Annotated in this window: 53 protein-coding genes, 1 tRNA gene and 2 pseudogenes (2 of these 56 only partly in view); 18 read left to right on the forward strand and 38 right to left on the reverse strand. The window is 63.8% G+C overall.

The genetic code is table 11. From position 1 onward, the window contains the following. A protein-coding gene (locus ACIQTU_RS10150; protein WP_400546137.1) for a FecR family protein crosses the window boundary here: on the reverse strand, positions 1-394 show its beginning. 578 nt of this gene lie to the left of the window's left edge; only the first 394 of its 972 coding nucleotides appear in the window; its start codon is at positions 392-394; its stop codon lies off the left edge, out of view. A 14-nt stretch (positions 395-408) separates the two neighbouring features. Continuing rightward, positions 409-1080, reverse strand: a complete 672-nt coding sequence (locus ACIQTU_RS10155) for an RNA polymerase sigma factor (RefSeq protein ID WP_400546140.1) — start codon at positions 1078-1080, stop codon at positions 409-411. Between the two features lie 400 nt (positions 1081-1480). Between ACIQTU_RS10155 and ACIQTU_RS10160 the strand changes: the two genes are divergently transcribed. From ACIQTU_RS10160 to ACIQTU_RS10185, 6 genes are all read left to right on the forward strand, one after another. After that, positions 1481-2284 carry a putative phage abortive infection protein gene (locus ACIQTU_RS10160; RefSeq protein ID WP_400546143.1) on the forward strand — a complete coding sequence of 268 codons (804 nt, stop codon included), beginning with the start codon at positions 1481-1483 and terminating at the stop codon, positions 2282-2284. Positions 2285-2699: 415 nt separating this feature from the next. Then, a complete protein-coding gene (locus tag ACIQTU_RS10165; RefSeq protein WP_400546146.1) occupies positions 2700-4310 on the forward strand; it encodes a hypothetical protein in 1611 nt (536 codons plus the stop codon). Between the two features lie 103 nt (positions 4311-4413). Next, positions 4414-6051 (forward strand): hypothetical protein, encoded by a 1638-nt coding sequence (locus tag ACIQTU_RS10170; protein WP_400546149.1) that lies wholly within the window; start codon positions 4414-4416, stop codon positions 6049-6051. Positions 6052-6117: 66 nt separating this feature from the next. Further along, entirely contained in the window at positions 6118-6750 is a 633-nt protein-coding gene (locus ACIQTU_RS10175; protein ID WP_400546152.1) for a hypothetical protein, read from the forward strand. Between the two features lie 12 nt (positions 6751-6762). Further along, a complete protein-coding gene (locus ACIQTU_RS10180; RefSeq protein WP_400546154.1) occupies positions 6763-8712 on the forward strand; it encodes a hypothetical protein in 1950 nt (649 codons plus the stop codon). A gap of 127 nt (positions 8713-8839) precedes the next feature. Further along, on the forward strand, positions 8840-9652 hold the full coding sequence (locus tag ACIQTU_RS10185) for a hypothetical protein (RefSeq protein WP_400546156.1): 813 nt from the start codon (positions 8840-8842) through the stop codon (positions 9650-9652). A 516-nt stretch (positions 9653-10168) separates the two neighbouring features. On the opposite strand, the pseudogene ACIQTU_RS10190 reads toward ACIQTU_RS10185, so the two are convergent. The 3 genes and pseudogenes from ACIQTU_RS10190 to ACIQTU_RS10200 form a co-directional block, all read right to left on the reverse strand. After that, positions 10169-10531, reverse strand: a pseudogene (locus ACIQTU_RS10190) (tyrosine-type recombinase/integrase); the annotation flags it as partial. A gap of 171 nt (positions 10532-10702) precedes the next feature. Continuing rightward, positions 10703-11353 carry a hypothetical protein gene (locus tag ACIQTU_RS10195; RefSeq protein ID WP_400546159.1) on the reverse strand — a complete coding sequence of 217 codons (651 nt, stop codon included), beginning with the start codon at positions 11351-11353 and terminating at the stop codon, positions 10703-10705. A 135-nt stretch (positions 11354-11488) separates the two neighbouring features. Then, entirely contained in the window at positions 11489-12523 is a 1035-nt protein-coding gene (locus ACIQTU_RS10200) for a hypothetical protein (protein WP_400546162.1), read from the reverse strand. Between the two features lie 160 nt (positions 12524-12683). Here ACIQTU_RS10200 and ACIQTU_RS10205 point away from each other — a divergent pair, with 160 nt between their 5' ends. From ACIQTU_RS10205 to ACIQTU_RS10230, 6 genes are all read left to right on the forward strand, one after another. Continuing rightward, the gene (locus tag ACIQTU_RS10205) at positions 12684-15800 is read left to right on the forward strand and encodes a hypothetical protein (protein WP_400546165.1); all 3117 of its coding nucleotides are present in this window, start codon (positions 12684-12686) and stop codon (positions 15798-15800) included. Positions 15801-15884: 84 nt separating this feature from the next. Next, positions 15885-16193 (forward strand): DUF1778 domain-containing protein, encoded by a 309-nt coding sequence (locus ACIQTU_RS10210; RefSeq protein WP_400546168.1) that lies wholly within the window; start codon positions 15885-15887, stop codon positions 16191-16193. After that, the gene (locus ACIQTU_RS10215; protein ID WP_400546171.1) at positions 16190-16750 is read left to right on the forward strand and encodes a GNAT family N-acetyltransferase; all 561 of its coding nucleotides are present in this window, start codon (positions 16190-16192) and stop codon (positions 16748-16750) included. The genes ACIQTU_RS10210 and ACIQTU_RS10215 overlap by 4 nt, the downstream gene beginning before the upstream one ends. A 673-nt stretch (positions 16751-17423) precedes the next feature. Beyond that, positions 17424-21197, forward strand: a complete 3774-nt coding sequence (locus ACIQTU_RS10220) for a hypothetical protein (RefSeq protein ID WP_400546174.1) — start codon at positions 17424-17426, stop codon at positions 21195-21197. A gap of 11 nt (positions 21198-21208) precedes the next feature. Further along, positions 21209-22402 (forward strand): hypothetical protein, encoded by a 1194-nt coding sequence (locus ACIQTU_RS10225; protein WP_400546177.1) that lies wholly within the window; start codon positions 21209-21211, stop codon positions 22400-22402. Between the two features lie 188 nt (positions 22403-22590). Continuing rightward, positions 22591-24030 (forward strand): IS1182 family transposase, encoded by a 1440-nt coding sequence (locus ACIQTU_RS10230; protein ID WP_400546180.1) that lies wholly within the window; start codon positions 22591-22593, stop codon positions 24028-24030. An 86-nt stretch (positions 24031-24116) separates the two neighbouring features. Here the strand turns inward: ACIQTU_RS10230 and ACIQTU_RS10235 are convergent, their stop codons facing one another. From ACIQTU_RS10235 to ACIQTU_RS10300, 14 genes and pseudogenes are all read right to left on the reverse strand, one after another. Then, entirely contained in the window at positions 24117-25040 is a 924-nt protein-coding gene (locus tag ACIQTU_RS10235) for a HEPN domain-containing protein (protein WP_400546182.1), read from the reverse strand. Positions 25041-25182: 142 nt separating this feature from the next. Further along, a complete protein-coding gene (locus tag ACIQTU_RS10240; protein WP_400546185.1) occupies positions 25183-26436 on the reverse strand; it encodes a DUF3363 domain-containing protein in 1254 nt (417 codons plus the stop codon). A 318-nt stretch (positions 26437-26754) separates the two neighbouring features. Continuing rightward, entirely contained in the window at positions 26755-27702 is a 948-nt protein-coding gene (locus tag ACIQTU_RS10245; RefSeq protein ID WP_400546188.1) for a DUF2493 domain-containing protein, read from the reverse strand. 291 nt (positions 27703-27993) lie between these two features. Continuing rightward, entirely contained in the window at positions 27994-28554 is a 561-nt protein-coding gene (locus ACIQTU_RS10250) for a GcrA family cell cycle regulator (RefSeq protein WP_400546191.1), read from the reverse strand. A 197-nt stretch (positions 28555-28751) separates the two neighbouring features. Continuing rightward, entirely contained in the window at positions 28752-29156 is a 405-nt protein-coding gene (locus tag ACIQTU_RS10255; protein WP_400546194.1) for a single-stranded DNA-binding protein, read from the reverse strand. Between the two features lie 33 nt (positions 29157-29189). After that, positions 29190-29555 (reverse strand): single-stranded DNA-binding protein, encoded by a 366-nt coding sequence (locus ACIQTU_RS10260; RefSeq protein ID WP_400546196.1) that lies wholly within the window; start codon positions 29553-29555, stop codon positions 29190-29192. Between the two features lie 123 nt (positions 29556-29678). Continuing rightward, entirely contained in the window at positions 29679-31706 is a 2028-nt protein-coding gene (locus ACIQTU_RS10265) for a ParB/RepB/Spo0J family partition protein (protein ID WP_400546199.1), read from the reverse strand. Between the two features lie 144 nt (positions 31707-31850). Next, a complete protein-coding gene (locus tag ACIQTU_RS10270; RefSeq protein WP_400546202.1) occupies positions 31851-32744 on the reverse strand; it encodes a toprim domain-containing protein in 894 nt (297 codons plus the stop codon). 7 nt (positions 32745-32751) lie between these two features. Further along, the gene (locus ACIQTU_RS10275) at positions 32752-33426 is read right to left on the reverse strand and encodes a RadC family protein (RefSeq protein WP_400546205.1); all 675 of its coding nucleotides are present in this window, start codon (positions 33424-33426) and stop codon (positions 32752-32754) included. A 334-nt stretch (positions 33427-33760) separates the two neighbouring features. Beyond that, on the reverse strand, positions 33761-34108 hold the full coding sequence (locus tag ACIQTU_RS10280) for a helix-turn-helix domain-containing protein (RefSeq protein WP_400546208.1): 348 nt from the start codon (positions 34106-34108) through the stop codon (positions 33761-33763). Next, entirely contained in the window at positions 34105-34587 is a 483-nt protein-coding gene (locus tag ACIQTU_RS10285) for a hypothetical protein (RefSeq protein ID WP_400546211.1), read from the reverse strand. Before ACIQTU_RS10285 ends, ACIQTU_RS10280 begins: the two co-directional genes overlap by 4 nt. A 13-nt stretch (positions 34588-34600) precedes the next feature. Continuing rightward, positions 34601-34942, reverse strand: a complete 342-nt coding sequence (locus tag ACIQTU_RS10290; protein ID WP_400546214.1) for a hypothetical protein — start codon at positions 34940-34942, stop codon at positions 34601-34603. Between the two features lie 147 nt (positions 34943-35089). Further along, positions 35090-35347, reverse strand: coding sequence for a hypothetical protein (locus tag ACIQTU_RS10295; RefSeq protein WP_400547126.1), 258 nt, complete (start codon positions 35345-35347; stop codon positions 35090-35092). Between the two features lie 112 nt (positions 35348-35459). Beyond that, positions 35460-35609 (reverse strand): annotated as a pseudogene (locus tag ACIQTU_RS10300) (sigma factor-like helix-turn-helix DNA-binding protein); the annotation flags it as partial. 167 nt (positions 35610-35776) lie between these two features. Here ACIQTU_RS10300 and ACIQTU_RS10305 point away from each other — a divergent pair. Both ACIQTU_RS10305 and ACIQTU_RS10310 read left to right on the forward strand, forming a co-directional pair. After that, entirely contained in the window at positions 35777-35989 is a 213-nt protein-coding gene (locus tag ACIQTU_RS10305; protein WP_400546217.1) for a hypothetical protein, read from the forward strand. A 117-nt stretch (positions 35990-36106) separates the two neighbouring features. Then, positions 36107-36346: a hypothetical protein gene (locus ACIQTU_RS10310; RefSeq protein WP_400546219.1), complete on the forward strand. Its 240-nt coding sequence runs from the start codon at positions 36107-36109 to the stop codon at positions 36344-36346. Positions 36347-36396: 50 nt separating this feature from the next. Here ACIQTU_RS10310 and ACIQTU_RS10315 read toward each other — a convergent pair whose 3' ends face one another. From ACIQTU_RS10315 to ACIQTU_RS10340, 6 genes are all read right to left on the reverse strand, one after another. Beyond that, complete coding sequence (locus ACIQTU_RS10315) at positions 36397-36771, reverse strand: hypothetical protein (RefSeq protein ID WP_400546221.1); 375 nt, start codon at positions 36769-36771, stop codon at positions 36397-36399. Positions 36772-36793: 22 nt separating this feature from the next. After that, positions 36794-37450, reverse strand: a complete 657-nt coding sequence (locus ACIQTU_RS10320; protein ID WP_400546223.1) for a RadC family protein — start codon at positions 37448-37450, stop codon at positions 36794-36796. Continuing rightward, positions 37407-37874 (reverse strand): hypothetical protein, encoded by a 468-nt coding sequence (locus tag ACIQTU_RS10325; protein ID WP_400546225.1) that lies wholly within the window; start codon positions 37872-37874, stop codon positions 37407-37409. Before ACIQTU_RS10325 ends, ACIQTU_RS10320 begins: the two co-directional genes overlap by 44 nt. Beyond that, positions 37871-38251: a hypothetical protein gene (locus tag ACIQTU_RS10330; protein WP_400546227.1), complete on the reverse strand. Its 381-nt coding sequence runs from the start codon at positions 38249-38251 to the stop codon at positions 37871-37873. Before ACIQTU_RS10330 ends, ACIQTU_RS10325 begins: the two co-directional genes overlap by 4 nt. A gap of 16 nt (positions 38252-38267) precedes the next feature. Beyond that, the gene (locus ACIQTU_RS10335; protein WP_400546229.1) at positions 38268-38738 is read right to left on the reverse strand and encodes a helix-turn-helix transcriptional regulator; all 471 of its coding nucleotides are present in this window, start codon (positions 38736-38738) and stop codon (positions 38268-38270) included. A 331-nt stretch (positions 38739-39069) separates the two neighbouring features. Further along, a complete protein-coding gene (locus ACIQTU_RS10340) occupies positions 39070-39228 on the reverse strand; it encodes a hypothetical protein (RefSeq protein ID WP_400546232.1) in 159 nt (52 codons plus the stop codon). Positions 39229-39386: 158 nt separating this feature from the next. On the opposite strand from ACIQTU_RS10340, the gene ACIQTU_RS10345 reads away from it, so the two are divergent. Further along, positions 39387-40583, forward strand: coding sequence for a DUF6880 family protein (locus tag ACIQTU_RS10345; RefSeq protein ID WP_400546235.1), 1197 nt, complete (start codon positions 39387-39389; stop codon positions 40581-40583). Here the strand turns inward: ACIQTU_RS10345 and ACIQTU_RS10350 are convergent. The 3 genes from ACIQTU_RS10350 to ACIQTU_RS10360 all read right to left on the reverse strand — a co-directional run bounded on the left by ACIQTU_RS10350 (position 40580) and on the right by ACIQTU_RS10360 (position 44450). Further along, positions 40580-41161, reverse strand: a complete 582-nt coding sequence (locus ACIQTU_RS10350) for an alpha-ketoglutarate-dependent dioxygenase AlkB (RefSeq protein WP_400547107.1) — start codon at positions 41159-41161, stop codon at positions 40580-40582. The genes ACIQTU_RS10345 and ACIQTU_RS10350 overlap by 4 nt on opposite strands. Before the next feature lie 5 nt (positions 41162-41166). Continuing rightward, entirely contained in the window at positions 41167-42252 is a 1086-nt protein-coding gene (dinB, locus tag ACIQTU_RS10355; RefSeq protein ID WP_400546237.1) for a DNA polymerase IV, read from the reverse strand. A gap of 305 nt (positions 42253-42557) precedes the next feature. Beyond that, entirely contained in the window at positions 42558-44450 is a 1893-nt protein-coding gene (locus tag ACIQTU_RS10360; protein WP_400546240.1) for a hypothetical protein, read from the reverse strand. A 268-nt stretch (positions 44451-44718) separates the two neighbouring features. On the opposite strand from ACIQTU_RS10360, the gene ACIQTU_RS10365 reads away from it, so the two are divergent. Beyond that, positions 44719-45606 carry a hypothetical protein gene (locus tag ACIQTU_RS10365; RefSeq protein WP_400546243.1) on the forward strand — a complete coding sequence of 296 codons (888 nt, stop codon included), beginning with the start codon at positions 44719-44721 and terminating at the stop codon, positions 45604-45606. Beyond that, positions 45599-46510 (forward strand): nucleotidyl transferase AbiEii/AbiGii toxin family protein, encoded by a 912-nt coding sequence (locus tag ACIQTU_RS10370; protein ID WP_400546246.1) that lies wholly within the window; start codon positions 45599-45601, stop codon positions 46508-46510. Before ACIQTU_RS10365 ends, ACIQTU_RS10370 begins: the two co-directional genes overlap by 8 nt. A gap of 30 nt (positions 46511-46540) precedes the next feature. Here ACIQTU_RS10370 and ACIQTU_RS10375 read toward each other — a convergent pair whose 3' ends face one another. The 6 genes from ACIQTU_RS10375 to clpX form a co-directional block, all read right to left on the reverse strand. Further along, positions 46541-47458, reverse strand: a complete 918-nt coding sequence (locus ACIQTU_RS10375; RefSeq protein WP_400546249.1) for an endonuclease/exonuclease/phosphatase family protein — start codon at positions 47456-47458, stop codon at positions 46541-46543. A gap of 36 nt (positions 47459-47494) precedes the next feature. Next, positions 47495-48967: a tyrosine-type recombinase/integrase gene (locus tag ACIQTU_RS10380; RefSeq protein WP_400546252.1), complete on the reverse strand. Its 1473-nt coding sequence runs from the start codon at positions 48965-48967 to the stop codon at positions 47495-47497. A gap of 286 nt (positions 48968-49253) precedes the next feature. Next, positions 49254-49330, reverse strand: a tRNA-Val gene (locus ACIQTU_RS10385). Positions 49331-49371: 41 nt separating this feature from the next. Then, positions 49372-49647 (reverse strand): HU family DNA-binding protein, encoded by a 276-nt coding sequence (locus ACIQTU_RS10390; protein WP_400546255.1) that lies wholly within the window; start codon positions 49645-49647, stop codon positions 49372-49374. A 121-nt stretch (positions 49648-49768) separates the two neighbouring features. After that, positions 49769-52168 (reverse strand): endopeptidase La, encoded by a 2400-nt coding sequence (lon, locus tag ACIQTU_RS10395; protein ID WP_400546258.1) that lies wholly within the window; start codon positions 52166-52168, stop codon positions 49769-49771. Positions 52169-52529: 361 nt separating this feature from the next. Further along, on the reverse strand, positions 52530-53798 hold the full coding sequence (gene clpX / locus ACIQTU_RS10400) for an ATP-dependent Clp protease ATP-binding subunit ClpX (protein ID WP_105562269.1): 1269 nt from the start codon (positions 53796-53798) through the stop codon (positions 52530-52532). 193 nt (positions 53799-53991) lie between these two features. Here clpX and ACIQTU_RS10405 point away from each other — a divergent pair, with 193 nt between their 5' ends. Beyond that, on the forward strand, positions 53992-54639 hold the full coding sequence (locus ACIQTU_RS10405; RefSeq protein WP_400546262.1) for an HAD-IB family hydrolase: 648 nt from the start codon (positions 53992-53994) through the stop codon (positions 54637-54639). Positions 54640-54661: 22 nt separating this feature from the next. Here ACIQTU_RS10405 and ACIQTU_RS10410 read toward each other — a convergent pair whose 3' ends face one another. The 4 genes from ACIQTU_RS10410 to tig form a co-directional block, all read right to left on the reverse strand. Continuing rightward, positions 54662-54982 carry a hypothetical protein gene (locus ACIQTU_RS10410; protein ID WP_400546265.1) on the reverse strand — a complete coding sequence of 107 codons (321 nt, stop codon included), beginning with the start codon at positions 54980-54982 and terminating at the stop codon, positions 54662-54664. Positions 54983-55071: 89 nt separating this feature from the next. Beyond that, positions 55072-55713: an ATP-dependent Clp protease proteolytic subunit gene (locus tag ACIQTU_RS10415; protein WP_400546267.1), complete on the reverse strand. Its 642-nt coding sequence runs from the start codon at positions 55711-55713 to the stop codon at positions 55072-55074. Positions 55714-55822: 109 nt separating this feature from the next. Next, a complete protein-coding gene (locus tag ACIQTU_RS10420; RefSeq protein WP_400546270.1) occupies positions 55823-56758 on the reverse strand; it encodes a hypothetical protein in 936 nt (311 codons plus the stop codon). Between the two features lie 165 nt (positions 56759-56923). Next, positions 56924-57671, reverse strand: partial view of a trigger factor gene (tig, locus tag ACIQTU_RS10425; RefSeq protein ID WP_400546273.1) — the 3' portion only. 596 nt of this gene lie beyond the right edge of the window; the window shows 748 of its 1344 coding nt (coding positions 597-1344); the start codon falls outside the window, past its right edge; its stop codon occupies positions 56924-56926.

Below are 57671 nucleotides of genomic sequence, written 5' to 3' on the forward strand. Positions count from 1 at the left end.
CGGCGAGCCGGATCAGGCGCGCCTCTCCCACCCCGGTGGAAAAGACGGTCCGCGCCTGCAGCCAGAAATTGAAACCGCCCGCCAGCGCGGCTGCGGCCCCGACGGCCGCCAGCCCCCAAAGCAGGCGCGGCCGTTTCCCTCGCCGCGCACTCCGCGACAGGGCCTCCTGCAACGCCGCCGCGACCTGCGGGTCAGAGCCCAGGCCCGGGCTTTCCGTCCAGACAGCCTCCACCCTGCGGTAGGCTTCGGCGTTCACGGGCGACTGGCGCCAGGCGAAAAAGGACTCGATGGTCGCCGCATCAAGGCGGCGCCCGCCCAGGCGAGCGTGCCATTCGGCCGCTTCTATATCGGCGGCGCTCGCGCGCGCCTGGGTGCGGGTGTTCGGACCGGCCATGCGATACCCCATCCTTAGCGCCGGAGCTGGGCGGCGCAGCGAGCCAGGGCCCGGGTCATGCGCCACTCGACCGTTTTCTGACTGATGCCGAGCTGTTCGGCGATCTGACTATTGGTCAGGCCGCCGACACGAGACAGCAGAAAGACATCTCGGAGGGATTGTGGCAAGTCGAGCACGATCTGTCGCAGGAAGACGGCTTCCAGTTGATCGGCTTCAGCCTGAACCACCGGCGGGGTCACGGCGACGAAACGGTCCGCAACGGCCCTGCGCCTAGCCTGGCCCACAGCGAGATTGGTGGCCACCCGCAAAAGAAAGGCCTTGGGCCGCTGGATCGCCTCCACGTCTGCGCAAGCCGCCAGCCTCAGCCAGGTCTCCTGGGCGATGTCCTCGCCGCTTTGACCGGAGAAGCGCCGCCGGATCTGCGCCGCCAACCAACGGTCGTACCGCGCATGCCAGCCCGCGAGAATTTCCGCCGACCTCGCTTCCGATCCCGTCCTGCGCTCCGGATCTGCGCCTTCCGCCTTGGCCACATCCGTTCCTCCAAAGGCGTCAGGGACGGCGAACAGCGCACATGGAAATCCTGCCGCCCACGCTGGAGCGCTCCGCGCTTCCTGAAAGGGAAACGCCGGCCGCAACGGCTCACGCACGCCCACGGGCGCGTCCTGACCGTCGTCATTGAGAAACATCGCAGGGGATTCCACGCCCCTGTCGGCCTCGGCCGACAGGGGAATCGTGACCGATTTGATTCAGACGCGCAAGATCGCTTCCCTTCCGCCCCGGCAGAGAGGGGGACGGGCGTTGGAACCTTGCGAGAAGGCCCGGAGGTTTCAGAAGAGGTCCGACCGGTCGCCGGCTCGCGCCGACGCCCCCCGGTCTTGGGACCCGCGCCTATCGATCCGGCGCCCGTTCCCATGAGCTAAGCCCTGACGTCAGGACTGACAACCGGACATGCGCGCTAGAGCCCGTCATGCCGACGGAAGCGAACAAGGGTTGGTCAAGCTTCACCGTCGCAATAGAAGGCTGCATACGGAATCAGTCCTGTCACGCAGCGGCTCCGAAACCCGCCATGGAGCGCGACCAGACATCATGAAACACCTCAAGGTCAGATATGTCGCGGTTGGCGTCGTCGTCTTCTTTCTCGGATGGGCGCTTTTCGTCAACAGATCGGGTAGCGGTCACTATCTCTTCGGTTCCGGCTGGGACTTTACGGTCACCGGACAGCTTGGAGATTCCTTCGGCGTCGTGAGCGCGGTCATGACCTCGTTGGCCGCTATTTTCACCTATCAGACCATGATGGTCGCCAGAAAACTGGCCACGGACGAAAAGACGGAAAACGAGGCGCGCGACGCCGAACGTCAGAAACGTGACGCTCAAAGAGACGCCGACCTCACCTATTTCCGCTTGTTGGAGGCGCGCGCCCAGCTCCTCAACGCCATCGAAATCGGAAGCAATCGCGGCAACAAGGCGACAGGTCAGCTCGCCGAATGGATCCGCGACCACAACAAATATCACTCGCCAAAGAAGAGCGACGCGGATCTATACGCCAGCGTTTACGATGAATTTCGAAACTCGCTCGGACATTATTTTAGATTCACCTATCACATCGTCGTTCATGTGACGGAAAACCTGAAAGATCAGAGCTACAATAAACTACGGATCCTCAGAGCCCAGCTGTCAAACTCCGAGCTTGTTCTACTCGCTCTGAATTGCGCCTACGGAGAAGGCCAGAAGAAGTTCAAACCGCTCGTCGAAAGATATGCGCTGCTTCACAATATCGACCCAGCCGATCGTATCCGCTTCAATCTCGACAACCATTTCAAACCCCGCGCCTTCGGTCTTCCTGCGAGGAAGGGCGGCAAGGTCGCCGGCGGGTCGAAATCTAAAGCCTGAAGACGGCCTTAGCCGCCTGAGAATGGGGCGCGGGCGTGGAATCCTCCGATGAAGAGGCGCGTTTATTCGATCCCGGCCGCGTCCGATGCGCGCTGGCGCGCATCCCCCGGACCAAAGCCGATCTCTATTCACGACGTCCCGCTGACGCCCACCTAGAGGCTAAAAGTCCAAAACCTCAATCCCGCCCGGCCCGCCGCCGAGCGCGACGCCGTAAGCCCGACGCCGTTTCCTCGCGCATCAGGGCGCGAAACCGCAGCCAGACGGCTTCGATCCGGCTGGGCGCCCGGCTTGAGCGATCATGCAGCCCGATCGCTTCAGCCTCCAGCCTCCCGGCCAATTCGCGCTCTTCCTCAGGCGTCACCGGCAGCTCCCCTTCCAGCTTGGCCGTCAGCCATCCCCTGCCTATCCTTAGCCCATGGAGAGAAGATCGGGGAACAGCAAGATTGGCGGACTGAGGGCTTCGCGACTTAGGCGCGACCGCTATCGCAAGAAATACGTCGACCTGCTGCGCACCTCGGACGAGGAAGACCTTTGTCGCCAGGTCTGGGCCGTCAGCCTGCTTCAGGAAGGCGAAGTCAACATCGCCGCACGGCACCTCAAGATCCCGCCGGAAGCTCTAGGCGCCAGACTGGGCGAGCAGCATCATATTCCCCCCTGGATTCTCGAGGCGCTCGTTAACGAGCGGCTCATCCTGCCGCCGCAGCGCCCCAGACAACGGCAGGGCCTGAAGCAGGTTCTCAATCAGGAGACCTTCAGCTCCATTCTTCTGGTCGCCCGGCTGTTGCGTGCGGCCGAGGATGCGGACCAGGGCGTCCTTCTCGGCCGCCTGGACGTGATGAAGGAGTTGCCCCGCCTTATTCATCGGCAGTTTGAATGGGGCCGCGGCTGCATGACCGGGCCGCAGCTCTATCGCTGGGCCTATCTCTACGGCGGCGAAAAGACCCGCGCCTGGTTTGAGGCGAGGCATGGCCTGACGATCCCCGATTTCATGCTGGTCGGGATCGGGCTGAGCATGCGCTTTCGCCAATACCTCGACATCAGGCCAAGCATCGACCTGGCGCCCATCGGCCTGTCGCCGGTCGTCGGTCAGGCCGCGCTCCAGCTGCTGGCCCTCCCGTTGGCCGAAGCGCGCCTTGCCGCCACACGACTTCGTACGCCGTTCCAACGCTCTCTTTATCGCCCGAGCGTGCTGCGCGAGCGTCCGGTTCTCGCATTTGGCGAAGGCGACAGCACCCGCCTGCGCGCGCCCCTCCCCGACCTGGTCCTGCTGCGGGTCACCGCCGGCCTTTTCTACGACCTCGTCGGCGCGCCTTCGGATCTCAGAAATGAGATAGCGGCCCGGTTCGAGACCTATGCCCGCGATCTCCTGAACACGAGCCTCAGCGGGCTGACCTTCGCTCGCGGCGGCAAGTATCGTCTGGGAAAACGAGAACTCGACGCCCCGGACGTCGTCTGCCGTCAGCCCAACGGCGTCGCGGCCGTTTTCGAATGCAAGGCGCGAAAAATGCCCTTCAGCGCCCGCTACAGCGAAGCGCCGGAGGACGAAGCCGGCGTCAACGAACTGGTGAAGGGCGTCACGCAGCTCTGGCGCTATTTCGCTCATTATCGCCTGGGATTTCTTCCCTCCGAAATCATCCGCCCTGACGCCGTGCCCGTCCTGCTCACGCTGGAGAACTGGACGCAGATGAACAGCGATCTTCAGATTGCGATCCTGAACCGCGCGCGAGCTGCGACCGCGTCGGATCCCCATATTCGTGCGGAAGACCAGCGCCCCATAGTTTTCGCCTCGATTGAGGACATCGAAACCACCCTGTCACGAACCGACGCGTCCGGCTTCCTCCAGGCCTTGGCGCAGGCCGCCCAAGAGAAGTTCACGGGCTGGATGCTGCCGAACCTGCACCGCACCGTGGAGGGGGATGCAGAGCGCCCCTACCCTCTGGCCGATCGGCTGGGCGAGGTCCTTCCCTGGTTCAAGGACCTAGGCCTTGAACCAGATCGAGACGCAGCCTGCCGTCTAAGTTCTTAACCTCCAAGGGTTTATGATATTGACGCCCATCGGTTGATGGCGCGATATCCGGCGCGGCCTGCGAAACGGCGGCCTTTTTCTTCGCCAAGCATGGACCGACGTCATGGACGCCTCACGCCCGCTCGACCTGCCAAGCTCACCACTTCAGTTCCATGTTCCCGGGCTCGGCGACATCCTTATCGACGCCGCTCACCCCGACTTCCTCGGACGGTTCAAAAAAATCCGAACCGACGACGCCGTCGCGACCTTCAGACAGATCTTGATCACCGAGGCTGAAGCCCTCGCTCCCGCGCCCTCGCCTTGGGCCGAGGCCGTCGACGCGCTTTCCCAGCCCCAGCTCGAGGCCGGCGCCCGCGCCTTCATCGAAGCCGCCGGCGATCTCTTTCGTCCTCGCCTGATCGAAATGGGCGGGCGTGTGCGCAAGCGCCGTCCAGACGAAGCCTATGACATGACGCCACAGGAAGGCGAGAAAGACGTCGTTCGCCTCCTTCGCCTTCTGGACGCCGCGCTCCAGGATCGCCGCAACGACAAGCGTCTCCTGCCCCCGTCTACGCTACTGTCCGATGCGGACCGCATCTCGAAGATCATCGGCGCCGCCAACGCCCACAGGGGAATCACCCAGGCAATGCAAATCGGCCGATTCGCCGAGGCCGCGCGCTTGTCCGCCCTGGCTCAAAACCAGCCCGCGCTCCGCCTCGCCCAGGCCGCCCTGGACACGCCCGGCATGAAGGCCGCACAGGCGCTCGCCATGCAGAGCGAGACGCGCCTGGGCGGCCTCGCCGCCCGCAAGGCGCAAGCGATGCTTAACTTGCCTGAATTGGCCGCGCTTCCGGCCTACGAGGCGCGCCTCCGGTCCGCCGGCCTTCTGGCCGCACATCCGTCAAATTGGACAACGGGCCTTCTTCAGGGCGGCGTCTATCGCCAAATGATCGAGGCCGCGTCCAAGGCGTCGCTCCGCTCCTCCCTCCTGCGGGATCGGGAGGACTGGCTGAAGACCCTCAACAGCTCCCTTCATCTCGGCCTCTCGTCCAGCCTCCTCACAGCGGCTGCGGCCGCCGCCGCCGCCAACCTGACAGCTTCCGCCGCGCCGCCGGATTTCGACCTATCCGCCGCCTACATGCGCCCTGGCTGGCAGGCCGCCGCGGCCGCGGCCATGACGGAGCAGGCCTTGCGTGCGCCCGGCGCCGCCTTGCTGAGGGCCTATGAGGAGACGACTTCCTCCGACGCGCCCGTCTTCGAAGCGGCGCTCGCCGGCCTCCATGACATCGACGCATCGGAAAACGACCTGGCCGAACGGCTGGCCTCCAGGCTCGAGCAGCTCTGGCTCCTTTTCAGGGACAACACCTCGGCCACGACCGACAGCCTCCGCAAGGTCGGGCTGGCGGAGCTGATCGCCCTGATGGTCAGCGTCGCCACCCTATTCATCGCGGCCCAGGGCGCGACCTCGGCAGACATCGAGGCCTCCACCCGGGAGATTGTCACGGCGATCAGAGACGAAGCTGAAAAGACCCGCGCTGAGGCCGCAGCCGATCTTCACAGCCTGCGCTGCGTCGACAGCGAAACCGGCCTGATGTCCGCACCCCACCCGGAATCTCAGCTTCTTCGCATCCTCTCGCCTCATGAGGTGCTTCGCATCACCGACCAAAAGGACGAATGGCTGAAGATCGACGTCTATGATCATCGCGGCGATGTCATCTCGTCAGGATGGGTCGATCAACAACGCGTTCGCCACATTCCTTGAGCCAGCCCTCCGAAGGAAGCCTCCCAATCGACACCCGCTTCATCAAAAGCGTTTAGCCGAGAAATCATGCAAGCCGCGCATCAATCAGAGGAAGGCCAGGGACCGCGCAGCCTGGCGCAGTTGAAGCGGGTGCTCGGCGGCCTGACCCCGGGAACCGTTCCGATCGCCAGCGCCAAACGGCTCAGCACAGCGATCGCCCTTGACGGCCAGCACTTCCGGATCGGCAGCATCTGGGCCAATCAGGCCTTCGTGGTTCGGCGCGGGCAGGTGAACCTGCTCTATGTCCATGTCGACTATAAGAACTACGCTCAGGTCGGGCGCCGCATCTTCGCGCCGACCCTTCGTCGCGATTTCGACTACGACCATGCTCTGGGACGCGCGATCGCTACTGAACTGGGCTTCAGCTACGTCCTGCTCATTCGCGTCCCGCGATCCGTCAATCGGGCCCACGGCCGTTACGAACGGCCCACGCCTCGTGTCGGCGTCAACCTCAAAAAGACGCCTCTGACAGACGCCCGGATCTTTAGGAAAATGTTGGGACTGAAGGCCGAAGCCTCAGTGACTTCTACCGCCGCCTATGATGTCAATGCATCGCATAATCCACCGCTCGACGATGATCAGTTCAGGGCCTGGGCCTTCGCGCTGGGCGTCGATCTCTCGGCTGCGCCGCCGCTCGGCCTTACTCGAATTCATCGCTAGCAAGCGGCTTCCATGACAAACCAAACCTCCACAGCCTGGATCTTCCAAGCCAATCCGCAGCGCTTCGACATCGGCGCCTTCGTCGCCAATCCGCCGGAGGAATGCGAATGGCTCGTCAGCCGCTATAGCAACCAGATCGGGCCCGGCCAGCGCGTATTCCTCTGGTGCGCTGCAGGGGACGCGGACATCCCCTCCGGCGTCTTCGCCGAAGCTCGGACTATCTCCTCGGTGAGGGAACTTCGTGACGACGGCGATCAAGGCCTATGGAAGGATCCTGCCGAGGCCGACCTGGTCAGGCCGAGGGTTCGGCTTGCTCTCACCCGGATCGCGAATAAGCGCGAGGTGATCAAACGAGACTGGTGGCAGGGCGACCCGGCTCTGAACGATCACTTGATCATGACGATGCCGAACCACACCACCTTCAGAATCGATGGCCAGGCCTATGACCGCCTTGATCGCCTCTGGAGCAAGACCGGTTCCGATTGGACCTATGAGGATGCGGTCGGGGGCCTCTACGCCTTTGTCGAAACACTAGGAAAGCCGGTTTCGAAACTGCCCGGTTCCATCATCGCGGACGTCGCCATGGTCGTCGGACGGCCCGTCACCGGCATCTACAACAAGGTGATGAACTTCAGGTCTCTCGACCCCAGCGACCCTCGCAAGGGCTTTACCGGCGCGAGCGGTCAGGATCAGACGGTCTGGAACAAGTTCTACGTCCACTCTGCCGGGCTCGATCATGAAGCCGTTCGCGCCGAATACGCCCGGCTCTGGTCTCTTCCAATCGGGCTGCAACCTTCGGTTTCCGGCGGCCGTCCGCCAAGCCCTGGACAGAAGACCAGAAACCTCTCCCGCGAGCTGTTTGAAGCTGAATTCGCCTGGTTCAAGGCGGAGATCGCCCGGGTCTCGAATAGACCGTTCCAGTCATTTCGGGACGGACTGTTGGAGGAGTGGGAAGGTTACAAACCTATCCTGCGCGCCGAAGCGCTCAACCGCCTGGATCTTTCGAGCTGGACCGAAGACGCCATCGGCTCCGGCTTGATCCTTGATCACGCGATCCGCGCCATCGAGATCAACGGCCCCGGCGCGCTTAAGAACAACTTGGTCGGCTGGCAGAATCAGTACGGCCACGCCAGCCGCTCTCATAAGGCCCTGCTGGATGCACAGGGCGACGCTTCACGCCTCCCCTCGATCGAAAGACTGCTCTTCGATTTCTTCAGAGTCGGAATGGCGGAAGAGACGGCGTTCGAGCGTTTTAAAGCCGTCGGCGTCAAGAGTTACGACCTTACGGCCTATCTCTTCTTCCTGACGGACAGCGATCGCTACATGCCGATCCGTCCTATGACCTTTGATCAGGTTCTGCGTCGCCTCGGCTTCGAGTTCTCCACCACCTCTCGATGTTCGGTCGAGAACTACGCCCAATACAATAATGCTCTGAGAGAGGTGCGAGAGGCTCTTGCGCAAGTCCCAGGCCTAGACGACGTCCGCCTCATCGACGCCCACTCGTTCTGTTGGGTTCTTGGAAGGATCGCTCAGGAAAAGACGTCACGCCCGGCTCCTCGACGCGGCAAAGCCTCCGGCGTCACCTATGACGCGCGACGCCTGTCGATCTACATGATGGTCGACAATGCCTTTGCTGCGGCGAAGGCGGGCAACGGCCAGGTCGTGGAAAGGGTCATGAAGAACAAGGAGGTTCGCATGAGCCAGCTTGAACTCGAGGCCTATGTCGCCGAACTGATCGACAAGCAGGACGGACGTTGCGCCCTGACCGGCCTCGCCCTGCAGTTCCAAAAGGAACATGAAGACGAGCAGCTGCTTGCCTCCCTGGATAGGATCGACAGCGACGGACACTACGAAGCCGGCAATCTTCAAGTCGTCTGCCGCTTCGCCAACAGATGGAAGTCGGACGCCCACACCGACGAGTTCGTCCGCCTTCTCTCGCTCGTCCGGGAAAGCGCTCGCTGAATTCGCCGCCACGAAATGACGCTCAGAGCTACACAATCCTGAAATCATGCAACTAATCGCAGTTTAGACGCGAAATCTCTACCATAATAACTCAACACGACGACTAGGTTTGCGGAGGGGGAAATACATGACGGACTCGAAAATCGACGATGCAGCCTTGTTGGTGGAGCGACTGCTCGAAATGGGCGGTCGTACGAACAACAAGCAACTGAAAGACAAGCTGGGATGGCAGGGCGAGCGCTATTTCGCGGCGCGCAACGCGGCAAGGGCCACCGGGGTTGTGGGTCTGTCTCGAGGCCGGGGGGGCATCGTCTTTCTTACCGACACCGCGAAGGCGGGCCTCGCCGAAGTCGCCGGCGCCCCGGAGACCGAAGCTCAGCAGATCGACGCTGAGTATGCAAAGGAGGTTGAGTACTATGAAAAGCTATTCCCGACGATAAAACAGGCCTGGGTCCAGAACGAAGGCTTCGACGACCACGTCGTCGAAATCACCGCTTCGAAACGCGTCAAGGGAGCGGGTCGATGGACTGTGCCGGACATCGTCGTGATTGGAAAAATCGTAAGGCAATATGTTCCGGGCTTCGAGTTCACGGTTCAGTCGATCGAAATAAAGCGCTTCGAAAGCCTAGACGCTCTAGCTGTATTTGAAGCGCTCAATCATCGCCGCGCATCGCACCTCACTTATCTGCTCGTCGTCAACTTCCCGAAGAAGCCAGCCGATCGGGATAACGAGAAACTCGGCCAAGTCACTCAACTCTGCGAAGAGCACGACGTCGGCCTGGTCGTGGTGCCCAAGGGCGAGGAAGGCAACTACGACGCTTGGGAATTTTCCGTCCTCGCCGCCGACAAAATCGAGCCCCACCCCGACAATTTGGACGGGTTCATCAAGCAGTACATGAGCGCAGAGAGCAAAGACGCGGTCGCAAAAATGGTTCGCTAAGAGGGAACGGACGAAACAGAACGGCAGGCTCGACCTCCCGCTCCCAGAAAAATTTCGCCGATTATCACCCAACACAGACCTGAGATCAGCAACGCGCCAGCAGCGGACATTGATCCTGGCCCCGAAAGCGGACCCTCATTCGAAAGTCGGCGTCATGTCGAATTTCGACGGATGGCCGACAACTGTCGTGGATCGTGCGCACGCCCCCATCCAGTTCCGCTGGCGGGTGAATCCGTACTGCTGGCCAGAGCTCATTACGTCGAGGATTTCGTGAGCATGGAGGTCATGGAGGTCATGGAGGTCATGGAGGCAGGCAAGACGTATTCCGTGACGCCCACACAGATGGCGGAGTTCAGAAGCATATGCGCCCGCACATGGGTCGATCGCATCACGACGCTGGGTGACTGTGAGATCGCTTACGGTGGCGGGGGGAGGTTCACTGTGCGTCGAGTTCGGTAGTCCGCTTTTCACCCATAGCGGACGAATGCCGGGTCCGCTGAGCGAACCCGGCTGTTGTTAGAGATCGATCTGCTCAGAGAGCTCCAAGGCGCCGTCAAATTCGATGCCGAGGTAACGGACAGTGCTCTCTAGTTTACGGTGACCGAGAAGTAGCTGGCAGGCGCGCAGGTTACCGGTTTTCTTGTAGACCAATGAGACCTTCGTACGGCTTAGGCTGTGCGTGCCGTAGGCCGCTGGCTCAAGATCGATCAAACGGATCCGCTGATCGACCAGTCTCGCGTACTGCCGCGTGCCAATGTGGTAGCCCGCGTGACTTCTGCTTGGAAACAGCCAGTCGTCGTCACGCTGTCCTCGGATTTCCAGCCAATCCCCGATCGCGTCACAGGCGCTCGCCAACCTCGGCTGGCGGGTGGGCATCGTCTGGGAGTGCGCGCTGAAGGGTAGGACACGCCTACCGGCCAACGAGGCGATCGACTGTTGTGTCAAGTGGCTGCAGGGAGAAAGCTCGGAACTCCAGGTCGAGGGTTGAACCGCCCCGGACGGCTGACCGCCATGGGCAAGGTCAGCGCAGCCCCGCCGCCCGGACGCCGATCACTCTTCCCTGCCCCAGACCGGCCCGGACTGGCGCACGGCCTCCATGATCTCGTTCACGCGCCCGGGGGTGATCGTGATGGCTTCGTGCCAGTCCACCCCCGATGACGAGGGATCAGCCTTGATCTTCTCCAGCCGCGCCTCGATCGTCTCTCTGAACCGGTCAGTGAACAGCTCTGGCCAAGACTGCAGAAGTGCGCGTCCGTACTTCCCGCTATTGTGTTTGAGCGCGTTATTGAGGTCTCTGATGGCAGCCATCCGGGGATGCACGTTTATGCGCTTGCCCGTGAGAAGACCAACTAGCTTCTTGTGGTCAGGCTGGCCGCTGGCCCTGGTCCAAGCACCGACAATGCGCTCCCACAAATGATAGACAGCGATAACATGCGCCTTGCGCATGATGCCGCTGGTCTCGTGGATCATCCTGAGTTCGTCCTCGAAGGCCATGGACCGATCCCAGACCTTGATATCGTCCTCCCAGATAATGTCAGGCATCGCGCCATTCTCGATAGCCTGCTCGTAGTCATCCCACTTCTGCTGGGTCTCGATCCGATTGGCTTCCAGGGCAGAGGACGCCGCGTCGAGGCTGACACGGAGGATTTGCAGCCCCCGCTCGAACTCCATGCCGTGCCAGTTGATATTGAGTAGCGCCATGGGAAGCCCCGCCCCTGTAGAAGTCGACAGAAATCAGCGCTTGCCTGTCTCGGCTGATCTCTGAATCAGTAGAGGCACCGTAAGCGGAAGAACAAGTCACCATGAGGGCAGGCCAAAGATGGCCAACCGTCGCTATCAGACCGTCGCTTGATCAGGCGCGACATCCAGATTCAAGCCCAGACGCGCCACGGCGAAGCGTAAGAGGACGTAGCGCGTCACCCGCTCTAGGCCGATCAAGGTCGGCGCCTTTCCCAGCGCTCTGGCCAAGGCCGCGTCCTTAACCACGGGCCGCCCCAGCTGGACCTCGTTGTTGCTGTGAAGCGAGCGCATCCAGTGGCCGACCACTTCGCCGCGATGCACATTCTGGCTGCGAAGATCGTAAGCGGCCCCGATGACAGACTCGAAGTCTGCTTCCTGCAGGGCCCCATAGCTTTCTCCAGCCTCTCGTCGCGTGAAGAAGGCGGCGTCCACGAGGGCGGTGAAGGTCGACACATAGCGACGCTTCACCTCGAAGAGCCGCGTACGAAGCGCTCGCACAAGTTTGCCCTCGTCCTTCAAGGCGGCATTGACCGTCGCAAGGCCGGCTTCCAGCTCCGGGTCCAGCAGTCGATCGTCACGCTTGGGCACAAAGGCTTGAGAGAGGATTTCGCCGACCGTGATGAGATGGAGATAGGCGACTTCCGGGTCGCTGTCGGCCGCGATGAGTGCGCGCTGATAGAAGCGCGCGGCCGCTCCGAAGGCGGCGACATCCGGGCTCTCCTCCACATCGTCGCTCCACAGGCCGGCCAGCCGCCGCACCTCGACCAGGTTCAGCGGTATCTGGAAGTCCGCGCGGGTCGAATGCGTGTTGTGAGGCAGGCCGCGGAAGCTGGTGCGTGCGAAGGCGCTGACGTCCGGCATGCGAAAGACGCCGCAGTTCTCCAGCACGCCGTGGCATTCGAAACGCTTTCCGAACAGGACGCTCATGGTGGCGACGGCGTAGTCCCCGGCACCGCTATATTCCGGCAGCGCGACCCCTGGCCGACGCTCCGGCCCCGGCGCCAGGAAGGACAGGACATAGGTAGAACGCGACGTCGGGCCCTCGCTCCAGCGGTGCATTTGATCGTCATCCCCCGGCCGCGGCCAGGCGTGGTCGATCCGGACCTCTTCGGTCTCATAGAGGCCGAACATGCGGCTGGTGGTCGATAGCAAGGCCCGCTGAACGCCCTCATGGGGCTTTAGCGGCGGCCTGGAACCCCCTTGTGCTTCCATCCGGGATCTCGCTCGCAGTTTTTGTCGGTCAGGTTGTAGCCTGCTTTTTCTTCGTCCGGTCGCTGCTAGAAGGAGCGGAATGGATTTCCTCGATAAACAGATCGCGCCGCCGACGTCCTGGACGAAGTTCGAAGACCTGTGCCGCTCGCTGTTCGCCGCGATCTGGAAGGATCCTCTCGCCCAGAAGAACGGCCGATCGGGGCAGGCGCAGAACGGCGTCGACGTGTCCGGCAGACCTATCTGGGCGGCCGGCGCGATCCACGGTGTCCAGTGCAAGGGCAAGAACGGGACCTATGGCGCCAAAGCGACCCGTGCAGAAATCCTGGACGAGCTGGCCAAGGCTGAAACCTTCAGGCCCGCCCTCGGTCACTGGACGTTCGCGACCACGGCGGCGAACGACGGTGATCTCCAACAATTCGTTCGGGAGCTTTCCGACGCCCGGGTCGCCCAGGGCACGTTCCCGATCGAAATCATCGGCTGGGAGACGGTCCTCGCCCTGATGGCGGACGAAGAGGGTCTTATCGAGCGCTACTACCCTGAGCATGGCGTCGATCTTCCACAACTCGTCGCGCAGATTTGGGCCGCGGGCGCTGAGCTGGCGGCGTTTCGACAGGCCATTCAAGGTCAGCCCTCCACTCTTCGGCCGGGCGTGTGGTCTGAGGTCGACTTCACAGGGTCGCGCGATCTCGGGCCGGCTCTGATGGGCCGCCCCCTGGGATCGGCTGATGTCGATGCCTGCCCCGAGCTGCCGGAGGCGGCCGCCTGCTTCGCGGAACTGAGGCGCGCCTTTTCGGCTCGCCTCTCGGGTGTTCCGGGAGCCGGCAAATCCGTGTGCGCTCTACAGGCCGCCCGCAAGGCGCGCGACGCGGGCTGGCGAGTCGTCAGACTGCGCGACCCCCAGGCCGCCGATGTGAGCCTTTTCGGGAATGTGGAGCCGACGCTTCATCTCATTGATGACGCTCACCTGCTCGATCCCGCCGCCTTGCTCTCCCTTGAGCAGTCCGCGCACGCGACCTCCTGGCTACTGACAACCCATACGACTGCCAATGGCCGTGAGGCGCCAGCCGGGGCGATCCATCTGGACGCGGCTAGGGCTGTCCACGTGATCGCGGCTCGGCTCAAGGCCCAGCGCGCCGAAACCCTCGCAGTGGTGTCGCGCATCGACTCCCGGGTCAGCGACCGTCCCATGGATGAATCGCTGGACCACCGTCTGGCCGACGCCGCCGAGGCGGAGACGCCCTGGCGCTTCTGCTTCATCCTCGGTGGAGGCTGGCGCCGCGCGGACGCGACGGCGACGGCGGCGCGTCAGACCTCAGCCGACGTGGTGCTGGCTGCGGCCGCCATTCGCCAGATCGCGTCACGCGACGCACCCTGCTCCGCCGACGACCTGCGCGCTTTGTCATTGGCGGCAGGAGTTTCGTCAGACGAGTTCAACCGGTCTGTCGAATGGATGGTGCGGGAGCGGATGCTCATCAGCGCCGATGACCTGCGATGCCCTCATCAGCGCCTCGCCTCGGTTCTGCTGGGCAAGCTGCTCGCTGGCCAGACCCCGAACCGGCGCAAACAGGTCGGGGAGGTTCTGGGCTTGGCCGTTGCGGACGCTTCCATGCCTCTGGCGGGCTTGGCGTCCCTGTTGGTCGAGCTACGGCTGGCCGATCAGCCGATGAAGTGGGTTCGCCTGCTCGCCCCCTCTCGGCACGCACCTCTGATCGATCGTTGTCTGAAGGCGCGAGATGCGGTTGACGTCCGCGGCGCGGCCTTTGTTCTGACCGAACTGCAACATTACGCCGAAGGGTGGCCGGCAGGGCTTGTCAAAGCCGGCCGATCCAAAATCCTCGACTGGTTCTCCGCCCCTCCCGAAAACGGCGGGTACGCCATCGGCGGTCTCCTGGGCCAGATTTCGATGAAGAACGAGGCGGAGTGGCGTCGGCTGATCGAGGCCAGCGACGCCACCGGCCTCGCAAAGGTCGTCAACAGATCAGATCACGAGCGCGCAGGCGAATGCGCCGCCATGGGCAATCTGGCGGTTGTCAGCCGGTCGCGCCCGTGGGCGGACAAGTTTCTCGCCGCGATTGACCGCGACCATTGTCTGAATCTCATGGCGTCCTGGCCGGAAACGGTCTCACTCTGGCTCGCCGCCGAGTTCTGCGAGATGGTCTTCCACCTGGACGCTGAGTTCGGTCTCGATATGGCCGAAGCGCTTGCCCCGGCCTGCGCCAGTCGCCTCCGGGAGGCTCCCACGGACACCTATGACTCACTTCGGGACCTTATCTGGCACGTGCTGCATCTGGACGACAGCCTGGGCATCTACACTGGCAAGAACGGGCCCACGCCCCGAATGAAATCGATCGGTCGCAAGTTCACGGCCATGCTGGAGCCGGAACGGCTCGCCAAGCAGCTCAGCCGCCTTCCTAAACGCGAGTTTCAATCCGCCGCCTACCTCCTGAAGTTCATTCTTCTGGCGGACCGCCGGCGTTTCGAGACGATCGTCGGGAAGATCGATTGGGACGAGATTGGCGAGACGATCGGTGAAGACTGGAGCGCCGGAGTTCACGACCTGGAGATTTTTCTCGGCATCAGCCATTCGGCGCCCAAGGCCGCTGCGGCGATCGCCGTCGTGATCGAAAAGAATTCGGATCGGATCGGCCGAATGTCGACACGGCTTGCCCTCATGGCGCCGTCTGCCGCGCGCGCGCATGTCTCCAAAGGCGGCGTTATCGGGCTCACCAGCGAGCACTTCATCGAGTGGGGCATGGGCGTTGGTGTCCTAGCCGGCTTCGCCGACGACGCGCCGCAACAAGTCGAGGCCTTGCTCGCTCCGCATGAGGCCAATCTGGCCAAGGCTCTGTCCGACGCATCTGGCCCACCCTTCTTTGAAGAGTCACTGCTCTTCCTTCGGATTCTCTGGGAGATCAGCCCGAGCTTTGTTGAGAGGGTGCTGGATCATGTCGAGACCAGCACCGCGGAAGCCGGTTGGTCGAAATGCCTCGGCGGTAAAGCCGAGCTCAGAAAACCCGCCGCCTTCCTCGTTCACCTGGCTCTCACGCGGCCTGGGCCAGTCGCCGGGATGGCGCGCCGGTTGCGCGCCCGGTTTCCGAAGACGTCGACTCCATCCGCTTCCGTACTCGCCCGCGTCAGCGACGGCAGTACTTCGCCGTCCGGCGAAAGTACGGGTACTTCCACGCCCGCCACTTGAATTGTACGCCGCAGCGCCGTACATAGCGCGGTACGTCGTAAAGACGTACAACGTATCAGACTTGTGGAGACACGGAGGCCAGCCATGCTCGCTTTCAAGGATCAGATCAGCGCGGTAGATGAACGCAGCTCGGAGCGGATGAACTTCCGCACCAAGCCGCACATCAAACAGACCATCCAACGAGCGGCTGCGCTCGCGGGCGTGGACGATTCCGTCTTCACGATGAACGCCGCCTACCAGTCCGCCCGGGACACCATCGAGGCGCACGAGCGGACGTCACTGTCCCCCCTGGACCATGCCGCCTTCTTCGCGGCCATGGACGAGCCGGCCAAGCCTACGGATAAACTCCGGACGGCCTTCACGCGTCATCGTGAGACGGTGACCCGTCGGTGAGCGACGAGGCCGCTCCCGCCGTCAACATCATTGAGCCGTTCGATCCCGCCAGACACGATCGAGCGGCTTTTTCCTGCGGTATCGAGCAGGTCGACAACTTCTTTAAGAAGACAGCCAACAAGCTGGCCAAGGCCGACAACGTCCGTCTGTGGGTGATGACGAACGCGGAGGGCGCGCTGATCGGCTTCTACGCCGCCAACGCGCATAGCGTCGATTATCAGGAGCTACCGGACAAATACGCCCGAACCCGTCCGGGACACGGGTCGATCCCCGCCGCCTATATCTCCATGATCGGCGTAGACGCCCGCTTCCAGGGTCAGGGATATGGCGGCGATCTGCTCGTCGACGCCCTGACTCAGATCGCGCGGGCGAGCGAAGCGGTCGGCATCGCGGTCGTCATCCTGGACGTGCTAGACTGCGGTGACCCCGACCAGATCGAGCGGCGACTGAAACTCTATCAGGGCTATGGGTTCGAGCCCTTCCCGTCACGACCGCTGCGGCTTTTCCTGCCGATCGCCACGGTCAAGGCGCTCATCGCCGAGCTCGACGCCGGTTAGGCCTCGTCCCCTTCACCGCGCTCGACGGGGATCGCCTCCGCCTCGAGCAGGTAGAGCTGATTCAGCAGCCCGGTGAGCACCGGATCAACTCCCGACGCTCCCACCACCTTGTGAGCAGCGAAAAATCGTCTGTGAAGCGCCAGAAGCAGTCGCGAGTGCTCTGTCTAGAAGCTGACATTCATTCTGGTCGTAAGGCCGCCAAGGACGGTGCGCCCGTGAGACTTGTAAGATTCACTCGAAGCTCTCATCCTACTCCGCCTCCGGCTTCCGCTCGGTGGCGATCCAGCCGTCGATGCGTGGATACTCGCGCGCGCCAGGCGGCCACATCGGGGTGGTCCGGGAAGCCGTCCAGCAGGGCCTTCCGAGTTTCTAGGATGTTGACGAGGGAAACGCTCCACCCGCTCGGATGACGTCACGCCTAACCCGCCCGCAGTGCAAACTTAATTCGCCTCCACCGCTTGAAGGTCCAGGTCAGGTGATCAGACTGAGTGTTCCAGACGAGCACCTAGGTAGATGCAGTTCATACCGGATATCGGTAGCCAGGTCCGGACGGAAACAATCCTACAGCTCTGAAGCGACGGGTGCGGACTTTGGATCGGCGCCCACAAACAGTCATTGTAGAACAAATTGGAAACACATACTCTCGGCGATCTTCAAGAAGCTGGGGGAAAATTTGGAAAGCCAGGCGCTAGATTTCGATCAGCTCATGGCAGCCATGCATCTTGATGCGCATGAGCGACGCACCGTTGGAATGATCGGCCGTGAGGCACCTAAGCTCGTGAAGCGAATGGTGGCTTATGATCCGCTGAGCCTCGCGGCTACTTTCGCCGGGCTGCTAACCGTTCCTGACCTTCAGTCTAACTGCCCCAGACTGGAAATGCTCATCCATCAGTCGCTGGGCTCGGCCAAGGGGCGGAAGAAGGCTGACGCAGCCATAGTACGCACGGCGTTTGATATTGCTGGCGAAGGGCGCTGTGGGCGCCTTGAAGATCCTGCCGAGGATTTGTTTGTCCGGAACATCACCACGAAACGGGGCAATTTCCGGATCATCGAAGGTATTTGGGAGTCTGGAGGCTTCTATCTTCAGCGCGTCGTCAACGTGGTTGAGATGATGCCGGATGTCCCAGTCTTCAACGAAATTCGAGACAGCGTCTACGCACTGCTGGGAGTTTCAGAGATGGTGTGCGAGCGCGCCGGCCTATCGCGCTATGAGCTTGGAGAAACATCTCCCCACGAGAAGTTTCCCGGCGAACTGACGGGTATGATCGGCTCTGTACGCAACCGAGTTTGCTTCACGCAGGCAGAGTTGAAAGCCGCCGGGATCGACCATGAGCATCTGATCCCGTTCGTGTTTGATCCGCGCCAGCGCGCTCACATTCTTGAGGATGAGTTCATCAACGCCAGACTGGAGCGCTGGCCGCTCGTCTGGAACGAAGACCAGTTCTTACTTCTGCTGCCGACTGCCGTCAGCCCGGCCATCCGCCGCTTCGTGATTGAGGAGATCGACGGTGTGGCATGCCGGGAGCCCTTCCTAGGGAACCTGGCGGCCGACTATGCCAAGCACTTTTCAGAGCTGCCCCTTTTGGGCGGAGGCATGGGGGCCGACATCGAGTTCCGCCGAGCTAATAGTGGCCTTCTGGCGGGTGTCACGCAGGCCGTCGATCGCGGTCGGGTTATGAACCTCGTTTTCGTTCTCGATGATCTCAAAGGCTTCGAATCTGGCGGGCTCGCCAGCTTGCCACCCGACGCGAACGCGGTGGCTAAGGACATCGATGTTTGGATCGATCACGCCTCCGAACGGGCTCGTAAGAGCCCGTCCTTCGTCGCCGGGATTTCGCTTGTTGTTGGCTGCGGCATCGGCCGCGGGATTATGAATTACATCAATGTCAGCCGGCCCGACTGGCGCGTTGTGATGATCAGTGCTCCCGACTTGCAGACTCTGAGCTGGACGCCTGATTTCAAGCCCTTGACGCTATGGCGCTTGCTTGATGCTCAGGATCGCATCGAGGAGCTGGGTCTTGGCCTCCACAACATTAACGGGCTTTTGAATCTCGTCGCGTGGATGCGATCGCTCGATGGCCACCTCGTGCCGCACGGTGACCTGCCGGATGACTTTATGCGGGAGGGCATGCCGTCCTTCCTGATGGTGCAACAGGATTTGCTTCGGGATCTCCGACAGGAGGTCGCCCGAGAGCATGACCCCCACGCAGTTCTGGACCCCCGAGGCGTATGGCGGCGAGTGAGCAAGGAGGGTCAGTCTCTATTTACGGAGGACAGGGCGCATCCACTCTACGTAACCGACGACTTCGGCCCAGAGGGGCCATCCGGCGTGTTCTTTACGCCCACGCGCGGGTGGTGGTGCAATGTCGAGCTGCCTGACGACGCTCCAGGGGCGCTCGCCACCGATTACTGGAGAATGGTCGCGATTTGGTTGTGCAAGGCGGCTCCGGTACTGGAGCAAGCTCTTCAGGGCCTGCCGGACGCGCCTCTCCAGCTGACGGTAAGGTTCGAGGAGGCAGTCCAGGAACGCGAAGTGGATTTTGAACGCCTGACTTACGAGCAGGCCCGCGCGGAATTTCGGCCCATCGTTAATGCTGCCTCGCGTACGCTAACGCTTGATGTCGGATCGCTCTTTGATCGGGCTTCCTTCCACCCCGATAACATCGCTGAACGAGCTCTGGTCGATGCCGTTGTCGAAGGGTTTGCGGAGCTGGCCGGACACGCGCTAACGGCGAATGACAGGGCGGAACTTGTGGGGCAGATCATGCCGAGCCCTCTCGCTCGGCACCGCCATGCATTTTACACAACTCGTTTCCGAGACTTCGTCCGCCAGAGCATCCCGAGAAGCCCGATAGCCCTCGACGAAATAGACGATGCGCTTCTCAAGCTGGGCTTGGGGTGGCGGGCGCGTGATCGCGCACTCGGCCCCAATCTGAACGGCAAAGACGAGTGCAAGGCATTCATGAGCGTGCTCGTCGAGACGGCGGAAAACGAGCTTCTTGAAGAACTCAAGCAGTTCGACCGCGTGGCGATTATTGGCATGCTTCTTCGAAATCACGAGGCTGCTGCGACCGAACAGCTACACTGGCACCGCACATCAGCTGCCGTGCTCGCCTTGCACGACGACAAGGAGGCGGCGCTCGAAGTGATCGGGCATCACGACTCGAAGATGAGCGCGGTGTTCCAAACCACGCGCCTTCTTCTCGAAATGGCTATCTGCCAGTGCCCTCTGGACGGCGGCCGACCGCCCGGTGTTTTGGACCTCGCTCGTCTCATGGCGAAGATGGGAATGATCTTTCACTATGGCGGATGGTCGGACGCCATCCACTGGGAGGTGATGGAGCCTTCGCTACGCATCACGCCGCTGGGCGATGTGCATGGCAAGCTGAACTACATCGCGGAGGTGTTTGAGCCATTCGCGCGCGCCTCAAGCGATGTGCGGACAAAGGACGCGACCGAAAGATACGCTGAGAATTTCGAGGAAGTCCAAGTCACGCCGAGCGCCGAGCCGGCGTTTGATCCGACATTTCTGGCTGCGCTTAAGGAGGAGTTCGGCGTCTCTCTCGATGAGATACGTCTTTTCGCCGACTCCGTTGAAGATATAGCCATCACGGCAGGCCGCGCGGTCATCGGCGTTCCGCGTAGCGCACTACTGGACGTAAAGGTGCAGGCGATAAGCCTGCCGCGCGAGGCGGTGGAGCGCCTGGTTGACTACCTGACATTCAAGCCCCGCCCCTCTTGGAGAGACGTGCCTCCTGGCTACGAGGCGCGAGATCGGCACCCTTGGCGCTTTCGTCGCAGACTAAGCGTCTTACGCCGCCCACTTATCCAGATCGACGAAGCAGACGATCCGCGCATGCTCATTGCGCCAGGGCTTGTTCGAGACGCGTTGATGTACTCGCTTTCAAACTACCATCGCGGTGATTTCCCGCAGTGGCAGTTAAAGCCCCTGATGAAGCGCTGGCAGGGCAGGACTGCCGATCAGCGCGGGACCAAGTTTGCCCAGGAGGTAGCGGCCTGGTTCCGCGAACAGGGGTGGCAAGCGGAAGTCGAGGTCAAGATCACCAAGCTCCTTCAGCAGGGGCAGGATCGCGACTACGGCGACGTGGACGTGCTCGCCTGGCACAAAGGCGAGGACCGCATTCTGGCGATCGAATGCAAAGACGTTCAGTATCGGAAGACCTACGGCGAGATCGCCGAGCAGCTTGCCGATTTCCGAGGCGAAGTCCGCTCGAACGGCAAACGGGACTATCTGCTGCTCCATCTCGATCGAATGGAGCTAATTTCAGAGAAGTTCGACAGGGTGAAGAGCTACTTGGGCATGCCATCGGCTACCAAGGTCGAAAGCCATCTAATGTTCAAGAACCCCGTCCCGATGACGTTCGCCCTTGAGCGCTTGAAGGAGCGGGTCAAGGTAAGCGTCTTCCGATCCATCGGCGACATATAGGCGGTTGAGTGATGGAGATCAGCGAGCTCATACCTTCAAAGGCTGGATTTCGCCAACGAAACTACTGCGACGATTGCGGCAAGCATTTGGATCTGGCGTTTGTCGATTACAACGAAACCATATCCGGTGTTCGCATCGCGATCGTATACTTCCCGGTATTGCGATGCGTCCCGTGTGGAAAAGACCATCTTCCCGACTTGTCCCGCCTCGCGTTGCTCGATTGTCACGAAAGAAGTCGAGGTGCGGGCTCAAGTTTGTTCGTCTCCACACGGAGAAAGCGGACGAACGATTTCGGTTTCTGCAAGGTAAAATTTCTGTACGAGGCGGATGACTATTTCTACATCCCCGGACTATTTCGTCGTGAAAATCAGGGGTTTTTGACGCCAGTTTTCTTCAACCGGGAAGTTCTCCTGAAATACGACAATTCGCCCTCATATCAGGTCCAGTTTGCCTCCACGACCTATGGAACGATCTACACGGGCGACGACTACATCTCGTTCGGCATCAACAAGAACGGCCGCGTTGTGATGTGGCTGGGCGACATCGCAAAGCTCCCTGAGGCCGAGCAGTACTATCTTCGCTCGGAGAATGTGCCCTCCGATCATTCGCTGGGAAGCGAGTTCTATGACGGGCAGATCGAATGTGTCTTTACCGAAGCGTCTGCCGAGGACCGACTTTTTAAGCTCCGCTCCGCATTCGTCGAAGCGGCCTTCGAACGCTTTGGAAAAAAGATCGCGCACCTCGATCAGGAGGTGATGGACCTGGCGCTGAGCTTCAACGCACCGGTCGTCGACACCCCGAAGGAGCGACGCCACGTCGCCGACACGCTCAACAAAATCTATCTGGAATCGATGGACAATGCCGGGCTGGGCCGATTGCTCAAAGCCCATGGCGGCGATCCGAAGGATCTTGGCAGCCTGAAACGGCTTCAAGCTCTTTTGCAGGGCGCTTTGCCTCGGGAGGACATCGGCGCGCTGCTATCTCCTCTCTACGTCCTCTACGATTTGCGCGTGGCCTACTCACATCTGACGACGATCGAGAGGGCCCAGACTGTTCTGACGACCGTCGCCGAACGCCTGGAAATTGCAGCCGACGCCAGCCTGACGACTCTCTACGAGACGCTGGTCCAGAAAATGGCGTGTAGCTACGAGCGACTCGCGGAGTTGCTAAGTGTCGAGACGGATGCCCCGGCGACGACGTGTTGATCGCTAGCGCGAGCGCGACGGCCCGCGATCGATCAGCGACCAAGCCGTATGCCGCCGCATTTCTTCCAGACGTTTATTGCTGGCCTGGAACGGCCTTTGCGAAGGTCTGCAAAGAGTCGAGGCTGTGTGAAAACACCTTTCGTCCGAGCGAATTAGGTTAGCCTCCTGAGGTCAGCAGGAGGTGGATTATGAGCCGCTTCGTTCAGGGTGCAGATCGTCGGCAGCCCACGCTGCTTCCCGAATGTCTGGATGACTATGTGGTCGAGGATAATCCGGTCCGGGTGGTCGATGTCTTCGTCGACGAACTGGATCTGATGGGCCTGGGCTTCGAGGGTATGACGCCAGCGTCGACGGGACGGCCCGCCTATCATCCGGCCACGCTGTTGAAGCTCTACGTCTACGGCTACCTGAACAAGGTGCAGTCCAGCCGGCGGCTGGAGCGTGAGGCGCAGCGCAATGTCGAGCTGATGTGGCTGACGGGGCGGTTGGCGCCCGACCACAAGACCATCGCCGACTTCCGCCGCGACAACGGCGCGGCGATCCAGGCGGCGTGCGCGCAGTTCATCGTGCTGTGTCGCCAGCTTGGCCTGTTTGGATCAGCCCTGGTCGCCATCGACGGCTCGAAGTTCAAGGCCGTGAACACCCGCGACAAGAACTTCACCGCTTACAAGGTCAAGCGACGGATCGAACAGGTCGCCGAACACATCGCCGGCTATCTTCAAGACCTGGACACGGCGGATCGCCATGAAGGCGAAGCCGTTGAGGCGCGGTCCGGTCGGCTGGTCGAGAAGATCGATCGGCTGCGTGCCCAGATGGCGATGCTGACGGTCATGGAGGCCGAGGTCGAGGCGGCGCCGGATGGCCAGGTCTCCCTGACGGATCTCGACGCCCGCGCCATGGCGACGTCCGGTCGGGGCAGCGGCGTCGTCGGTTACAACGTCCAGTCCGCCGTCGAAGGCGAGCACCACCTGATCGTCGCCCACGAGGTGATCATGACCGGCTCGGACCGGCAGCAACTGGCGAACATGGCCAGCCGAGCCAAGGACGCCATGGGCGTGGAGAGGCTCGATGTGCTGGCCGACCGGGGCTACTTCTCCGGCGAGGAAATCCTGGCCTGCGAGGCCTTGGGCGTGACGCCCTTCGTGCCGAAAACGCTGACGTCAGGCGCCAAGGCGACCGGCCGTTTCGGCAAGCAGGACTTCGTCTATCTGCCCGACCAGGACGTCTACCGATGCCCAGCCGGCTCCCTGCTTCCGTATCACATGACCGTCGTCGAGAAGGGCATGACGCTGCATCGATACTGGGACCGGGCCAGTTGCACCGGCTGCAGCATCAAGCTCCAGTGCACGCCTGCGGTCGAACGAAAGGTCACGCGCTGGGAGCATGAAGCGGTGATCGACGCCTTACAGGCTTGTATGGACCTGAGGCCCAGAGCCATGCGCGAACGGCGAAGCCTGGTCGAACACCCGTTCGGCACGATCAAGGCCTGGATGGGCCACACCCACTTCCTCACGAAGCGCCTTCCCAACGTGAAGACCGAGATCAGCCTCCACATCCTAGCCTACAACATGAAGCGGGTGATGGCGGTGCTGGGAGCGAAACCGTTGATGGAAGCGATCAGGGCTTGAGACCATAGCGCCTCGTCGTCACCTCTGCCTCAGCGTGGCTCAGCGTTTTTACACGGCCTCAGTCAGAAGCAGTCGCTGAGAAGCGGTCAGCAGAGCCCTGCATCGGCTTCATTCGCCAACTCGGTAATGTGCGCTTCGCAAGCCTCTCGCACGATCTCTCGCAGCAGTTCGATACGCGATGTGAGCCACTCCAGTTCTTCGCGTGTGATCTTGTAATGCCGCGAATAGCGAGCCTTCACATAGGCAGCACGCAGGAGCTCAAAAGCACGTCGTTCGAACTTGGTCTGCCCGGGCCAAACCTCAGCGAGCTCAGGAAGCAGGGGCTCAGCAAGCTTCCGAAGCGCTATCAGCTTATGGGACTTAGGCGCGTACAGCGTCATCACCAGCATCAGGCAATGGTAAAGGTGCTCTGAGGCTTGGTGGAGATTGAAGGCGGCGAGTTTGAGCCGATTGTCGTCAATACAGAAATCAGCAATGCGCATGAAACCAGAGGCGCTCTCCATCCAGTCCTCGAAATACCCCCTCGCCTCCTCCAGCGCATCCGCCGCCGCCAGCGCTTTCGGCTCGACGAAATCCACACCCGGCGTATCGAACAGCACCACCCCATCGCGCACGATGTCGATGAAGAAGTAGCGTCCACGCTCCAGCCTGTGGTTCACGTCATCCAGGCTATGGACGATGACGCTGACCGGCGTGCGCAGGTTCTGCCCCGCTACAGTGGCGGACAAAAGCCTCTGCTCCGCCGCGCGCCAAAAATCGCTGTCCGTCAGGTCATCATGGTCGACCACGACCATAAGATCGAAATCGGAGAAATACCTTCCGATCGGATCATCGACCCAGTCGCCGCGCGCATAGCTGCCGAATAGGATGATCTTGAGGATGCGCCCGTTCTTCAGCCGCTCCGCCTCGCGGGTCGACACCGCCTCGGCGAAGGACTCCCTGAGGATCTCCACCGCCCGGTCGAGCTCCCTGCGCTTCACCGCCGGAATTGATTTGAGCGCCTTGGCCATGGCTGGAGTCTCCCCGATACGGCCAAGCCATTCAAGGGCATATGGCCGATGTTTCGCAACCGCTGCGGGTGACCTTCCGCAAACAGCTTCACCCTCCCCTCCCTCGTCATCCTTTCAATCGTCTGCGGCTTGTCCGAAGATTTCAGAGCCCCATGCCTGCTCCTGAGCGGCCAACGCCCTTCGACAGGCAGACCACGCCCCTTTCGCCCATCTCCAGCCTCGTCTGGCCCCCAACCGCTGGCAGCTTGGCGCCCACGCCAAGCTGCGCATAGTGCTCGACGCCATCAAGATCACGGATCAGCACAAAGGGCGAAGCCCCGAGCTCGTCGTGAAAGCCCGCCTTCATGACCTCGCCCTCCACCCGTTCGCCCGAGAAGACCCGCACCTGTTTCACATTCTCCCAGCGTCGCTGATTGAGCGTCCGGATCACGTCCTTCGATAGCCGCAGCTTGCGCAACCGCGCCTCCAGGTCGTCGACCAGATAAAAGCGGCGCCCGCACCGCTGCGCCAACCCCAGCGCTTCGAGATGAGCGAGACGACCGCGTGTCAGGGCCGCCCAAGCGCCCACGCCTCCCGCTCCATCGCCCACCATTCCTGCAGCGTCCATAGTCGCCAGGAGCCGCCTGTCGAAGCTCGTGAAGGCGTCGGCCTGGGTCTCGCGCCAGATGCGGCGCTCAGCGTCATGACGCGACAGGTCGCCCAGTCTTTCCTGCGCGACCTCCTGCGCTCGCGCACGAAAGCCGTAGGCGACGTAGTCCCGCGGGATCACCAGGTCACGCCCATCGCCCCGCCTTCCCGAAAGCAGAACATGGGCGTGAGGCTGGTCGGTATCGTGGTGGCAGACCGCAATCCACCGCAGGTCGGGTTCGCCCAAGTCAGCGCAGATGCGTCCCATCACATCGCGCACATAGTCCTGCAGGTCAGCGATCCGATCGCCGTGCTCCGGTGAAACGATAAGCCGAAAATGGTGCCGGTGGTCCCTCCAGCCTTCCGTCGCCGACCGCGCCGGCACCTCATCGGACGTGCGATCGAAGAAGGACGGCGGCCCGCCTTCCTCGCCCGCACCCTCACGGCCCAGGTAGGCGACATGCCTCGCCAACGCCGCACCGCGCTCGACGCCCCGCCCAACATGTCTGCTGACCAGGGCCTTGACGATCACCCGCTGGCGTACATCCGGACGAAAAGGCCGGCCTGAGCGTTTCTGCGCGGTCCCAAGCACGCCTGAACGCCCTCCGAGCGCGACGTGTTTCGACGCCGCCAGACGGCGCAGGAGGCCCAGCCGCGCCCCCATCAGATCCGGCTTGAGGCCGTGCGGAAGACGCATTGCCAGCGCCTCTTCCTCTCCGCTCGCGCCGCCGGACGACAACCTCGTTTCGATCGCCTCACGCACCAGCATGCCCGGGCCTCCACCCTCCGGATGACGCACGACCGCAACGACTTTCCGCAAGTCGTCAATTGCGCAAACACAACCGCCTAAATGCTGGAAAAGAATACAAGAACCCCACCCGATCCTCGCCCTCTTTTATCTTGCCCTAAGCTCCTTTCAGCAGATTTTCGGACATACTGCGCATCCCCAAGCTAACCGCCGCCAAGGCCCGCAAACGCTTCGTCGGAAGAGCGGCTTCTGGTCGCCCGAAGGCGCCAACCTCCCCGCAACACGAGAAAACCCGCCCGGCCGAAGCCGAGCGGGTCAGGTCTTACAGGCTGGGGTCGGTCAGTGGGCGCGGCGCTGAAGCGGCAGGCGCCGGATCCCGGCCGCATCCGCCTTCTGCCCCAGGTTCATCGCGGGGCCGAAGGCGCGTCCGTCCGCCGAACGCGAAGCTTCCAGCGAGGCGCCGAGCGTGAAGCAGCAGACCGGTTCAAGGGCGATGAGTTCATCATTGGCGCGGAAGGGCGCAGCCTTGCCGTGGGCGTCGAAGTCGGCGCGGGCGAGGATCAGCTTCACCCCCTTCTGCGCCGCCCACCGGATCGCCAGCTTTTCGGCGCCCTTGGCCCCCGTTGTCGCGAGGGCCATGTCGGGCCATTGGCCCAGGGCCCAGTTGAGCGCGTCGAAGATGCGGGCCGCGTCCTCAGCCGTATCCGCCGTTGGCGCGCCCCGGAAGGCCACGACCGGTCCGCCGTGGAAGGCGTCGTCTGTGCGGCGTTCGCGCACCGCTCTGATCGCCTGTTTGGCTTCCAGCTGGGCCGCTGACAGGAAGCTGCCCCTGCGGCTGCCGCGCCAGGCCGTCCAGACCTCGCCGGTCGCCGTCGTCCACATCTCGGCGGCGGCGTCGCGGATTCGTGCGGCTGCTTGCGTCGCCGCATCTCCGGCGCGCGCCCGGGCCGTAGCCTCCTGAAGCTCCACGTCCGCCGCCTCGGATCCGTCGAAGTCGCGATCCAGCCGGCGCATCACGTCCCGCGCCCGGTCGGCGTCGCGTTCGATCCGCCCAGCCGCCGAATGAAAGGCGCCGATCAGGGCTTCGCCGAGGATGGTCTGGACGTCGTCCAGAGCCGTGTCCGCGATCACGTCCAGAAGTTCGGCCATGAGAGCGCGACCGAGTTGGACCAGCGCCTCCTCGGTCGGGTGCGGGCGCCCGTCGCCAAGTGAAGCGGTCAGGTCGTCGAAGGCGGAATCTGATTTCGGCGAAAAGGCGAAGGCGGAGGGAGATTGGGTGCTGTGCATCGGATCATTCCAGTTCTGAAATGTCGAAGCGCCCCATGCGCAACGACCCGATCCCTGGCCACGTCGGGGTCCCCGGCGGTCACCGCAGCGGTCCGCCGCTTGCGGGCCGCGAAGGGAAACGGCGCAGCCGTTGACAGCCGGGGTGACGTGTCAGGATCGGAAGTCGTTGTGTGGGGGCATGTCCTCGTCCCCTGGACGAGGACCCCTTTCGGCGCTCCGCGCCGAGTACGACCGATGATCATGCTGCAGGGCCTTGATCGACGGCCGACACGGCCGTCGCGTCCGGAAACATCAAACCTCAACCGAACCGCTTTGGTCAGGCGAAACCGACAGCTCCGCTATCCGGATAAGCCGTTCGGCGCTCATGCCTCGCCCCTGATATCCGACGATCGCATGGGCTGCGCAGAAGGCGCCCCGCGCCACGGGACGACCGCATAGGCCGAAGCCGGCAGCCCCCGGCCACCCATAGGGCCATCGGCATTGTCCGCGCTTCACCGACAGGATGGTCGCCCGGGGTCCTTCCGGGACGTCCGGTCGCACTGACCTGCGCCCTTGAGAGGAAGGGACCGGGTCAGGCCCTGCCGCCCCCGAGATCAACGTGCCGTCACGCCCTCCCGACCTGGCGACCCGACCGACCCGGCTCGCCCTGTCGTTCACCGCAAGCTTCGCCCGCGGTTTCGGCGGGACAGACGACGCCTCCCGAACCAAACCCATGCGAAAGACCTTGCCGAGCACAGCGCAGCGCGAGACATGAGGTCCGAGCAGGCGGGCGATTGAGGCCGCGGTCCGACCCTCGCCCCACAGGGCGACAAGCCGCTCGGTTCGTTCCGGCGTCCAGATGGATGCAGACATGGCGCTTCTCCCGTTACGGGTCCCATCGACCCGACCGACCGCGCCCTTCCTTTCCCTTTCCCTTTCCCTTTCCCTTTCCCCTTCCCCTTCCCCTTCCCCTTCCCCTTCCCCTTCCCCTGCCGATGGGAAGGGCCCGACGCCTGAGCGCCGGGCCCCTGGCCGCTTCAAACGCTGATCCGCATGGGTCGGCGTCGCAATCAGAAGGGAATATCGTCCTCCGACGCTTCGGCTACCGCCACGCCGGCTGGACCCGCTTCTTCGCTCCCACGGCGCCGCCGGTTCTTCAGGCGCAGGTCCTCGACCACCACCCTTAGGTCATAGTGATCGACGCCGTCCTTGCCGGTCCAGCTGTCGTTCTCGACATGGCCCTGGAGCACGACCCGGCTGCCCTTGCGGGCATAGGGGGCGATATAGTTCTCCGTCGTGCTCTCGTTGAAACAGACGCAGTTAAAGCCGGTCGTCCGCTCTCCCGCCTCGCCGTCGGCGCGGCGATAGCGGGTCGTCTCCAGGACGCGGAAGCTCGCGCGTTTCCGCCCTGAGCCCTGGGCGGCGAGAATGGAAGGGTCGGCGGCCAGATAGCCTTCGATGACGAGGGTCTGCATGATCAGTCTCCTTGCAATGATGTGGAATGAAGCTCAGGCCGCAGCCTGATCGGCGTCGTCGGTCGAGAACGCAGCCGCTTCCCGGTCGGCCGCCCAGTCGAGAACAGTCAGCCGGTCGACGACCAGCTCCTTGGCCGCCCGTTCGGTCCCGTCGCGCGCCGTATAGGCGGTATCGACGAAGACGCCGACGACCACCGCTTCACAACCTTGAGCCAGGGCCCGCGACACCACCTTCTCATTCAGGCCCTTCGACCAGCTGACGCAGTTGACGCCGACGATCCGGTCATTGCCGCCGAGGTCCACGCCGCGCTTCTCCAGCAGCCGAAACACCGCCTTGCCGAAGTCAGGGCTGATCTGGGGGTCGGCCGCCAGGCGGCCGGTGAACACCATGGTCTGCATCTTCAGTCTCCTTGATCCGGAGGCCCGGAAAGCCTTCTTCCCGGCTCGCCTCGCCCGACCTGTCCCTCCTTCCGGTCTTTGAGAAGGCTCCGCCGAACGCCGCCGACCAAGCCGCCTTCGCGGTCACGCCGCCGCTTCGCGCACCGTCTCCCCTTCCGGCCTCACCTCGAAGACGCCGGCGCCGTCGCCTTCGGAGTCATCCCCCTCAGGACCTGGGGCGACGTCGCCGGGATCGTCCTCGATCGCAGCTTCCTCCTCGGGCGCGCCGCCCGTCCAGCACAGGCAGGCGGGCGTCCAGGTCCGGGCCGCCGCCTGATCCTCGACCCATGCCGCCAGATCTCCCTTTCGCATCCAGCCTGGCGCCTCGGTCTCCACCCCCATGGCTTCCAGCATGGCCAGCAGTTGGTCTCGCGAGTGAGCCCGGAGATAGGCGCCGTCCGGCGTCCACCAGCGCGAGATATCCGCCTCGCACAGGGCCGCGATCTCCGCCGCCTCCGCCCGCGCCGCCTTGCGCACCTGGCCCGTGCGGGCTTCATGCAGGTCCAGGCTGAGCGCGACCAGCCCGGCCATGAGCTCGAAACGGTCCCCGGTCTCGAGACCATGGACCCAGGCGATCATGGTCAGGCCGGAGGCCTCCCATTGTCGGCGATGTTCATCCAGCTGTTCGCGGACCACACCGTCGAGACCGGCGATGATCCTGCCATTGGCAGGCGCGAAGCCTACGGCGGTGAGCGCCAGAGCCGCCTCGCTTCTGCAGACAGGCGGCCAGACCGCCAGGCTGGCGAAGAGGCGGGTGATAAGGACCGTCAGGGCGACCGAAGGCGCTCCCGCCAAGGCCCGGATCAGACCGCGTGTCGCCGTATCCGTGCGCACAGCGTGCAGGACATGGCTGACGCCCTCGGTCTCCGGCATCGGCGCCTCGGCCTGGGGCGGAGAATAGGTCGAGCGCGCCACGACCGGCGCAACGCTCCGGACATCGACCGCCTCGTCGTCGTCATCCGCCTCTTCGACCATGATCTCGACAGGCGCAAAGCAATCCACCTCGACACCTCGGCTCAAGGACGGCCGCAGGAGGATCAGGACGGCGAGGCGCTGGCCGGCGCCCGCCTGGTCCTGGGCGATCCGCGCACGGACCAGGGCCTCGAGGGCGGCCAGAGCCTCCTCTTCGGCGATCAGGTTTTCGCCGCCCTGGTCTCTCGGCGACAGGGCGGCTTCAACGGCTTCGGCAGCGGCCTGGGCGTGGGCCCGGGTCTCGCGGTAGACGACGACCCCCTCATCGGAGAGGCCGCCGTACACGTAACAGAGCTGCTCCATCTCCTCAGGGGCCTCCGTCTCCGCGTCGCCCGGCTGGACCAGGACCGTCAAGCCTTCCGCCTCGAACCGGGCGGCGAGCGGCTGGACGCGCTTCATCCAGGCCCGGTTCAGACAGTCGGGATCCAGCAGGACGGGCGGCAGCTCGCCGAACAGGTCCGCCTCGGTCCGTCCGCCCTCGGCGGCGTAGAGGTCCGGCGTGACCAGGCCGCAGCGGGGATCGCGGATGGTGATGCGGCCCTTGCCGAGCTGCTCCTGGATGCGCCATTCGGGCAGGCCGTGGCCGTCCATGGCGGCCCGGGCCAGGGCCGCCTGTTCCTCGCCGTCCCTGAGCAGGGCCAGCAGACGGGCCTGACGCAGGGTGATGCGACCGCCCTTCAGGGCCTCAAGCGCCACCGGCGGCAAGGCCGACAACGCCGCCAGGCGGCGGATCTCCGTCTCGCCATAGCCCAGGGCGCGAGCGATAGCCCCAACCGTCAGCCGGGCCTTCAGCATGCGGCCGATGGCGGCGATCACATCGGCGACGTGGACCGGCGCAGCCGTATTGGTCAGGACGACCGCCGCGGCCTGGCGTGCCCGGTCGGTCTCGACAAAGACCGGAACCGGATGATCGTCGTCGATGCGGCCGGCGTCTTTCAGAAGCCGCAGCGCCAGGAGACGGCGCCGTCCGTCCAGAACCATCCAGGCCGCTTCCCCCCGCCGCCCGGGACGAACCGTCGGATACTGCAACAGGCCGGCGGCGACGATGGTCTCGGCCAGTTGCGGAATCTCGTCGTCGGCCGGCTCGGCGCAGCGCAGGTTCTCCGGCGCGATCTCGAGATCGCCGAGACGGGCGCTCACGGGTAGCCGCGAGGCGCTCCCTGCGGGATCGGCGGCGGGTGCGGCGAGCGCTGAAGATCGGGAACGGGACATGGGGCTTCTCCACCCGGCCGGCGAGGCTCATCCCCGCCGCTCCGGCGCCCTGCCCGCCCCTCCCTTCTCCTTTCAGGGCGTGGCGTCGTTCCAGTCCCCTAACCCCGGCGGAGGGAGATGGACGGCCGCCTCAAGGCTTGCCGCCTCGAGCCGCCGCTGTAGCCGGGCCGCGGCCGCCTCTCCCGCCCGCCCCCGGTCGGCGGCGATGAGGACGCGCCGCACACCCGGCGGCGCACGCCAGGCTGAAAGATTGCCCGCCGACATCAGGGCCCAGCCCGGCAAACGAAAGCGGGCCATGGCGGACAGGGTCGTCGCCACGCCTTCCGCCACCAGCATGCTGCCGGCCGCGGGGCAGAGACGAATTGAGGATCCCGGCGGCACGACGCCCACGGTCTTGCGCGGCAGCCGCAGATCTCGGGCGGCGCGTCCGTCAGGATCGAGATAGGCGATCTCCACAGCGCTCAGGTCGCCTTGCGGCGTGCAAACGGCCGCTATCAGGGCCGGACAGGTCCTTCCGCCCTGGCGAAAGACGCTGACGGGCGCCTCTGACGACCGGCGAAGGGCCTCGCTCATCACGGGGACAGGAATGCCTCGCGACGCGAGATGGCGCTGGCAGAGGTCGCCCGGCTTGAGAAGAAGCGCCGTCCGCCACAGGGCCTCGGCGGTCGCGATCCGGGCCCGGACCGAGGGGCGCGGCGCCAGGCGATCCGATGAGCCGGCGAAGGACGCTTCCCGGCTGGAGGCGGACAGTCGGCCGTCGCGGTCGATCAGACCGCTGCGCCGGAGATGATCTCGGACCTCACGCCAGTCGGCCGCCCCGAAGCCATGGATCACGAGCCGGTCGCCGTCGAGCAGAAGGGAGATGGAGCGGTCCGCCCGGCTATGCCCGGGCGCGGCGACATGAGCCGTTCGCCCGCCGGGATGCACCTCCCCGCCCAGGGCGGCGACGATGGCCTCCAGGCTCATGACCGCCTCACATCAGACCCAGGGCGCGAAAACTCCGCGTCCCTTCCCGTCCGACCACGACGTGGTCATGGACGACGATGTCGAAGACCTTGGCCGCGTCGATGATCTTGCGGGTCATCTCGATGTCGGCGCGGGAGGGCGTGGGATCCCCCGAGGGATGATTGTGAACGAGGATGAGGGCGGAGGCGGAGAGCTCGAGCGCTCGGCGCACCACTTCCCGAGGATAGACGGGCGCATGATCGACCGTGCCGTCCGCCCGATGCTCCTCGCGCATCAGGATGTTGCGCTTGTCGAGATAGAGGACGCGGAACTGCTCGCGAGGCGCATGGGCTAGGGCGACCCGCAGATAACCCGTCAGATCGGACCACGAGGACAGAACGGGCCTTTCGCAGGCCCGCGCTCGCGCGAGGCTCGCGGTCAGGCCCCGCACAAGCTGGAGTTCGGCGATGCCGGCCTGGTCCAGCCCCTCCCCGCGCAGGAGGACGACGTCGGCGGCGAGCACGCCGGCCAAACCATGAAAACGGGCGATGAGCCCTTCGGCCGCGTCCCGGGCGGCCGTGACTGGAAGCCGTCTCTCGAGGATAGCGGTCAGCAGGGCTTCCTCCTCCGGCGCGATCACGCCACAGGACAGAGGCGGGGGCCGGTCTGGATCGACCAGGGCGGCAGGGGCGACAGGGGTCATGACGGTCTCCGATACCGGCGCGCTCCCGATCGGAGCGCCCCCTGCCGCCCTTCCTCCGCCCTTCCAGCCGCGCCGCCGTCAGGCGTCGGCTACAGTGCGCCGACATCGCCCGCCCGCCGATCGACCTCCACGAAAAAGCCCGCTTCGTTCTAGCGAAGCGGGCAAGTCGGGTTCACACATCAGTCCGAGAGGGGTTCGGACAAGCAGGACAATCGCGGGCGCTCTAAACCTGTGATTGCGCACCTTGTGGATCGCACCACCAAAAATATGTGTCAACGACCTCACGCCCCAAGGCCGCCCGACACCCCTTCTTCAACGGATCGGCCGCCCGGCGTCAGGCGCCGGCCAGGGTCCGCACCAAGTCCAGCACCAGGCGCTGCCGTCCGGCGTCCAGCCGGGCGAAGTCGGCGAGCAGCCATTCCTCTTCGCGCGAACGCACCTCACCCGAGGGACGCGCGCCCTCCAGGGCGACCGCCGCGCTGAAGTCGGCGTTCAAGGCCTGGCTCAACTGCAGGAGCATGCTCGCGGAGATCCGGTTCGCTCCCTGCTCGTACTTCTGAATCTGCTGGAAGGTCAGGCCCACGGCAGCGCCGAGCTCTGACTGGGTCATGCCGGCGGCGACCCGAACGCTGCGCACCTGAGCCCCGAGTTCCTTGTCGAACTCCGTGGTCGATCGTTTCAAATGACTTCTCCGCCTGTCCCGGCGACGCTAGGCGAGCCGGTGCTCCGCCGCAACCAACCGCCGGCGGCGGGCTCACCGGCCAGCCAGCGTTCCCAGGCGCCGAAGCCGGCGGCCAGCGGGATCACCAGGCCCGGCAGCATCCGATAGGCGATGTAGGCCCGTTGATGAATGTCCGGCTCCAGGAAGACGCTGGCGTGCGCGATCACCACCAGCAGGGCGTTGGCGGCCGCGACGAGAAGCCACCACCGCCGGCAAGTCAGCGCCAGCCACAAGAGGCCGCAGGCCAGCAGGAGGTCCGCCCCCACCACGGCCACCTTCAGACCTTCGATACGAATTCCGCCCAGCGCCAGGGACAGGGCGTAGGCGGCGGCCAGCATCGCCGCCGCCCGCCGCTCCGGCGCCCCGCCCAGGCGCCAGCACAGGGCGGTCAGCCCCAGACACGCTCCCCACAGCGCCAGATAGCTGACCAATCCGCCCAATCGCGCCCCCTCGTCAGGCGACCGCCTGCAATCGGGCCGTCTTCACGACCGGCCCATCCTCGGCCGGTTTAAGCTCAGGCCCGGCCGCATGCCAACCGATACCCAGTTCCTGGGCGTCGCGCTTGAGGGAGGCGTGGGCCGTAACGATCCGGTTCCTGGCCGCGGTCAGACCCGCTACCAGCGCCCCGACGTCTTCCAGAGCCGCCTGCCCCACCACGGCCGATATGCGATGACGGATGCGTCCGCGCGTCATCAGGGAGGCCAAGTCATTGGTCTCGGCTATCGCCATGTCCAGTGCGCGTTCAGCGACAAACAGCTGACGGGCCAGCTCGATTCCAAAGGCGTCTTTACTCATGGGTGTGCGCTCCTCCCCGCGTGCGGGGGATTGGGTCCTCGAGAAATGAGGAAGGGTTCTAGCGGGAGCGATCCGCCGCCTGGATGCGGACCTGATCGCCGATGACGACGCTGGCGACCGCGCTGAAAAGCAGCGCGCTCACTGCGATCAGCAGGATGACGAGGGCAAGTCGTGCCAGGGGATTGGCGGGCGGCGGTCGATATCCCGCCCGCGCGCCGCCAGAAGCACCGCGACCGAGAGCAGCTCCTTCAGGAAGACTTCCGCCGACGCCGTCGCAGCCGGCTCCTTCAGGCCGTCGAGAAGATACTGGTGCAGAGGATCGCTCCTGTCGGAGCCCATGAACTCCAGAGCCTCCTCCAGTTGCACCCAGTTCCACTGCGGCGGTTCGCTTGTCCGGCTCGCCATCTTCCGTCTCCGTGTTGACGGATGGATGAAGCCTCTCGTCCCCCGGCGCCGCCATGGGGCGCGTCGTACCCCCTGGTACGTTTCGTTCCAGAATGGCCAGGGCCGCCTTGCGCGTATTGACGCCAAGCCTCTGACAGGCCTCATGGATATGCTTCTTGGCCGTGGACTCGGAAATCCCCGTCAGATGGGCGATCTCCTTGGTGCCGTAATGCCGCGTGAGAAGCAGACATTCTCTTTGTCGTGCGCTCAGCCGTTCGGGCATCACTCAAAACTCCCCTTGGACCTTCCGGCTAGTCGAGAGTCCCGGTGCCGTCCAGTTTACAGTTAACGGAACCCCTTCTTCGCCTCGACAAGACCGCGCCACCACCGATAGAAGCGTTACGGGAGCCGCAACCTCTAATTGGTTCGGCGAAGGGCGACTCGACCAGAATGACAGACGACAATGCGGTCGCGCGCCTGCGCGCAGAGTTGGCGCGCCAGATCCTGACCTGGATGGACGAGGCCTTCGACCGCATCGACTTCGACGCTCCGCCGGAAAAGGTGGTCGAAGGCCTGACTCTCGCCTGGAGCACTCTTCTCCATTGCGTCGAGGAAATGGAGCAGTCCGAGCGTTCCCTCCGGCCTGATCCGCAAGTCCCTTGACCGGAATCAACGGCAGCCACAACCTATACTTGTGCGCTGGAGCTCCACGGAACGAGGGCGCTGGACGGCCAGCTGGCCGATTGGCGGTCAGCGCCCGCCCTTTCAGGGGGTTCGGCGATGGATGTTGCGTTCAAGGAAGCGGTCGAGACCTACGAGAAGAGCCCCAAGATCGAGTACGATCATGAGTTGCTCGACAGGCTCGAACGGCTGATTCTCGCCCACAGGCCGCAGTCGGTGCCGGAAATCATCGACATGCTGGTCGTCATCATTCCCAATGTCGAAGCTGGAGGGCGCGGCGACGGCGCCGATGTCGAGGCGCTTGAGAACATCATGACCTATCTGCGGAGCCTCGCCTGACGGCCCGGCCGCCGGATGCAATACGAAGGCGAGCTTCGCCCTCTACGCCGTCAGGCCTGCCCCGCTTCACCGTGGCCAATAGACCCGATGGCATCCTGGGGGAGAAGCTCGACGGCACGAGCCAGAATGACCGGCAGCAGCCGGGCCGCCTCAGGATCCGCCGCAAGATCCGCGTTGTATGCAAGTTCCTGCAGAGCACGGAACACCTGAGGAAGGCTGGCTGCCGACACCGGCGCCGGACACTCGGACCATTCACGCTCGAACGGCGCCCGAGGATAGCGCCGCCGGAACATCACCTCGTTCAGGACGCGCAGACGCCGTGACAGCTCATGAGCGGTCCAGCCGGGGGGTAGGACATCCGGCTGGTCCGCCGCGAATCCCGCTACGAGGCCGATAGTCCGGTCTGATACGATGCTTGCCGACATATTCCCCCCAGGATGAATGGGCTCAGATCAGGCCCAGCTGCTTGAATGAGGCGTACTTGCCTGTCGCCCCAATGATCACGTGGTCATGCAGGGCGATGCCAATCACCCTGCAAGCCTCCGCTATGTCCTTCGTCAGGCTCCTGTCCCCGAGGGACGGCTTGACGTCGCCTGACGGATGATTATGGGCCAGCACGATGGCGGACGCCCCGACGTCCAGGGCTCGATGGATCACCTCCCGGACATACATCGGCGCGTGATCCACTGTTCCCCTGCCCGCCACTTCATCCTTGATGAGGGCGTTCTTCTTGTCGAGGAACAGGATCCGCGTTTGCTCCTTGATCTCGTACTGAAGACTTGCCCTCAGGTAGGAGATCAGGGCCGGCCAGGAGGACAGGATCTTTCTGCCATCCACGCGCTGTTGCAGGGATCGTGCGGCGATCGCCGAGCATATGCTGACGTGCCGGACAAAGCCCTGACCATCCTGCCCTTGGACCACGGCGCGGGACAGCCGCTCCGGCGAGGCCGCGAAAAGGGCGCCGAGCGTGTCGAACTCACCCGACAGCCTCGCCGCCAGCCTCTCGACCCCAAGCGGCTCGACACCTGCGATGAAGGCCTGAAGAAGCGACAGGTCTCCATCAGTCCAGACCGTGTTCAGGTCCGGCGCGATGAATTGCGTCATGTCCCCGTCCATCAGCCATCCCCCTCAAGCGACGGTCCGCCATGGCTTCCCAGACCCCTCCGAAGATCGTGAGACTGATGAGCGTCCACAGCGCCAGCCGCACCGTAACACCCGTCCAGGCCGTCAACTGGGACGAGAGAAAAGGCAGGAGATGCGTGCAGACGATCAGGAGTTGAAGCGCCGCCGCCAAGACCAGCCACCAGCGCGTCGAGCGGGCGCTGAGCCTCCACAACCCGATTAAGAGCAAAAGATTGAGACCAGCCAAGCCCATCTTCCAGGTCGACATCTGGAAGGGAAGAACCAGCGGCTCCACGAGGATGTAGGTTGCAAGAAGCGCGGCGGCGTATCGTTCGACACGCGCGCCCTTCCAGGCCAGCAGCGCCAGGCCGGCAATGTTGAGTGACCATAGGGCGTATCCGATCAATTCATCGCCTGCCCCTCTGGGTCACCCTGTGCGATCTTCTTGATCGGGGTTTCAATAACATCCTCCCCGGTCTTGGACTCCGACGGCCCAAGCCGGGCGGGAGCAAGCCCGAGTTCGAGCGCCAGTTTCTGCAACCGGTCATGTGTCCGGATCGTCTGGCCTCTGGCCTCCAGAACAGCGCCCATAGCGCCGTGGAGACTCAGCAGGGCCGTATGACCGCAGCCGGCGGAGAGCTGGGCCGACCTGCGTCCTTCGATCATGCTGATTGAAAGCTGATTGGCCTTCAGGAAGGCCTGATCGAGAGCGTGCTCGAAATCGATGAGATCATGAGCGACGATGGAGCCGATGGTCGTGACGGTATCGGTCTTATTACGCATGGCGAATGCCCCTGTTTCAACGCCAGCTCAAAAACGCCGCTACGACTCCGAACACCATCAGACCTATGGCGAGGATGGCGCCGATCGCGATCGCCATCCCCAGGGCCAGTAGAATAATCAGGACCAGTTTCGGTCCCCCCCACCCGGCCGTCGTACGCCATTGCCCCAGTCCCGAATACACACCGAACAGCGTCAAAGGAGAAGGGGTGCCAATACTGTGGTCGAAGGCGGCGGACGCCTCGCTGACGCCGGGAGTTGGGCTGTCTTCGGCATGCCCCGCCATGCCGCCGAATCCGTCTGACGGAAACTCCGTCAGCAGCTCCAGCGCCTTCTTGCGGCTGGTGACGCCGAGCTTGCGCTTGGCTTCCCGGATGTGGTTCTCGACGGTGTGCGGAGACAGGCCGAGCTTCCGGCCGATCTCTTTGTCGCTCATGAAGGCGGAGAGCTTCAGGCACTCGACCTGCCTATGAGACAACCTTTCGGGCATCACCGACTCTCCTCCGCAGGGCGGAAGTAATGCGGTGCGTCAGCGAATCGTCCAGCCAACACACCTCACAAGTAATTTTTTACCCGGCGGACAGCAGAGCCAATCTTATGACGCGCGGTTTTTGGGCTTCCTGTCGCCGTCCCTGGCGCTCCAGGCGCCGATCGAGCTCAGACGACCCTAGCCGTCGGCCCTTTCAAGAGCTGATGACAGGGACGCCGACTAGGGGAAACCCTCACGCTCGCCGGTTGCAGGCCGGACTCTGGAAGGCCCTCAAGGTCGCCGCCTAACCTCCCAATCCAGGGTCCAGCGCCCGGCGCCCGGCGCCCGCGCGCTAAAGTTCGGAGGCGACGGCAGGCACCTGCCGATCCAGCCCGTCGAGCAACAGGGATGTCCCGTTGACGGAGGCGATTGTGGCGTTGGTCTGCCAGAAGGGACCTGACATTCCTCGCATCGAGAAGCGGATGTGAACGGTGTCGTTGACCTGCGGCATGATCGCTCCCCGAATGGCGAGGTGTATGGGCCCTCGTTCCGGAAAGGGCTTTTTGCACTTTCGCGCCAGACCTGTCTTCCTCTCTTGGACAGGTGGAAACGCGCTCCTCATGCTAAAGCCGCCGCCACACGGCGAACGGTCGCCCGCCAAAGGACCTCATGGCCCGACAACCACGACCCTCGACCCGGCTTTCCGCCGCCAGCCTGACCCATCTCGGTGCGCCTCGCCTGGCGGACCTGCTCATCGAGGCCGGGGTAGGGAACGCCAATCTGAAGCGCCGACTTCGGCTGGAGCTCGCCGCCGAAGCCAGCCCCGACCTTCTGTCCCTCGAGATCGACAAGCGTTTGACCGCGCTCTCCGCCGCCCGCACCCGCGTGTCCTGGCGTAAGCGCGGGGAACTGATCGAGGACTTGCAGGCTCACCGCCGGATGATCGTCGAGCGTTTGGCCCAGGCGGCCCCCGAGGCGGCCCTCGCTGTCCTTGTCCGCTGGTTCGATCTCTACCCGGGCCTCGCCGCCCGCATGAAGGACACCAAGGGCGAGCTCGCCGACGCCTTCGAGGACGCCGCCCCGGAACTCTTCACCCTTGCGGAAGCCTCTGACGATAGGGCGTTGCGCGACCTGGCCGAAGCTCTACGCCGACGGCCACAGGATTATGCACGCTGGATTTCCAATGCTGGGGAGACCCTCGGCCCGCGCACGGCGCGCCGGCTGCTGGACAGCCTGGACGCATCGGCCAGGAAGACCCCGGCGGGCCGCAACCTGCTGCGCCGCCTGGCGGACAAGGCCGAGGACCTCGACCTCTGGCTGTCGCTCCTCACACCCGAACAGGCCGGATCGCCCGACATCGCGGCCGACATCGCCCGCCGCCTCCTTGGAGCCGGGCGCGTCGCAGAAGCCCGCGCCGCTCTTGAAGGCGCCCTCAGCCCCTCCCCGCTCAACCGAAACTGGACCTTCGGCCGCAACCCGAAGGAAGGCGCTCCGCGACTGACCCCGACCTGGGAAACCGTCTCCATCGACGTCCTCGACGCCGAAGGAAACCGCCAGGAGGCCCAGGACCTGCGCTGGAGCCTGTTCGAACGCGACCTGTCGGCGTCCGTCCTTCGAGACTATCTCTCCCGCCTGCCCGACTTCGATGACGTCGAGGCCCTCGACCGCGCCTTCGCCCACGCCGCTACCCACCCGGACTTCGAGGCCGCCATGCGCCTCCTGATGGACTGGCCCGTCCATCGTGAAGCGGCCGCCCTTGTCCTGGCGCGTCCCCGCGAGGCCCGGCAGGCTCGCCCCCTGTCAGCTGATTGGGCCTCGCGCCTGGCCCAGCGCTATCCCGAAGCCGCCGAGATCCTGGCAGGCTAGTTCGCGCCTCCGGCCAGGGTTCTGAAGGTGATGGAATAGCGCAGAGCCGTCATGGCCGGGATGGAATGCTCCCACGCCTCTCGCGCCTCGCCGGACAGCCGATAGACAGAGCCGGGCTCCAGCGCTGCGCCGGCGCGACGCCACTGCGCCGCCTGCTTCCGCCGCAGCCGCATGACACAGGGCGCAAGGAGGGAGACGCCGACGATATCCTCATAGACCGGCCGGTCGCGGTGCCAGCCTATCCCTGCGCCGGGGGCGTACTCATTGACGAGCGCCTGGACGAAGGCCCCTTCATCAAGGCTAAGCCGTCCAGCCAGACACGCCAGCAGCGCCTTCAGGAAGTCCGGCCAGGGCTCCGCCGTCTCCAGCCTGCGCCTTTCCAGATCATAGCGTCGTCCAAAAGCGGCGATCCGCCGGAAGCCCTGATAGCCCATATGCTCATAAGGCCTGAAGTCCAGCCGTTGCAGTTGCTCGACCAGCTTCGTCTGTTCGGCTTCCGAAAGGACGTCCGGCCAGTAGTCGAAACCCTGCGGAACGGCAGGCGCGCAGACGTGGCCGAACAGATCGCCCTGAAGCATGCCCGTCACAGCGCCAGTTCGCCAGACGCAGGCTTCGGCGAGCCCTTCTCCAGATTGGATAGGGTCACCCCGACAAGCCGCACGCCCCTGGTCGGAGGATAAAGGGATCGCAGGAGAAGACGGGAGACCTCACGCAATCGCGCCTGCGAGGCGACCGGCTCATTGAAGGACCGGCTCCGGGTCGACTGCTGGAAGTCCGCCCATTTGACCTTCACCGTCACAGTCCGCCCGAGGAACCCGGCCTTCTCGCACCAGGCCCAGACATCGTCGGCCATCTCGTGCAGCCCGACTTCGATCGCCGCCGGATCGACCAGGTCGCTGGCGAAGGTGGTCTCCGACCCGCTCGACTTGCGTTCGCGATCGGGATTGACCGGACGATGATCCTCTCCTCGCGCCACGCCGTAGTACCAGGCGCCGGACTTGCCGAAGTGATGCTGCAGGAAGGCCAGCGACTGACGCCTCAGGTCCGCGCCGGTCTCGACGCCCAGTCGGTTCATCTTCTCCGCCGTCACCGGCCCGACACCATGGAAGCGCTTCACAGGCAGGGCCTCGACAAAGGCCTCCCCCCGCCCCGGCGCGACCACGAACTGACCGTTAGGCTTGCGCTGGTCCGAGGCCAGCTTGGCCAGGAACTTGTTGTAGGAGACGCCGGCCGACGCCGTCAGACCCGTCTCCTCGAGGATGCGCGCGCGGATCTCCTCAGCCGTCGCGGACGCCGACGGCAGCCCCCGGAGATTGGTTGTGACGTCGAGATAGGCCTCGTCTAGGGAGAGAGGTTCGATCAGTTTCGTATAGTCAGCGAAGATGGCGTGGATCTGGGCCGAGACGGCGCGATAGACCTCGAACCGGGGCGGCGTGAAGATCAGTTCCGGGCACTTCCGCAAGGCGGTGCTCGACGGCATGGCCGACCGCACGCCGAACTTGCGCGCCTCATAGCTGGCGGCGGCGACCACGCCGCGCAAAGCGGCGTGGCCTACGGCGACGGGACGACCGCGCAGGGCGGGATCATCCCTCTGCTCCACCGAGGCGAAGAAGGCGTCCATGTCCACATGGATGATCTTGCGAGGCGTCACGGATTCGATCACCGACACCACCTAGCAAAAAAGGAACAAAATAGGAACTCCCTTCGCCCGACGACGTCAGAGCGGCCGGAAGATCGGGAATCTCACATGCCTCACCGGGGCAAAGGGCGTCCTTGCGCATCGGTAATCCCCAAGGCGACATCCCATTCATTGACCTCGGCCTGTCCAGTTCCGGCGGCAAGGATCAAGGTGAATCCGCCACCGGGCGGGAACTCAACCGCATGGACCATGTGCCCGACCTCCTCGACAGCAAGTATTCCCCTCTTGAGGCTGGCCCTAGAAAACGTCGCCCGCGTCCGGCTCCCTCCACTCACCTAAGCCGCCTCCCAGACCCGGTTCAGGACCTGGGCCGCCAGCGCCGCCTTGTCCTGCGGAAGGAAGCGACCGTAGTGGTCGGCGACCGTGGCCGGCGTGTCCTGGATGGCGTAGCTGGCCTGCTCGTAAGAACCCGTCAGCTTCAGCACATGGGTCGCCAGGACATCCCTCACATTGTGCGGCCCATGGGGAAGCAGGCCCGGGATCGCCCCTCTCCCCGTGTAAGGGTTGTAGATCCCATACCGCTGGATCACCTGGCGCCAGGCGCTGTAGAAGGTGTGCTGGTTGTAGGCGGCGTCGCGGCTCGAGGTCTTCACGGTCTTGACGAAAAAGGCGCCTGGGTCGCGCGAGCCGTTCAGCAAGGCCGGTCGATGGCGTCCGACATAGGCGTCGATCCAGCGATACAGGCCGCCCAGGTCAGGCAGCAAAAGCCGGAACGGGCGTTTGGAAAAATAGGCCGAGCCGGAGTTCTTGAAGGCCACGCAGGGAATGAAGACCTCCCAGCCCCCTTCCCTCTCGCTCCAGCGCAGTTCGCCGCATCGCCGGGTCTCCAGTTCCCTCTCCGGCGTCGGCGGACTCCCCCGCGGACGCAGCAGCAGTTGCCGCAGGTTCTTCTGCCGGACGCCGAGGTGCAGACCCAGCCTCAACATGAGGAAGGACCGGACCGCCTCCGCGGCGGCCCGGGGATAGCGCCTCTCATCGGGCATGCGGCGCAGAATCTCTTCCGTGATCTTGCGATACTCCCCGACAGGGCTCGCCGCTTCGAGAATGGGCAGGATGGGTTCAAAGGGGTCCCGATGAACCCTGGCGACCCGCTCGATCTCCTTGGATCTGGCTAGGGCATGGCGATGCACTTGCTCGCAGGCGCCGTCCCAATCCTCACGGATCCGGTCGATGTCCCCCTGCCCGACAACGCCAGGAATGGGACGCAGCCGCTCCGCCAGCCACGGGCTCTGCCGGAGCCACCCAGTCTGGCTGCGCGTGAAGGCCGCGCCGAGCAGGAGCATCTCGCTCTCCCAGCCGGTGAAGAAGCCCCGGCGCCGCTCGCGCCACTGGACGTACCAGTCCCAGACCGACGGAAGGACGAGCAGCCCGAAGGTCAGGGCCTCACGAGGCATGCCCAGACCGCTGACCTCGTCGTCAGGCAAGGCGGCCAGGGCGCCGAATAGCAGCGCCAGATGCTCCTCGCGCTGGGACGCCGTCTCCGCGCCCCATACGCCGGAGCGCTGATAGCCGATGTCCGTGAGCGTCGCCGACTTGAACCGCAGGAGGGCGTCCATCTCGGCCCGAAGCAGCGTGGGGGCTGCCAGCTCAGCGGGTCCGCTTCCGTCAAAACGGAGCGCGAATCGATGCTTCGACACGGTCGAATGATAGCGATGGTAGGCCGTGCCGCCGGACAGGATGGTCGAACGCACCCAAGTCAGGATTTCCTCCTGCTCTTCACCCGACCTCTCATCGAAGTCATCCGGCAGGTGCCAGGCCAGACGACGGGACTCCGCATGTCGCACCTCCGGCGGAACAAGGCCTCTCCAGGCGCGGGGCTGCTTCAGTCGCGACCTCAGATAGCCACCCTCCAGCCGATAGCGATGCTCGATGATGTCGAGGACCTTCAGACTCGCGGGCGTCTGCGGGACCTTCAGGCCTCGCCGCCAAGCCGCGAGGGTTGTCCGGTCCGTAAGCCCTCCAGCGGCCACGATCGCCCGATGAAGCCGATGGGAGTTCTCGCCATGCCGGCGGATCTGGAGATCCAGCGCGGCGTGGAAGTCCCGGGGGTCATCATGAACCTTCCACAGGGCGACGGGATGGGTGACGATGGGGAGAGGCGGCCTCCCTCTTTTTGTTTGAACACGCGCATCAATCGATGGGGGAACGACAAGCTTTGAACCGGACACAAAAACTCCACTGGAAACATCGCCTTGTGGCGATCAGTGAAGAGACGGTCAGAAAGGGTCCAAACCCTAAAACTTAGATGCGGCGCTGAGCCAATTTCCGGACACGCAGGAAATTATACATCATCCCAGCCATGCCTTATGTCCTTAGGACATAAGGCATGGCTGGGAGAAGATCAAATGCAATTCGACCCGGACCACCTACCTTCAAGTTTGCCATCATGCTCTGATTGCCTTATGTCCTTAGGACATAAGGCAATCAGAGCTGGACATGATCTCGTTCACGGATGCAATCGAACAGACTCTGCTCGAGCAGGACGTTCCGCTCGTGACGGACTATGACGTCTTCCTCACGGCCTGGACCCTGTTCGAGGCGCGCCAATACCAAAACACTCAAATCAAGCGACTGCCTAAGGACTGGGACGTCGTGCGAAGCCGGGGAATGATCCGCAAGCTAGTGAACCGTCGCACCCTGGCGCAGGATCAGGATTTCAAATCCGGCGTCTGGCGGCTAGTCCAGTCCACGCGAGCAGCCGATGGTGCAGAAGCAGCCTGCATCGCCGACCCCTTCTGCTACGTCTCCCATCTTTCAGCCATGCAACGCTTCGGTCTGACAGAACGCACCCCTCAGGAACTACATCTGACCCGTCCGGCGCGGACCCAATGGAACAGCTTGCGGGACGCCAAGGTAGCGAGGGAGGTCCCCTCACGCCACGAGGAAGAGGCACGCTCACTACTGCTTCACTTCGGCCTTGGAGACGCACTTAGACGCCGCCCCGTCACAGTTCATGAAACTAAGTACCCAGCCAAAACCACAACGGTGCGAGGACTCAAAACCCGGGTGGCCGAGGTCGGCGCCACCTTTATCGACATGCTGGAAGCTCCGCATCTTTGTGGCGGCATGCAACATGTGCTCGATGTCTGGGAGGCGCATGCGCCCGACTGGCTCGACCGGATCATGGACGCCGCGGACGCTGCCCCCTCCGGAATCGTCAAGGTGCGCGCAGGCTATATCCTGAGCGAACGGATGGGCGTGACATCGACACGTATCGACGCCTGGCGCGCCTTCGCCCAGCGCGGCGGCTCGCGCAAGCTTGACCCCAGCGCCGACTATCGGCCTGTTTTCTCGGAAACCTGGATGATCTCTCTCAATGTCTGACATCGACGCCCCCGAACGCGCACAGGTTGTCGAAATAGACGTCAGGGCCTGGGTCGAGACTGCAGCCCACGACCCGATCGCCTACAGAGATCGGCAGGTCACTGAAATCGTGCTGACAGCCATCGGCGTGGCGCCAAGCCTGAAGGACACCCTCGTCCTGAAGGGCGGCACCCTGATGGCCCTGGCTTTCGACAGCCGGCGACTAACGGCCGACGTCGACTTCACAGCCCTGGTAGGCCCCGAGCGCTTTGACGAACTGCTCAGCGATGAGTTGAACAGGCTCCTACCGCGCACCGCGATTGAATTGGGCTACCTGGACCTGGTCTGCCGGGTTCAGAGCATCCGCAAACTGCCCCGCCCGCAAAACTTCGAAGCCATGAACTTCCCGGCTCTACAGGTGCGGATCGGCTCCGCCCTGAGAAACACGCCTGAAGAACGCCGCCTTGCAGAAGGCCAAGCGCCCCGGGTGATCGACGTGGAGATCAGCTTCCGGGATCAGGTGTACACGACGCAGGACTTGAGCCTGATCGACGCCGGCGTCGCCATTCGCGCCTTCACTATCCACGAACTGATCGCCGAGAAGTTCCGGGCGCTGCTCCAACAACCCATCCGCAATCGGAACCGCCGCCAGGACGTCTATGACATCGCCTATCTTGTCGATGCTCACCCTATGGATGATGCAGACCGCACGACCATCCATCGAATCCTGCTCGAGAAATGCGCCACCCGCGACATTCGACCGGACGCAGGTTCCTTGGAAAATGACGAGGTCGTAGCTCGCGCCGAGGCCGAATGGGACACGCTCCGACTGGAAGTCGCGGATCTCCAGCCATTTGCAGATCGCTTCGCATTGGCGGCCGAACTTTACCGCTCCCTGCCATGGGACATCGCCAACACAAAATGACGTCTTTGGCGATGCCGCCATCGTTAAAGATCAGCGCCGGACCTGCACTGATATCGGACAGTGATCCGAAGGATGCTCCGTCTCCGGCGCACCATAGACGTATTCCTCGAACGAGCCCGGTTCGAGCCGTTCAGCGGCATTCGTCCCGAGCACAATGAAGTCGATGAACTCCCGATATCGCGCCTTGCAATTCGCCTGACGACCTCCGCCCGCGAGGGTCAGGGCGGCGCCGGCCGGTTCTCCGTCATTGATCTCCGCAAGAAAGGCGTCGCCCCGGCTCGCCAGACGTCGGTTCCAGTCACCGAGAACGACGAAGGCTTCTCCCGTCCGGGCGCGATCATCGATCCAGGTTTCCAGCACAGGTCCCTGCTCGAAGAGCACCGGGCAATCCGGATCGGTCGGTGCACGGCCAGAGTTGCATCCCGATTTCAGGTGTACGGCGAGGAGGCGGAGCGGCCGTCCTCGCGTCACAGTGACATCCACACCCCAACGGAGGTTGGGATTGCCCAGGGCGAGAGCAGAGAGGTCCGCATTGCGCGACCAGACGACGCCCTTTCGGATAGCGAAACCTACGGCCTGGTTCTGGATGTGACGGCCTGACAGCCCACGGCATTCAGGGCCCCGCACGCTCTCGGGCCGCGTCGACATGACGACTTCATACTTTGCGGGATCGAAGACCCGTTCCGCCGCCGCCCGGTTCTCCACCTCCTGGAAGGCGATCACATCGGCGCCGAGCGCATCGGCGTGGCGGCGAAGAAGCGCATAGTCCGCCTCCTCCCGGGGACGACACCCCTGCCCGTCCCGGGCGGCCAGATGCTCCAGATTCCAGCTGGCGACCTTGAGCGGCGTCTCAGACGTAGAGACAGGCAAGGTCCCCGCGCAACCTGACAGGAGAGCGGCGGCGGCGATTGAGGCGAACAAGCGTTGCATCAGGCGGTGGTAGCGCACCTGAAGCTTGGTGCAAGGCGCCCACTTCGTCCAAGGCTAACGGAAGCCGGTCACCCAGGCCTCCACGCCTCCCTTGGAGCCCGAGATCGCAAGCTCCATCCCGCCCCGTGCGAGAATGTCCAGATGGCTGCCGGCGGTTTCGGAGCGACGTGAAAGCTCCATGCACAGACCCAGGACGGCGCCATGCAGGTTTCCCGCCGCGCACAGGGCCATCGCGCGCGCCTTGGCGGCTTCAACATAGGCCGCCAGCACCTGAGACGATTCAGGTCCTTCCGTCCCCTCACCCGCATAGACCTCGGCGCCAGACCCCTTCGGCGACGCCTCCCCGCACAGATGGTTCGCCCAGACTTCAAGCGCCTTACACTTTTCCGGCACATAGGTATGACGGTCATAGACCCCCGTGACCGCAGCGCCCTCCTTGGGCGTATGTCCAAGCACCAGGCCCACGATGAGGCGCGAGAAGCCGTAGCGCCCGGTCAGGGTTGTCGCCCCTGACCGCCTGACGTCATGGGGCGACCCCAGCGGCAGACCCTTTCGCTCGCACGTCCTGGCGATCGCCCGGGTGATGGCGTGAGGGTCGAGGTGCTGGTCAGGCGAACGCGGCGATGGGAAGAGGAAGGGACTGTCCGGATCCAGACCCCAGGCCATTTCGATCACTTCGAGGCACCGCGCGCCCAAGGGCACGACATGCGGATGCCTCGCCTTGCTTCGCTCGGACGGGATGATCCAGAGACCCGCCGCCCGATCCACTTCCGCCTTGCGCGCACCCGCGATCTCGGTGCGACGCGTCAGGGTCAGCATCAGAAGCTGGATCGCCAATCCCATAACAGGCTCCAGCCGGGCCTGACCGCCCCCCTCTCCGGGCACCCTCGGCAGGGAGGCCTCGATCGCGACGTTGCGAATAGTCTTGAGCCCTGCATCATCGAACATCCGCTCGCGCGATGTCAGGGCCAAGGGTCGGGAGAGCCCGGTCACCGGGTTGATCTCGATACGCTCTTCCTGAACCATGAAGGCCTTGATCTCGGCCCGTCGGATATCGACGAACGGTCGGCCGCCCAACGGCTCCCGCACATGCAGCTTCCACGTGTTTCTCTCCCTCTGGATGGAGATCGCCCGCTTGGGGCGACGCCGTCCTCCATGCAGCCCTACGGCCGCAGCCGCCCAATAGGCCTCCGCCAGGTCATTGAGGGTTTCGCCTGTCCGCAGTCGGTCCCGCGTCTGCGCCCGTTCGCCAACCGGATCTGCCCCTTCCAGGACGGTCATTCGGGAAGCGTTCGCGGCGATCCTCGCCTTGGCGAGGGTCAGACCAGGGTAGGCGCCGAGAACGAGACGTCGTCGAACGCCGCCGGCGGTCACATAGCGATACTCGAACTGACGCGAACCACTGGGAAAGACCCGAAGCGCCAGGCCCCGGCTCCCGCTGACCTTTCGCTCGTACGCCTTCGCGGCCGGCTTCAATGCAGAAATCTGCCGATCCGTCGTGAGCTCTCCCGCCACGCCGACCTCCAAAATCCGATCATTCGCAAATCAACGACATCCGGATTCTAGCACGCCGGGCATGCGGCGGGCGGCAGGCCAGTCTCAGTCACGTCGCTCACCCGGCCGAACGCCTCGTAAGAAACCACCTGAAAAGGCCTGAAACAGCATTCCGCGGCCATCTGCCGCGCGCCTCTGCTGAGGGGCTTGTTTCGTCAATTCTGCCCCACTGGCGCCCCACTAACTCAAAAAGAGAAGAAAAACGCTCTGCATACGGAGGATTGAGAAATTGTAATTATATGATTTTATTGGATAATTTTGGTAGGCGGCGACGGGTTCGAACCGCCGACCCTCTCGGTGTAAACGAGATGCTCTGACCAGCTGAGCTAGCCGCCCTCATGACGTGTGCGTCAGGCGGGCTTCATGCCCGTCTCTGGTCAGCCGTTCAAGGCGCTTTTCAATCCTTCCCCAACCCTGAAGCGAGCAGTTCGCGAGGCCGGGCGGGCGATGGCCTCGCCGGTCTGCGGATTGCGAGCTGTCCCGGCCTTGCGCTCGACGGCGATGAAACTGCCGAAACCGACCAGGCGCACGTCGCGGCCACGCGTCAGCGAAGCAGTCACGTTGTCGGTGAAGGCTTCCAGCGCCAGCCTGGCCTGGTCGCGGCTGATGCCCGCCGCCTCAGCCATGACGCCGATCAGCTCGGTCTTGTTCATTGGTTCTGCTCCCCAGCAAAATTCCCCGAGGCGCACTTAAGGCCTTCCTGACGCGAAGGTCAAAAGCAACGCGGCCCAGGTTGCCCCGAGCCGCGCGCTGTCGATCAGATTGTCGTCGGCCCTAGTGGCTGACAGCGGCGCCGTCCGGCGTCGAAGGAGCCTGCGGCGCGGGCAGCAGCGGCTCGGCCGCCTCATCCCACTCCACCGGCGTCAGCGTGCCGGTCAGGGCCCACTTCAGCGCTTCGTCGGCGGTCGAGATGGGCACGATCTCCAGCGCCGACTTCACGTTCTCCGGCACGTCCTCCAGATCCTTCTCATTCTCCTGAGGGATCAGCACCGTCTTCACGCCGGAACGCAGAGCGGCCAGCAGCTTTTCCTTCAGGCCGCCGATGGCGGTGACGCGGCCGCGCAGAGTGATCTCGCCGGTCATGGCGATGTCCTTGCGGATCGGAATGCCCGTCAAGACCGAAACCATGGCCACGGTCATGGCCACACCGGCAGAGGGGCCGTCCTTGGGCGTGGCGCCGTCCGGCACGTGGACGTGAATGTCGGTCTTCTCGAACACCGGCGGCTTGACGCCAAAGGCCAGCGAGCGGCTGCGAACATAGGAGGCGGCGGCGGAGATCGACTCCTTCATCACCTCCTTCAGGTTGCCGGTCACGGTCATGCGGCCGCGGCCCGGCATCTTGATCGCCTCGATGGTCAGGATATCGCCGCCGAACTCGGTCCAGGCCAGACCAGTGACGATGCCGACCTGATCCTCGGCGTCCGTCTCGCCATAGCGGAACTTCTTCACGCCCGCGTATTCGGCCAGCTTGGCCGCATCAACGGTGATCGAGGCGGCCTTGGTCTTGGCCATCTCGCGCACGGCCTTGCGGGCCAGACCGCCCAGGGCGCGCTCGAGCGAACGCACGCCGGCTTCACGGGTGTAGTAGCGGATCAGCTCGCGGATCGTCTCTTCCGGGACGATCAACTCGCCTTCCTTCAGGCCGTGGTCCTTGAGCTGCTTAGGCAGGACGTGGCGCTTGGCGATCTCGACCTTCTCGTCCTCGGTGTAGCCGCTGACCCGGATGATCTCCATCCGGTCCATCAGGGGCTGAGGCATGTTCAGGCTGTTGGCCGTGGTCACGAACATGACCTGCGACAGGTCGTAGTCGACCTCCAGATAGTGGTCGCCGAAGGTTGAGTTCTGAGCCGGGTCCAGCACCTCCAGCAGGGCCGACGACGGGTCGCCGCGCCAGTCGGAGCCCAGCTTGTCGATCTCGTCCAGCAGGACGAAGGCGTTGGTCGTCTTCGCCTTCTTCATCGACTGGATGATCTTGCCGGGCATGGAGCCGATGTAGGTCCGGCGGTGGCCGCGGATCTCGCTTTCGTCACGCACGCCGCCCAGCGACATGCGGACGTATTCACGCCCCGTCGCCTTGGCGATGGATTGCGCCAGCGAGGTCTTGCCGACGCCGGGAGGGCCGACCAGGCACAGGATCGGACCCTTCAGGCTGCCGGTGCGGGCCTGGACGGCCAAATACTCGATGATCCGTTCCTTGACCTTCTCGAGGCCGTAGTGGTCCTCCTCAAGGATGTCCTCGGCCTTCTGCAGGTCGATGGGCTTGGTCTTGGCCTTGCCCCACGGCACAGACAGCAGCCAGTCGAGGTAGTTGCGCACCACGGTCGATTCCGCCGACATCGGCGACATGTTGCGCAGCTTCTTCAGCTCCGCCTCAGCCTTGGCACGCGCTTCCTTGGACAGCTTGGTCTTGCGGATGCGTTTTTCGAGTTCCAGCAGTTCGTCGCGCGTGTCGTCGGTCTCGCCCAACTCGCGCTGGATCGCCTTCATCTGCTCGTTCAGATAATACTCGCGCTGGGTCTTCTCCATCTGGCGCTTCACGCGCGAGCGGATCTTCTTCTCGACCTGAAGGACGCTGATCTCGCCCTCCATCAGGCCATAGACCTTCTCCAGGCGCGCCGGCACGGCGATGGTTTCCAGCAGCCCCTGTTTGTCGATGATCTTCACCGACAGGTGCGCGGCCACACTGTCCGCCAGCTTGGACGGATCGCTGATCTGGGGGATGGAGCTGAGGGCCTCGGGCGGGACCTTCTTGTTCAGCTTCACATAGTTTTCGAACTGCTCGATCACCGCGCGCAGCAGGGCTTCGCTCTGCGAGGCGTCGCCTTCCTCGTCCGCGATCTCGGCGGCCTCGGCCTCATAGTAATCCTCGCGGTCCGTGAAGCGCATCAGGTGGGCGCGGCCCTTGCCCTCGACCAGCACCTTCACAGTGCCGTCAGGCAGCTTCAGCAGTTGCAGGACGGTGGCCAGCACGCCGGTCTGATAGATGGCGTCGGGTGCGGGATCGTCGTCGACGGAGTTCTTCTGGGTGGCGAGCAGGATCTGCTTGTCGCCCTTCATGATCTCGTCGAGCGCCCGCACGGACTTCTCGCGGCCGACAAACAGCGGCACGACCATGTGCGGAAAGACGACGATGTCTCTCAGCGGCAGGACGGGGAGGATTTTGCTCTCGGTCATGATGCGTACTTTCCAGGGCCTTCGGAGATCTCCGGCCCGCCGCCCTGAAACGCCAGGGCGCGAATGCCCGGACTCCCCAAAACGACCCGCCGATTCCGGCGGCTTTCGTGTGAGTATGTGGTTCGTGTGACGCCGGGTTCAAGCGTGGCGGGCGGATGGCCCACAGAAGCGTGTTTCAGCGGCCACGCTGGACGACCTGTTCGCATCACGCCTCCCTCAAGGCCGGTTCGTGCCCGGCCGGCGTTCTGCAAAGAAATCCCGCCCCGGACCGTCTGTGGCGCCGGGGCCGCAGATCGGACTGGAAAGAAAAAGGGGGCGGGCCGTCGCCGGCGCCGCCCCCTTCCGGCTTGATGTCGACCGATCAGGCGGCGCCGTCGGCCTTCTTCTTGGAGGCTTCCGAGTAGATCAGCAGCGGCTGGGCGCGGCCCTCGATCACCTCGGCGTTGACTACGACTTCCTCCACCCCTTCGAAGGTCGGCAGTTCGAACATGGTCTCCAGCAGGATGCCTTCCAGGATGGAACGCAGGCCGCGCGCGCCGGTCTTGCGGGTGATCGCCTTCTTGGCCACCGCCGACAGGGCGTCGTCGGTGAAGGTCAGCGTCACGTTCTCCATCTCGAACAGGCGCTTGTACTGCTTGACCAGGGCGTTCTTCGGCTCGGTCAGGATGGTGACCAGCGCCGCCTCGTCCAGGTCTTCCAGGGTCGCCAGAACCGGCAGACGGCCGATGAACTCGGGGATCAGACCGAAGCGCATCAGGTCGTCCGGCTCGACGCCCTTGAGGATGTCGCCGGTGCGGCGCTCGTCGATTTCCTTGACCTTGGCGCCGAAGCCGATCGAGGCACCTGCCCCACGGGCCGAGATCACCTTTTCAAGGCCAGCGAAGGCGCCGCCGACGATGAACAGGATGTTGGCGGTGTCGACCTGCAGGAACTCCTGCTGCGGATGCTTGCGGCCGCCTTGCGGAGGCACGGAAGCGACGGTGCCTTCCATGATCTTCAGCAGGGCCTGCTGCACGCCTTCGCCCGACACGTCGCGGGTGATCGAGGGGTTGTCCGACTTGCGCGAGATCTTGTCGATTTCATCGATGTAGACGATGCCGCGCTGGGCCCGCTCGACGTTGTAGTCCGAGGCCTGAAGCAGCTTCAGGATGATGTTCTCGACATCCTCGCCCACGTAACCGGCTTCGGTCAGGGTCGTGGCGTCGGCCATGGTGAACGGCACGTCGATGATGCGCGCCAGCGTCTGAGCCAGCAGCGTCTTGCCCGAGCCGGTCGGCCCGATCAGCATGATGTTCGACTTGGCCAGCTCGACGTCGTTGTTCTTCGTCGCGTGGTTCAGGCGCTTGTAGTGGTTGTGGACGGCGACGCTCAGCACCTTCTTGGCGTGGCTCTGGCCGATCACATAGTCGTCCAGGACGTCGCGGATCTCCTTCGGAGTCGGCACGCCGTCCTTGGTCGTCTTGAAGGCGATCTTGTGCTCTTCGCGGATGATATCCATGCACAGCTCGACGCATTCATCACAGATGAACACCGTCGGTCCGGCGATGAGCTTGCGCACTTCGTGCTGGCTCTTTCCGCAGAACGAGCAGTAGAGCGTGCTTTTGGCGTCTGTGCCGGCGGCTTTGGTCATAGACCCTTCTCACTCCCGCGATCCGGCCCGACATGGGACGAAAGGCGCTTCCTTCGCATTCGATCCGTGAATCTACGCGCGAAGGTCTTCAAAAAATGACAATCACCCATCACACGTTCCGCCACAAGCCTGTTGCGACGCGACAACGCACGAACAGGCAGGTGAATGACAGTTTCTATGGGGATCACGGCTAATGTCTGACATGGGCGCCGCACATTCGTTTCGCCAGTCCCCCGTCGGGGACCGTCCGATCGTCGCTTTCGACTTCGACGGCACCCTGACGATTCGCGACAGCTTCACCGCCTTCCTTCGCTGGCGGGCCGGCGCGGCGGGTTGGGCGATCGGTCTGGCCAGGATGGCGCCCGCGCTGGCGGCCTATGTCGGCGACCGCGACCGGGGGCGGATCAAGGCGGCGTCGGTGCGCGAATTCCTGCTAGGAATGGAGCGCCGGGCGCTGGAGGCCGAGGCCGAGCGTTACGCCGATCAGGTCTGGGACCGTTTCATGCGTCCCGACGCCCTCGCCTGCTGGGAGGCCTGGGGCGAGAAAGGCGCGCACCGCGTCATCGTCACCGCCTCGCCGGAAACGACCGTTGCCCCCTTCGCCCGCCGTCTGGGGGCCGAGGGCCTTCTGGGCACGCAGTTGATGTTCGATGCCCAGGACCGCGTCACCGGCGCCTTTGCCGGCGAGAACTGCCGGGGCGAGGAAAAGGTGCGCCGCCTCCGCGCTGCCTATGGCGAGGATATGAAGCTGGCCGCCGCCTACGGCGACACCACGGGCGACACCGAAATGATCGCCATCGCCGAGGAAAAGGGCTTCCGGGTCTTCACCGGCCGCCCCTGAGAGGCGCGCGCTGCGCCGGCGGTCAGTGGCCGTCGGCGTCCACGTCAAAGACCATGGGCTTGCCGCGCGAAGTCGGGTTCCAACCGGCTTCTGTCGCCGAGATCACGGCGTTGCGAACCGCATCCACGTTGACCCGCTGCTTCTCAACGTCCGGCCGGCCGTTGGGGCGCAGCGGCGGCGGGAACTGGATGATGGCTTCGCGCTTGAAGTCGACCAGGCACAGGGTTACCGCCATGCCTTCCCACTTCCCGCCCGACTTGGGCTGAGGTTGGCGGCGGATCTCCCACTCATAGATTTCGCCGTCGACTTCGACGGTGCCTTTGGAATCGCGCGTGTACTGCATGGCCGCCTGATAGCACGGGCCGCAAAACGATTCGAGGCGGAGCCCGTCGCCGGACCCCGCCTCGCTATCTCAGGACCTGAAGCTCAGGCTTAGGGGGCCTTGACGCCGTCGGCCTCGGCCTCGGCGCGCTTGTCGTAGACGTGGTCGACGATGCCCCAGGCCTTGGCTTCCTCGGCGGTCATGAAGTGGTCGCGGTCCAGGGTGCGCTCGACTTCCTCATAGGTCCGCCCCGTGTGGTGGACGTAGATTTCGTTCAGGCGACGCTTGGTGGCGATGATGTCCTCGGCATGGCGCTCGATGTCCGAGGCCGTGCCGCGGAAGCCGCCCGAGGGCTGGTGCACCATGACACGGGCGTTCGGCAGGGCAATGCGCTGACCGGCTTCACCGGCGGTCAGGATCAGCGAACCGGCCGAGGCGGCCATGCCCATGACCACGGTCGAGACCGGCGACTTGATGTATTGCATGGTGTCGTAGATCGCGAGCGCCGAGGTCACCTGACCGCCGGGGCTGTTGATGTACATGCTGATTTCCTTTTTCGGGTTTTCCGATTCCAAGAACAGCAGTTGGGCGCAGATCAGCGAGGCCATGCCGTCCTCGAACGGACCGGTCAGGAAGATGATCCGCTCGCGCAGCAGGCGCGAAAAGATGTCGAACGACCGTTCGCCGCGGCTGGATTGCTCCACCACCATCGGCACCAGGTTGTTGGAGATGTAGTCGATCGGATCGCGCATAAAGGCCTTCTCGAATGCTGGCAGCCCGACTCACCGTTCGGGCAGCTTCGCTCAAGATATCGCGTCGCCAAGCCGATCACGCAAGGCGTTGCGGCGAGGATCCTTGCAGCTACGGCTCCAGATCAGCTTTCCGTCGGTCCTCCCGCTCAGCACGAATCATGCTCCGGGCCATGGCAGCCGCCTGATCCAATCGGTCTATCCGTTCAGGATAGGCGTCATACAACGATGACAGATATGCCCTGTCCCATCCCGTAAGCCCCGAAACAGTCGAGGGATTGTCGAAAAGATTGAGAATGGTTTGGAACCCGCGCGTATCACCGTCAGGATCAACCTGCAGGAGCGAGACCAGCGCGATGTAATCGCCCAACTGAGGAAGGGTAGCTCCTTCCAGCCTGTTCACGTCCACAATGATGATCGCCTTGTTGAGGACATCAGCAATGGGCCGCCCTGCGTTGACCAGCCCTTCGCCCGGCACAAAAATCGGTCCCGAGTCACCCGGCATCCGGATCGCCCGCTCGCCTGTCGCGCCGACGACCGGCATGCTGACATGCCACCAGCGAACAGGACGATCTGATGTCTGAAAATCAGCGAGGGCGCGCTTGCCGCGATCCATCCCGCCAATACCGGAATGCAACGCACGACCACTCCGCTCCACCAGGCCGGCGGCCAACCCATCAGCGTCATCGGTAAACGTGACAATGATATTTGGCGCGCATCCGGGCTCCCCCACCGGCAAACCCACCTCCATCGCCTGACGTGAGATGTGATCGACCAGCGCTTGGCCGATCTGGTTGCTGATGTTCACGACCCCGATGCAGACGCTCCCCCTCCATCGCGCCAAGCCGCGTTGCGCCACGGGAGCCGCTACTTCACCCGCAAAAGCCCAGGCTTGATCCTGAATGCTGCGGCCATCGACAAAAACATCATCGACCTGCGTGGCTTGGTCGGACTGGGCGTCGGCTTGCGCGACTTCGATCTGGGAAGGCGACGCTTGAGCCCCCCCGATCAACACAGAGGCGCCCATGATGAATGCGACTATGGACATCGTCACCACCTTTGCCGCGCGACGGGACGCCAACCCGCCCCACGCCAAAGATCACCGATATCAGAACGGCGCATTTGAATCCACGCCCCCAAAGAAAACGGGCGGTTCCCTCAGAGAGAACCGCCCGTCCAGCATCCCTAGGCCAACCTTGGCCTGAGTTCGAAGTTAGCCTTCGTCTTCTTCTTTCAGCAGCTCTTCTTTCGAGATCGGCGTGTCGGTGACGTCGGCGACGCCGACGATCAGGTCGACGACCTTCTCTTCATAGATCGGCGCGCGCAGCTGAGCGGCGGCGTTCGGGTTCTGGCGGTAGAAGTCCAGAACCATCTTCTCCTGGCCCGGGTAGTTGCGGGCTTCGGCCATGATGGCGCCCGACAGTTCCTGGTCCGTCACGCCGACGTTGTTGGCGCGGCCGATCTCGGCCAGCACCAGACCCAGGCGCACGCGGCGCTCGGCGATCTTCTTGTACTCGGCCTTCAGTTCGTCTTCCGATTTCTTGGCGTCCTCTTCCGGCAGACGGCCGGCGTCCTTGTCAGCCGACACCTGGGCCCAGATGCCTTCGAACTCGGCTTCCACCATCTTCGGCGGCAGGGCGAAGTCGTGGGCTTCGTCCAGTTGGTCCAGCAGGGCGCGCTTCAGCTTGAAGCGGGCGGCGCCGGCGTACTGCTGATCCAGGTTGGCCTTCAGCAGCTCTTTCAGCTTGTCCAGCGACTCGAGGCCGATGCGGGTGGCGAACTCGTCGTCGATCTTGGCTTCGGCCTCGGCCTTGATGGCCTTGACCTTGACGTCGAACGTGGCGGCTTTGCCGGCCAGGTTCTTGGCTTGGTATTCTTCCGGGAAGGTGACCTCGATGGTCTTCTCTTCGCCGACCTTGGCGCCCTTGAGCTGCTCTTCGAAGCCCGGGATGAAGCGGTTG

This window comes from Brevundimonas sp. NPDC090276 (assembly GCF_044772165.1).
Lineage (GTDB): Bacteria > Pseudomonadota > Alphaproteobacteria > Caulobacterales > Caulobacteraceae > Brevundimonas.

Coding starts and splice junctions, on each gene's coding strand:
- ACIQTU_RS10155 (WP_400546140.1), bottom strand. CDS start 1,080: ATGTTTCTCAATGACGACGGTCAGGACGCGCCCGTGGGCGTGCGTGAG.
- ACIQTU_RS10160 (WP_400546143.1), top strand. CDS start 1,481: ATGAAACACCTCAAGGTCAGATATGTCGCGGTTGGCGTCGTCGTCTTC.
- ACIQTU_RS10165 (WP_400546146.1), top strand. CDS start 2,700: ATGGAGAGAAGATCGGGGAACAGCAAGATTGGCGGACTGAGGGCTTCG.
- ACIQTU_RS10170 (WP_400546149.1), top strand. CDS start 4,414: ATGGACGCCTCACGCCCGCTCGACCTGCCAAGCTCACCACTTCAGTTC.
- ACIQTU_RS10175 (WP_400546152.1), top strand. CDS start 6,118: ATGCAAGCCGCGCATCAATCAGAGGAAGGCCAGGGACCGCGCAGCCTG.
- ACIQTU_RS10180 (WP_400546154.1), top strand. CDS start 6,763: ATGACAAACCAAACCTCCACAGCCTGGATCTTCCAAGCCAATCCGCAG.
- ACIQTU_RS10185 (WP_400546156.1), top strand. CDS start 8,840: ATGACGGACTCGAAAATCGACGATGCAGCCTTGTTGGTGGAGCGACTG.
- ACIQTU_RS10195 (WP_400546159.1), bottom strand. CDS start 11,353: ATGGCGCTACTCAATATCAACTGGCACGGCATGGAGTTCGAGCGGGGG.
- ACIQTU_RS10200 (WP_400546162.1), bottom strand. CDS start 12,523: ATGTTCGGCCTCTATGAGACCGAAGAGGTCCGGATCGACCACGCCTGG.
- ACIQTU_RS10205 (WP_400546165.1), top strand. CDS start 12,684: ATGGATTTCCTCGATAAACAGATCGCGCCGCCGACGTCCTGGACGAAG.
- ACIQTU_RS10210 (WP_400546168.1), top strand. CDS start 15,885: ATGCTCGCTTTCAAGGATCAGATCAGCGCGGTAGATGAACGCAGCTCG.
- ACIQTU_RS10225 (WP_400546177.1), top strand. CDS start 21,209: ATGGAGATCAGCGAGCTCATACCTTCAAAGGCTGGATTTCGCCAACGA.
- ACIQTU_RS10230 (WP_400546180.1), top strand. CDS start 22,591: ATGAGCCGCTTCGTTCAGGGTGCAGATCGTCGGCAGCCCACGCTGCTT.
- ACIQTU_RS10235 (WP_400546182.1), bottom strand. CDS start 25,040: ATGGCCAAGGCGCTCAAATCAATTCCGGCGGTGAAGCGCAGGGAGCTC.
- ACIQTU_RS10240 (WP_400546185.1), bottom strand. CDS start 26,436: ATGCTGGTGCGTGAGGCGATCGAAACGAGGTTGTCGTCCGGCGGCGCG.
- ACIQTU_RS10245 (WP_400546188.1), bottom strand. CDS start 27,702: ATGCACAGCACCCAATCTCCCTCCGCCTTCGCCTTTTCGCCGAAATCA.
- ACIQTU_RS10250 (WP_400546191.1), bottom strand. CDS start 28,554: ATGTCTGCATCCATCTGGACGCCGGAACGAACCGAGCGGCTTGTCGCC.
- ACIQTU_RS10255 (WP_400546194.1), bottom strand. CDS start 29,156: ATGCAGACCCTCGTCATCGAAGGCTATCTGGCCGCCGACCCTTCCATT.
- ACIQTU_RS10260 (WP_400546196.1), bottom strand. CDS start 29,555: ATGCAGACCATGGTGTTCACCGGCCGCCTGGCGGCCGACCCCCAGATC.
- ACIQTU_RS10270 (WP_400546202.1), bottom strand. CDS start 32,744: ATGAGCCTGGAGGCCATCGTCGCCGCCCTGGGCGGGGAGGTGCATCCC.
- ACIQTU_RS10275 (WP_400546205.1), bottom strand. CDS start 33,426: ATGACCCCTGTCGCCCCTGCCGCCCTGGTCGATCCAGACCGGCCCCCG.
- ACIQTU_RS10290 (WP_400546214.1), bottom strand. CDS start 34,942: ATGAGTAAAGACGCCTTTGGAATCGAGCTGGCCCGTCAGCTGTTTGTC.
- ACIQTU_RS10295 (WP_400547126.1), bottom strand. CDS start 35,347: ATGGCGAGCCGGACAAGCGAACCGCCGCAGTGGAACTGGGTGCAACTG.
- ACIQTU_RS10305 (WP_400546217.1), top strand. CDS start 35,777: ATGACAGACGACAATGCGGTCGCGCGCCTGCGCGCAGAGTTGGCGCGC.
- ACIQTU_RS10310 (WP_400546219.1), top strand. CDS start 36,107: ATGGATGTTGCGTTCAAGGAAGCGGTCGAGACCTACGAGAAGAGCCCC.
- ACIQTU_RS10315 (WP_400546221.1), bottom strand. CDS start 36,771: ATGTCGGCAAGCATCGTATCAGACCGGACTATCGGCCTCGTAGCGGGA.
- ACIQTU_RS10320 (WP_400546223.1), bottom strand. CDS start 37,450: ATGACGCAATTCATCGCGCCGGACCTGAACACGGTCTGGACTGATGGA.
- ACIQTU_RS10330 (WP_400546227.1), bottom strand. CDS start 38,251: ATGCGTAATAAGACCGATACCGTCACGACCATCGGCTCCATCGTCGCT.
- ACIQTU_RS10335 (WP_400546229.1), bottom strand. CDS start 38,738: ATGCCCGAAAGGTTGTCTCATAGGCAGGTCGAGTGCCTGAAGCTCTCC.
- ACIQTU_RS10340 (WP_400546232.1), bottom strand. CDS start 39,228: ATGCCGCAGGTCAACGACACCGTTCACATCCGCTTCTCGATGCGAGGA.
- ACIQTU_RS10345 (WP_400546235.1), top strand. CDS start 39,387: ATGGCCCGACAACCACGACCCTCGACCCGGCTTTCCGCCGCCAGCCTG.
- ACIQTU_RS10350 (WP_400547107.1), bottom strand. CDS start 41,161: ATGCTTCAGGGCGATCTGTTCGGCCACGTCTGCGCGCCTGCCGTTCCG.
- ACIQTU_RS10365 (WP_400546243.1), top strand. CDS start 44,719: ATGATCTCGTTCACGGATGCAATCGAACAGACTCTGCTCGAGCAGGAC.
- ACIQTU_RS10370 (WP_400546246.1), top strand. CDS start 45,599: ATGTCTGACATCGACGCCCCCGAACGCGCACAGGTTGTCGAAATAGAC.
- ACIQTU_RS10390 (WP_400546255.1), bottom strand. CDS start 49,647: ATGAACAAGACCGAGCTGATCGGCGTCATGGCTGAGGCGGCGGGCATC.
- lon (WP_400546258.1), bottom strand. CDS start 52,168: ATGACCGAGAGCAAAATCCTCCCCGTCCTGCCGCTGAGAGACATCGTC.
- clpX (WP_105562269.1), bottom strand. CDS start 53,798: ATGACCAAAGCCGCCGGCACAGACGCCAAAAGCACGCTCTACTGCTCG.
- ACIQTU_RS10405 (WP_400546262.1), top strand. CDS start 53,992: ATGTCTGACATGGGCGCCGCACATTCGTTTCGCCAGTCCCCCGTCGGG.
- ACIQTU_RS10410 (WP_400546265.1), bottom strand. CDS start 54,982: ATGCAGTACACGCGCGATTCCAAAGGCACCGTCGAAGTCGACGGCGAA.
- ACIQTU_RS10415 (WP_400546267.1), bottom strand. CDS start 55,713: ATGCGCGATCCGATCGACTACATCTCCAACAACCTGGTGCCGATGGTG.
- ACIQTU_RS10420 (WP_400546270.1), bottom strand. CDS start 56,758: ATGTCCATAGTCGCATTCATCATGGGCGCCTCTGTGTTGATCGGGGGG.